Below are 57,671 nucleotides of genomic sequence, written 5' to 3'. Positions count from 1 at the left end.
CTTCAACCAGTTGGCTGCCGCTTTGCCTGCGCAATTGGTCGGCTTGGTGCCGGGATTCGGTGCGCATGCGGGTCCGCTGATGGCCGAGGCGGTAAAGGTGGCATCGAGCCGTAAGGGCGTGGGACGCGGTGGGATGCTGGCTGTCGAGGCGCAGGGCGACCGGCTGCGGGTGCGGGTGCGGGAAGGCGTCCTGCCCGTAGTGGGGGTGCCCGACAAGTACGTCGGCACCATCGCCCAGGACGGTCCGGCCGGCCCGCAGGGCTTCATTGGCAGAAGGCCGCACGACGCGGGAAACGTCGGCCGCCACGACGCGCCGTTCGATCCCGCACTGGAGCAGTCCGTACAGGCCGATTCCGCACTGCCAGTGCCCGACGTCTCACCGGGAGCGTGGATCAAGGCGCAGCGACACGCACGGGGGATGCAGCAGAAGGAGGTCGCACGAGCGGCTGGGATGGCCACAGGTCACCTCTCCGCCATTGAAAACGACAAGAACGTCCCTAGGCTGGCGAATTTCCGGAAAATCGGTGCGGCGTTGAACATCGACGCGGCGGTGCTGCATGCCGCGACCCGTCGCTTCTATCCAGAGACCGATACCGATACCAATCCGGACTCGCACGATTCCGTCGGTAGCTGGGTTGCGGCGCTGCGCTACGGCAAAGAAATGACCAAGATCGATCTCGAGCGTGCGACCGGCATAGATCTCTCACACATCACCGATATCGAAAAAGGCAAGTACATTCCACGCCTTCCGACCCTTCGGCGAATATGTGAGGCACTCGATGCCGAAGCGGAAATGCTACAGGCCGCAGTCGGTCGCTTCTATCTAGAGACCGACAGCGACATCGATCCGGCTGCGTACCACTCCATCGGAGATTGGATTGCGGCACTGCGGCGCAACAAAGGTATGTCGCAGACGCGGCTCGGCGACGAAGCCGGAATGGCCCAAACCTATATTGCCGTTATCGAAAACAACAAGCGTGTTCCGCAGTTGCGAACATTCCGGCGCATCTGCCTGGCACTGGGGGTAGAAGAGGATCTGCTGGAGCCCGCCATCCGTCGCTTCTATCCGGAGACCGATGCCGATACCGATCCTGCCGCGTACGAGACGCTCGGCGATTGGATCGCGGCAAGGCGCGGCACCCTCCGCATGACGCAGATGGAATTCGCTCGGCTGGTTGGCCTGTCCAGCCGCTATATCACCGATATCGAGAACGGAGAAATTCCGCATTTCCGCAGCTTCCGGCGTATCTGCCGAAAGATCGGCATTCATGGTGGGGAGCTGATCGACGCTATCCGGCGTTTCTACCCCGATATCACTGCTGATACCGATCCCGCTTCACACAAATCACTGGGGCGTTGGATTGCGGCGTTGCGTTACGACGAAGGAGTTCTGGCGACTGAGCTCGCGCAGCGAGCAGGGATGCCGCGTAGCACTATTTCCAGCATCGAGAACAATCGTTACCTTCCCCGGTTGCGGAAATTGCGGCAATTGTGTCGGCCGCTGGGAATAGGTGGCGATATTTTGCTGGAAATTATAGATCGTTTCTATGGCGAGCGTTACGAGCGATCCGGCTATCGCGAGGAAGAAGAGCTGTTCCAGCGGTATGTGGTAACCGGAGTGGGATCCCGCGAAGAGCGTGAAATCCGGGATGAGATACTCGAAAAATTTGCCTGGGTTCCGAATGCGGTAGTTCGTCGAGAATCCCCCGATATCCGTGATGATGCTGTTCAGGTCGCCTGGACCGCGACCATGAACGCGATCACGAGCCATATCCCCTCCGCGTCGTTTGCCGCTCATGCCTGGGCCAGTTGCCGGGGTGCGCTTTTCCGCTTCCAGCTCGAGCGTAAATTCCCGAACCTCGATAATCGCACACGGAAAATGGTGAGCACGGTCGGTGCTCAGATCGGCAGAATGGTTGCCGAAGGGGCGGATCTCGACGACGCGGTGATCGCACGAACATTGCGGTTGAGCATGGCCGATGTCGCGCTGGCGCGGGAGGTTCTGGACCGACCCATGGTGTGGGCGGACGAGCCGAGGAACGGGAAGTCCGGCCCTGTGCGCCGCGAGATCGCCGACCCGTCTGGGGCAGGGTTCTCCGATGCGGACTTCGTGATGACCGTCCGAGCGGCGCTGTCGGATCTGCCCGATCCCGGTATCGCCGAACAGCTGGTGATGGCTCATCTCGTCGAGGGCATGCCGCTGGCCCACACCGCGAGGCGGCTGGGTCTGCCGCCCGCAACCGCGACGGACGTCCTCGCCGACGCCATCGCCCGGTTGCGTACCGCATTCGATTCCGAATTCACCGCAGGTGAGCGGGACACCACCGCGAGTGCGAGAAATCAGCCACTACCGACACCGTGGAACAAGTCGACGACGGAGTCGGATCGGCGGAAAGCGTCGAGCAGCGATGCCGAGGCAGACGAGAAAAGCCCGAAGCCGGGCGGGTTCATCGGCAGCAGGCCACTCGAGCGCTCCGATTCCGCTTGGCTATCGTCGGCAGAGGTGCCGCGTACGGTCGTGTCGTTGATCCGTGGGTTGTCCCGGGAGGGCATGACGGAAGTGCTGGCGGATCCAGCACGGGCGCGGGCGATAATCGCCGAGATCGGGCAGCGCTTCGCGGAGACGGATCTGCCGTTGAAGGTCGGTGGTGCTACCCGGCTGTTGACCGAGTTGTTCCCACCGGATCAGCTTGCCTATCTGCGGTATTCGCTGGAGCGGTCGATCGCATCGGGATGCCTGCAGTACAAGCTGACCGAGACGGCGCTGCAGCAGATGATGCGTCATCCGGAGCGGGTGAGCGCGGCGCTGCGGTCGAGCTATTCGGAAGTCGAACCTGGTTATTTCGCGTCCTGGCTGGACGACGACTACGTCATGCACGGCCGGGATGGATACGGTCGCGACAGCGGCCAGCACGCGTTCATGCAAGCCGCGGTCGAGTATCTGACCGCGGTCTGGGATCTGGTGGACGGGACGGTATGGCAGGAACTCGCGAATATCAAGGACGAACGCTCCCGCGACCGGGCACCGATCCTGGACGCGATCCCGCCGAACCGGCGGGCCGAGCTCGACCTACCCGCCCACTCGGTAGACGAATTCGCTATACCCGGCAACAAGACGGTGCTCAGCGCCGCGACCAACATGGGCAGCATCCAGATCGTGCTGTACGGATATCTCGAGAGCCTCGCCGAGCACACGGACGTCATCGCGGGCTGGTCGTGGGCCAGCATCCAACACGGTGTCCTGGAATTCGCCAGCCGCCTGAGCGTGATGGCCGGTGTCACATTCACCACGCTGGGTGACTTCACCGAACCCCGCAACCCGCCACGTTTCGCTATCGAATTCGACACCGCGAATCAGAAGATCACGTCGATCGCGATCACTGGAGAATCGAAACAAGCACGCGCCCGCGACCGCGGCGGAGTATGCCCGGGTTTCGTCACCTTCGCGCCGAGCGGAGTGTCCCAGGCATCCACCGAACAACTCCGGCAGTCACTGGAGGGATTCGGCGTCCAACCGCATCGCCAGGGTTCGGGCTCCAACATCGCCATGATGGTCGGCGGTTTCCTACTCCCACTACTCGGACGCGATTTTCCGCAACTTCGACTCACCGACCCTGCGCTCACCGAGACTGAACACACATCAACGCTGCGGTCACTTTCATCCCCGGTCCACCCGGCCAGCGCACCCGACCAGCAGGAACAGCACACCCGACCGCGCGGACCCGGCGGTCTCATCGGCAGCAGGCCCTCGTCGGATCCAGAAGGCCGCGCCGAACGAAGAACGGCGGCCGGGATGCCGGTACCGGCCGGGCCGATGGATGCCGGCGAGCTCGGTGGGGTGCTTGCCAGGCTGGCCGAACACGGCGTCAGGGCGGGAAAGGAGGCTGCGGCGATGGCGTTCGGCGCTCTCCCGCCGGGTGGACAGGACGTCGAAGAATGGTCGGTTCCGGAGTCGCTGTACGAGCAGCTCGAGGAGGAAGGTTGGACCCCGGTACCGGTTGACGAACAAGGGCACAGCCGCCGAGGCCCCGGCGAGGGTGGGCCGGGCTCTTCGCCGCACGACCACCTACGCCGTCCGGTGTTGGCGCGCGGTCGGTTTCGGGTTTCGGTGGGTTTGGACGGCGTGGTATCGCACGCGGCTCTGCTGCGCCGGTCGAGGTTTGCGGGCGGGGTGCGTAATGCTGCGCTACCCGATATCTATGCCGGGGCGCAGGAGCGGGGTCTCGAGCGGGATTTGGCGCTGACCGAGTGGATCAAGAGTTCCCTGCTGAGCCCGACGTGTCCGCCGTTATCCGAGGACGTGATCAAGGACGAGATCGTTGAGGTGACCAAGATCCTGCGAGCGGGGCTGCCGGAGAACCAGTTCGAGCAGCTCGAGCAGCACGATCCGGAGATCCGGCGCGGCATCCGGCTGGCTGCCGAGGGTTTGTTCGCCAATCGGACGCTGTACGGCCATCGGGACATCGGTCGCGCCAATCACCTCTACGACCATTCCGACGACCCCTTCGAGAAGCGCGAGTACGGGGTGGCGGCGTTCTACCACAACGGCATGAACGTCGCCGAGGACCTACGTCGCATCCTGGAGAACGGCTTGCTGCAGGGCGCCGACATCCGCGACATCATGTTGGCGATGGTCGCCGACGCCTGGAGCGACCTCGTTTATGGCGGCGGGCGGCGCAGCGACAAACCAGAAGGCTATGACGAGTTGCGCTCCGCGCAACTGCTTTACCGCCGCGCCATATTGCACGGCTACGACTCGAGCACCGCTCGAATCCTGGCATTCGCAGTCAACGGCACCGGGTTCGACGAGGGGGCTGGAACCCAGATGGTCGCGTCGCCAGCGGCCGTCGAGGAGATGCGGGACCGCTGGGGGTTGTCCGACGGCGAATTCACCAAGGCGATGAGAATTGCCGGGTGGGTTGCCGCGGCAGACCTGCAAACGTTGTCGGAGCCCACCGCCCTCGTCGACAGTATCGAACTGGCGCTCGAAGACCTGATGTCGCGGCGCTTCAGCCCAGCACGCACTTTCGGTCAAGTTCTGTCCGAATGGGGTATTCGGGTCAACTACGTCGAAGACGCATTGCGGCTCGCGGATCGGTTCGGGCGCATGCCGCCCGAAGACGGCCATATCATCGTGCGTCAGGCCTTCATCAACCGCCTTCGCGGAAACGCTGGCTTCGTCCATCCGGACAGTGGGTACCGGCCTCCGGACGGGTGGCTGCTGGGTAACCGGGACATGCGCTGCGACCACGCCGCGAAGCTGCGGGAGATCGTCTACCGGCTGACCAACGAGCCGAGCTACACACCGCTCGACGCCTATCGCGACGCTCGGTCGCACGCGACCGAGATGGGGAAGAAGTACAGAGGCTTCCGCTGGCAGCTGGTCGTCAGGCCCGGCGGGCAGAATTTGGATACCGACGCCCTCGCCGATACTCTCGCGACTCGACTGCCGGAGTCCAGCCATCCAGGCACCTCCCGGGACGCTATCGCCGCTGTATCGCGTCTCGCCGAACTCGCCCGGCCATTCGCCGGGAACGATCCCACGATCGTCGTGACCGCGGCGCAGGACGTCGCCGGCCGGCTGCGGCTGCACGCCCAACTGGACTACACCAGACCGGATTCCACGAGTTCCGACCCCGGTGTGACGAAAGAGGACCCCCGCATCGATGTAGAGACGGCCGATCCGCTGCCGAACGGACAGGTCTGGCATCGCCTTCGGCTACGCACCCAGCCGGACAGGAGTGACGACTATATCGGTAGCCGCCCACCGGACTCCTCCGATTCGGTACCGCCAGCGCCAGCGCCGCCGGAGGCGATGCCAGAGGCCCTACGGCAGGCCCTCGACATCGTCGAAGATGTCGACTGTGATCCGGCCATCGCGCATGACGCGAGGCGTTTCGTAATGAAGTGCTACGAGGAGCACCAGCAGCGAGATCAGATCAGCGGCCACGGGGATCCCGCGAAAAGTACCCGCCAGCTCATCGCCAATATCCAGAACCGCACCAAGAAGACGAAAGTGAGCCTTCCCGACCGCCTCGCCGACCTCTATCGGGAAGGAGCGACCGCGGTAACGTGGAGGCAGCTCTGGAAACACAACAGTCAGACCAAGCCCCGCATCACTCCCCCACAGAAGCGGAACCCGGGATCGATCGGATCCGAAGAAGTCGTACCGAACAGCGCACGCGACACGCGGCAAACACGCGCCAGGCCATACGGACCCGATCGTGATATTGGTAGCCCACCACCACAGTCCATCCCCGCCCCGGACGATCCACCACCGGGGAATCGGTCGCCGTCGGATCCAGACGGTGGCGCCGACAACGACACGGCAGATGTCGGCACATGGGTGGGTTCGGGTTCGGCGTTGGATTTCGCCACCCACATCGACAAACTGCTGCGCTCCGGCCAACCTCCACAAGTCGAAGAAATAAAACGATCCAGCGCTCCCGGCGACTCGGCGATAGTCGTGCAGCGGCTCACGTTCCACGATGGCACCCAGGTGATCCATAAGGTGGTGTCGCATCCGCAACATGCACATGCGGAATTCCTGGTGTCGCTGACCGGACAGGCCATCGGGGCACACGTGCCCGCGGTACACATGATCGGCGACCACGTCTACATGGAGGTAGTGCCCGACGGCAAGGTTGCGCTGGATGCGTATCCGCGCGACGCCAATGCGGAATTACGGTTCTACGGCACCTCTGCCGGACTGCGTCTAGGCGTGCTGGATGCGCTGGTGCGCATCCCCGATCGCAGTGGCGAAAACTGGATGATCGACCGCAACGGGAACGTGTGGGCGATCGACAACAGCCTCGCATTCGAAGACGCCGCACACGCGCGACAGGCAATCAGTCCCTTCGCCGCACAATTCCAAGAACGCGGACCCGACGGTGCAATCGTGTGGAAACACCACAACCTCCGGCGATCCGCAGTGCAGCAGATCCGACAGCAGGTCGAACGGCTACGGCCGACGTTCGTCGCCGCTGGCCGAAGGGACTGGCACGACATCATGCTGCCGCGGCTCGACGAACTGGAAAAACACGCCGCTGCCGATGGCCGGGTCGGCGCTTCACCCATGGCACCATTGCCACGGGCCGGTGACGAAAATCCCGATTCCGCACCGGAATTCAATCGTCGATCCTCGCCGAAGGTGCTGGACGTACCCACGAAGACGGCAGCCCTATCATCGCCGATTGATCAGAAGTCGGCTGCGTGGGGACCAGTCCGCGGGCCGGATCCAACCGCTGAGGACGGATTTCTGGACTTGGCCATCGAGGAGCAGATAATCGGCAGCCGGCCCGGGGATGACGCGCCGCTGGAGCCCGGGCATGCGGGAGCAAACCCCGCCGACCTCATCGGGCCGGTCGACGCGCGTGCGTGGCTGCCCACCGACACACCGCCGGATGCCGAGATGCGCAGGCGGGCCGATCGGATATATACCGCTCGGAAGTCGACGCCGTGGTCACCGCGAGCCTCCTCGGTTACATCCGGCGACGAACCGTCTGGGGACAAGCGGGCGACAGCCGAGCCAGACAGGGTGTACGCAGCCGAGCTGGGCGCGATGTTGGCTCAGGCGGGTATCACTGGTGCCGCGGCATGGCCGGTCTGGCGCCGGTTCGCGCAGCTGCACACTCGCGCCGAGAAGGCGGCGTTCGTCGTGGAGGTCCGGCGAGACTGCCATGCCCGCGCGATGGACTCGCTGAGCGCCTACAGCCTCGATCCGCATCGACCTTTGAGGCACGATCGGGAGGGCCCGGTCGAGTGGGACACCGCCGAAGCCGATCTCGGCGGCCAACTGGCCGCCGTCGCAGGCGATCTCGCTGAGGTGGGAGAACTACTCGCCCGTGGCTACGCCGACAACGCCTACGTCGTCATCGATCCCGCCCCGAAAGGGACCTTCGCACCACGCGACGACGGCCTTTATGCGCATGCGCTCACCTTTACTGCTGTCGGCAACGTCATCCTGGTCCGCGACCCCCGCATAACTGACGACAACGGTCGTGCCTACCCGATGGAATGGGAAAAATGGAAGACTGCTGCCGCCGAACGAGGTCTCTACCCCGAACCCGACCAGCGCACCATCTACGCCCTGTTCTTTGACAGCGCATTCACTCCACTCGCTCCCACCGAAGACGACGGCACACGACCACAACACCCCATCGCGGGCACCCCGAACGACGAAGAATCGCAAGGCGGCACGGAACAGGCCGACACCGAGGGAGAAGCAGGCGATCCCTCGAAGTCCGGGCAACCACCACCGGCCGCATCGGATTCCGAGCGGCAGAACAACGCAGTCGAGCATTCGCCGGATCCTCGGGCGCTATCCCCGACGAACGAGTCCAGTACCGAGCCGGCCGAACCCGAGGAATCCAGCAGCACAGAAGCACCAGACAACACCAAAGGCCTCGGGAAGAGCGACTCCTTGCTGCGCTTGGCTCACACCGACCCCTATGTCGGCATACGTCTCGGCGCCGAGACGTTCAACGACGTCGGCTCCGAGGTTATGCAATCAATGTTGTCCCTGTACTTCATGCAAATGCTCGGACCAGGACCAGCAGGCGCCATCGGATGGCTCTCCCAGATGCCGCATACCGTGGGTGCGCTGATCGCTGGACATATGACCGACCACACTCCGCCCAAGAAGTTGCTGATCGGCAGCCAAATCGTGTCAGCAGCAGGAGGGTTGACAGCAACTGCCGCACTTGCGTCCGGGTCGTCGTACTCCGTCCCCATACTCGTCGGAACGACACTCGTCGGAGCGGGCGCCTCCGTTGTCTACAAGAGCGCCATCGACAAGACGCTCATCGAAATGGTCGGCAAGGCGCAAAACGGGCTGTCCCGCTTCAACAACCTCAAAATGAACCTCAGCCGCGTTCTGGGACAGGGGCTCGGGCCTATCGCGCTGAAAGCCGGGACGTGGACAGCTCCCCTCATCGATGTCAGTACGAGCATTGTGAATCTGGCGACACTGCGGCGGCTGCCCGCGTCCTCGGCCGCACCGGAAACGGATGAATCGGAAGGTGTTCGAAAGTCGATCGCCAAGGGCGTGCGTGCCGTCCAGAATCTCCCTCTGATACGACGTTCCTACGCCAACTTAGGTCTTACCAATTTCTACCTGGGAATGCAGGGACTGCAGTTTACGTGGTTGATCAGCCACTCCGGTCTTCCGGCGTGGCAGCAGGGCGCAGTGCTGTTGATCACCCCGCTCGGGGGCGTGGTCGGGAGTCTGAATCTGATCCCTAAGCGGTGGTTGGAGAAAACCAGCATCGACACGCTGCTCACTGCCAGATCGGCCGGCGTGGCCGGGTCCGCAATAGTCATGGCACTCACCACTGATCCCTGGGTAGCGTCGGCAGGATTCGCCAGCACATGGGCAGTCCAAGCCCTGGTTGGAGTACCCGTTACCACCTACATGAACAGCACAACACCGTCCGGGGTGCTCGGACGAGTGAGATCCATCGGCTCCGCGACGGCTCGAGGCGCGTTCGCGCTGGGCTTTCCGTTCGCCGGCGAGGCCATAGCGCTGTCGGGTCACCAAACTACCGGCGCGTCCATGGCCGTAGTATTCGGCGCCGTCGCGGGGTGGTCGCTCTACCACCGGCTGTTCAAAGCCCGGAAGCTGCTGGACTGCATCAATCAAACATCCCAAGCAACGTGGGCACTCGGCCTCGACACGGGAATCAAACCGAAGAAACGGCAAAAGAGCCCGGAACACCTCCGCAGAGCCATCGCAACCCAACTCGTCAAAATCGAGTTCGACCCCGACACCGAAAACCCCGTCACCAAGACCATCGAGGACGTCCGAAACCTCAAAGACGGAGCCGACACCGCCGTTCTCCTCCTCGACGACGGCAAGAAGATGCACTCCTTGACCATAACCAACACCGACAACAAACCCGGCGGCAACATCGTCATCTTCGACACCAACATCACCAACCCCGACGACCCCCACACCGACCCCAACGACCCCGAACGTATCCCCCGCGTCCGCACCCTCGACGAATGGAAAGAGTCCTACCCCGCCATCGAAATCGAAGAGGCCTTCGTCGCCTTCCTCACCACCGACGAGAACGACAACCTCACCAACCTCCACGCGCACGATCCCGACCAGGAAACCCCACGCAAAGACGGCAAAATCCAGGGCCCACTACGGAGAGCATGGGGCAGGCGCGCGTCACCAGACAAGAACGTGGTGTCGCCTGTCGACCGCCACAGCGACGAGCAATCGCCCGATCCGGGCGGCGCGGATGGGCGCCCGGTGTATCTCGGAACCGCGCTGCCCGTGGACATGGGCTTCACCTATGACCAGCAGGACCTGGCCAATAAAGCCCTGCTTGCGGGCGGGTTCGCCGACGCGCACATGTTGCAGCGTTCCGGCGACCACCATTTCGCGGACTCCGCACGTCGCCGCGCGACCGAGAACACCAAGTGGTGGCACTCGCTGACCGACCCCGCCCGGCCCAGTGAGCTGAGCATCACTCAGCAGGCTCTGATCCAGGTCTATCCGCACCAGATCGGCAACGCCGACGGCATTCCCGCCGCGATCCGCAACCAAGCGAACCGGCTGTCGATAAGCCGCGATCTGGCGGAGTTCATCGCCCGTAGGCCACCTGATAGGACAATCCTGAACTGGTTCCGGAGCGAACTCACCGAGGCGGAGTCGAAGCAGTTCGGCAACCTGATCCATACCCGGAATCACCTGGCACAGTTGGACCGCCAAGCCACGGAGATATCCGGCAGCCCACCCGTGCACGTCCTGTCCTACGACTCGACTGCCTTCAATGGCAAGGGGAAGGTCGTGGTTGCGCTCGGCAACGTGGACACCGCGCAGACGGTGAACCTACATGTGCCGGGTACCAATACGACGTCGCGCTCGCTGGCCTACCAGTTCAAGCCGCTGCGCAATCTGTATGAACAGACGCTTCGGGTGGATCCGTCGCTGGAGCTGGCGTCGATCATCTGGATTGGATACGACGCACCAACCGGGCCGGTAAACACCGGTTACTTGAAACCGTCGAACCAGGCGGGCACGGCGCCCGCGTCCCGCGATCAGGAACCGACCAACCACCCCGACACGGCGCAAACGACGCGCCATACACCATGGACTGCACTCGCGACGGACACCGAGACGCAGCGGCCCGGGTCTTCCACCAGTGGTAACCGCGCGTCACATCCCACCACACCATGGACGGCCAAACACGAACGCTCACCCGAGTCGGAGGCCCCCGCGGCGCCCATAGCCACCGAGACGGCAACCGGATCATTGCCGGCTGATCGGTCGGCGAACGGTAGCGCCGGACGGCGAGGAGACGACGTAGCGGGCGGGAGTTCGGATTTCGGCGTCTCCGTGGCCGGTGTGGCCGGCAACGTCGGACTCGAGGTCTTCTTGGCGGGCTCGACGCCACAAGCGGTCCTCGGCTGGGCCCTCGGCGTCATGGGCACGCTGGGAGGAGCAGGCGTAGCGCTGGGCGGGCTCGGCGGGGACGACGGCCCTATCGGCCACGATCGACCATCGCTTTTGCCTCCCCCAGGTCGTGGCCGCAGGGACGAAGAGCCTGGAATACGCCCACAGGAGATCGAATCGCGGTACGGCATCCCCGTGGCGCGGCAGCAGGAGTTCCATGCCTACGCCGACCGGCACAACCTGATGATCTATGTGCGGCCGACGAATCCGGACTCGATGCGGTGGATCCAGGACGGCTCACCCGGTAAACCGGAGCTGATCAAGTTCAAGTCGATCAATGCGCTCGACGTCGAACTCGGTGCCCCGGCCGACAGACAGGGCCTGGTCGGATACTTTCGGTTCCCCGAGTCCGGGCCGCACGATCTGCACCTGCCCGAGCGCGACACCATCCCCGAGGAGCACTGGAATCGCTTGCGGGCCAGGCTGGATCAGCGCGTGCACGAATACGAGGCACTGCAGCCGAAGATGGCGGCCCACATCGCCGCCGGTCGGTTCGAGGTGCGCGACGGTGTGGTGTTCGGACGTAACGCCGAGGGCGAATTCCGGCCGCTCACCGGGGATCACGACCTGTTCGATATCCGCCACGCCGACGGACGCAGGCTCACGCCCGAGGAGAATTATCTGCACTTCGACCAGGCACACCTACGCGACATGGGTGTCGAGCATCCGCCGCTGGCGAACTGGAATCCGGCGACCGCCCGCGACTGGGGCGAATACCTGAAGCTTATGGACCAGCACGGGCCAGATGGCGAACCACTCGTACTTTTCCAGCCGCATCAGGAGCCCACCCTCGCCCATGTAACGACGGCCGAGCGCGCCGAGATCGCCGACGACCGTGCCACCGTGCTGCGAGCAGCGTTGCGGGACACCGAGGCCCGCCTGGATCGTCTGCGTGCCGAGGCCCCAGAACAGCGACAGGCCATCACGGAGCTGGAACTACAGACCGGCGACATCCACCAGATGATCAACCGGAACCTGGATGAAGCAACTGGCACTCACAACGAAGACGATTACGACGAATGACCAGCCCCTTCAGGTACCCGGTGCCACGACCCTCAACAGCCTGACCTGGCCAATCAGCTTCGTTTGCGCCGCTCCTGACACGATCCTTGATGGCAGCCCTGGTTGGCCGTCAGCTGCTGATCGAGGCAATTGGTATCCGGTGATCAGGTCCTTGCACAGTTCGACGCGGACACGATCGGACAGCGTTCGTGACCGGAACCCGCGCCACACTGCGGCGGCGGTGTTGGTGGTCAGGTTGGTCGGCGCACCTCCGGCCAGCAGTGCGTGCAATTGATCGACAGTGCGAGTCCTACTGGCGGACAGATTGATTCGCCGCTCATCCAATATCCTCAGGGCATCGGAATCCTCGTCGAGGACGACCGGTCGGGTCTCACACTGCAGCGGTAACACACGCCGCGCCCGCAGCGTCGATCCGATCATTCTTGCCGTGGTGGCCACGAGGACTCCGACAGAGCTGCCACCGCTGTCGAATCCCGGATCGCGCAGCTGACGACGCTGCTATGAGCGCCGCGAATGGGACGCCCGCCCATGCAGGTCGCCGATCTGCGTGACCTTCTTACCCCGGATCCGTGGCTATATGGCGATGTGGCCGGGGGGGGAGTCGCGTCCTGCCCGAGTTCCACTCGACGTGTCTCGAGGTCGGGATGGCGAAGAAGCTTGTGTGCCAGTCCGGTAGGCCCGCCGACGCAGATCCAGTCGTCGTCGAACAACCGCGACACCAGCCGGCAGCGGTCGGCCGGAGAGCCAGTGGCCACAGTTCGGAGGAAGTAGTTGGGCCACTTGGGGTCTCGTTCGCTGGTTCGGTGCAGTCATAGTGCGCATGAATGTCGCGCTGAGCCATGGCGGCTCCAGAAGCACGACCTGCCGGATGACGAGGTATTCCCAAGAATGAGATCCATATTCGACGACGACGCCGTCGCGTCCGGTGCGTGGGCTTCGGACGAAAGCGTCGTCACAGACACGGTGAGTCCTACCGGGTATGGCCGATGACCGGGGAAGCGGAGACACATCCGTTCGATGCGGACATGTCCCAGGACGCTCCGGTCGATGATGTGTCCAAAGCCCCTTCGGTCCCGGCCAACGGCCCACGTAACCGGCCCGTGGTCGGCAATTTCATGCCTCAGGTGTTCAACCCAGCGCCAGAAAGGCAAAAACCCGCCTCTCGGAACGCAAGCACCCATCCCCTCGACGGCCAGCTCCCCGGGCCCCGCGTCTGCGTCGCCGCCGATGACGGGAACGCCACCGACGTCGTACGGCCCTGCGGTCCGCCCTCCTGCCGCCGAACAACATCGACGCTGCGTGGTGCGCGTCCTTTGCGACCTGGGCCTGGCAGCAGGCCGGTATCCACGTGCCGTGGAGCAACAAGAACTACGTGCCGAGCGTCTGGTCCGATGCCACGCGCATGGGATTGGCCGCGCGCCCTTCGGACGCCCGCCCCGGCGACCTCATTGTCTTTCCCGGCGAGCGACACGTCGGCCTCGTGGTCGCACGGAACGGCAACACCATCACCACCGTCGAGGGCAACACCACCGGAGGGGGCATGTCCGGTGAGGGGGTGCGCCAGAAGACCCACAGCCTCTCCGACGGCTTCGTCGGCGTCGTTCATCCACCTAAGTCGCCGGGCCGGCGGAGCAGGTGCTGCACAGCTGCCGCTGACCGGCGCCCGCCGACGACAGGCTCGGCCGGTGCCGAGACCGAGACTCCGGTCGGGTCCGGAACCTTTTCCGAGTCTCCGATAGAGTGCCGAATCCTATCCCCGCACACAGTGTCTCGGCCGTGCCCAAGGTGTATGTCGCAGTGCGGACACTTTCACGCTATGGTCCCGATCGACCACCATCACCGCGTCGTCGAGCACGGTAATCGTGTCGGCCGCGGATATCGGGTTGCGCGCCACGGATGGTCCAGTGCCCAGACAGCGACATGGCCGACACCGTCGATGCCGATCGGCTCAGCCATCGTCGTCTCCGGTCTTCTCGCGCAATACAATTCGAATATCGACCGGGACCAGGCCGGAATCGGAAGCGATCACCGGATTGAGATCGAGTTCGGATATCTCCGGATGCGCGGCTACGAAATCGCCGACGCGGACCAGAAATCGAGCCAGCTGCTGCCGGTCGACCGCCGGGAGATGACGGTAGCCGTCGAGCATGCGGGCAGCAATCGTCTCGTCGACCATTTCGAGCGCCTCGAACACGGTGAAGGGCGCAGCGCGAAATGTGACGTCTTGCAATGCCTCGACCATCACCCCACCACTACCGAAGGCCACCACCGGCCCGAAAATCGGATCGTGGGTGGCGCCGACCAGCAGTTCGACTCCAGCATCGGCCATGGGAGCAACGATCATCCCGTCGATGCGGGCGTCGGGCACATGCGCATGGACAGAGTCGATGATCGCCTGTGCGTGCTGGGCCGCCTCGACGGCCATCACACCAACCTTGACCCCGCCCACCTCGGACTTGTGGATGACCTGCGGTGAAACAACTTTCAGCGCGCACGGTCGCTGATAGTCAACGACGGCTGCGGCCGCATCGTTGACGGTACGTGCAAAAGTCCATGCGCCGAGGTCGATTCCGGCGGCGGCGACCACCCGCCGTGCGGTCGGCTCATCGAGGAGTCCCGATCCGGAGATCGCGGGGGCTGGGGGCGGAAGTACGAGCGCGGAGCGTTGCGGGGTAGTCGCCAGCAGGCGACCACGCCGCTCCAGGGCCGCCACGACCCGCACGGCGTGATCGATGGAGCTGATCACCGGTATGCCACCGGCCCGCAGGCGGTCGTGGTTGGCGAGGTCGAGACCGGCGTAGCAGCTCTGGATCACCAGCGGGACACTGTTTTCGGCGATGAGTGTCAGCAACAACCCGGCGGCGGCATCCTCGATCGAGCGCAGCCCTGGGTCGAAGCGCAGGTGGTAGCCGCCATAGAGGCCGATGATCAGCACCAGACCGACCTCGGGATCGCGCATGAGGATATCGACGGCCTCGGCGAACACCAATGGGTCGGTGTCTGTGGCGCCGGCCACGTCGACCGGACCGGCAACGGCCGCGGTAGCGCCGAGTAGGTGCCGCAGCCGCTTCTGGGTCCGCTCGCCGAGCCGGGCCAGTTCGATGCCGCGGGCGACGAGGGCGTCGGCGGCAAGGGTGGCGTGCCCCCCACCGTCGCTGAGGATCGCGACCTTGCGCCCCGGGGCGATCGGGGCGCAGTTGGCAAGGGCGCCCGCGACAACCGCGAGCTCGTCGGAGCGCTCGACGAGCTCCACCCCGGCCTGCCCTAGCACGGCCGTCGCCACGGCGTCCGATCCGGCAATCGAGCCGGTGTGCGACCGCGCGGCGCGGCGCCCTACCTCCGAACGCCCACCGCGCAGCACGACAACCGGTTTATCCGGCACGGCATGAGCGGCGGCGACCAGGAACGACCTTCCGTCGACGAATCCCTCGGAATGAATGGCCACGACGCCCGTACCCGGATCGCGGACGAATTCGGTGAGACATTCGTCGTACCGGATATCGGCCTGGTTACCCAGTCCCACGCAGACGTGGAAACCGGGGCCCTTGATCGCCCGATCATCGTTGACCAGCGACAGCAGCATATTCCCGCTCTGCGTGATCACACTGATCGGGCCACACGGAACATCCTCGAGGCCAATGAGATTCGCGCCCGAGGTGACGTTGAGCAGACCCGAGGTGTTCGGACCGATGACCCGAATGCCGGTCTCGGCGATCACCGCTGCGAGCGCGGCGGCGCGTTCGGCGCCGGGTCCCCCGATCTCTCCGAAACCGTTGGCGAGCACGACAGCTCCGGCGAAACCAGCGGCGGCGCACTGGCGCAGCGTGTCGGGGACCGCCGCGGCGGGTAACGCGATCAGCGCGACATCGATGCCGTATGGGAGCCGATCGATCGAGGAGTACACATCGAGACCGAGGATCTTCGGTGCTGTCGGGTGGACGGGGTAGACGAGATGGGCGTAGCCGGACTGCTGCAGGGCGCGGATGGCCTGGAAGCCGCGCTTGGCCGGATTGACGGACGCGCCGACGATGGCGATGGAATGCGGGTCGAACAGCCGCTCCAGCGCCGTGCGTGCGGGCGCGCCCAGGCTGGGCGTGCGGTCGTCGATGCTGGTCATCTCTACTTTCCTTCGAAGACGGGGGTGCGGCGTTCGGCGAATGCGGCGACGCCCTCGGCCCAATCCCGGGTGGCCATCAATGCGAGAAGGTCGCGCGGTTCGGTGGCCAGCGCGACGTCGAGGGGGTCATCGCGGTGTAGTGCCGCCTTCATCCGGGCCAGCGCGAGTGGCGCCTTCGCCGCCAGGGTTTCGGCGAGCGTTTGGGCCGACCCGAGCAGGAGGTCTCCAGGCACCGCGGAGTGGGCCAGCCCCCAATCGAGTGCTTGCCGACCGGTGAATCGCTCTCCAAGGATCAGCATGTCCGTGGCCCTACGCAGACCGACCAGACGCGGAAGCCGGTTGGTGACGCCACCACCCACGAAGGTGCCGATGCTCACCTCGGGAAACCCCATCTGCGCGTCCTCGGCCATGACCAGGAAGTCCGCGCTGACGGCCAGCTCCGCGCCGGCACCGAGTGCATATCCGTTGACCGCCGCCACCACCGGGGTGGACATCGTCTGGATCTGCTCGCAGGCGCGCTGGCCCAGCTCGATGTAGCGCGCCTGTTCCGCCGGAGTCATGGTGCCGGACTTGTGCGCTTTCAGGTCGGCACCCACACAGAACGCCCGTCCGGCACCGGTGAGGACAACACAGCGGATACCCGGATCGAAGTCGGCGGTATTCAGTTCGTCGACCAGCGTCCGGTACAGCTCTGCACTGACGGCGTTGAGCCGTTCAGGGCGGTTGAGAACGAGCGTTGCGATGGAACCGGATCTGCTCACCAGCACGGTGGACATGGGCCTCACTTCTTCTTCGGCGGGTCGACATCTGCACTATGCCATAGGTTTTGCAGATTTGACCACTTTTGCAATATGTATTGCGCCCCGTCGGTTCGGCGTGTTCTATGTCACTACTTGCTATCGGGCGACGGCCCACGGTTCATGGAAGAAGGCATCGTGCCTACCTCGGGAAATCTGAAGCACAGCATCAACACTCGGCAGCTGACGATGATCGGTATCGGCGGAGTGATCGGCGCCGGGTTGTTCGTCGGCAGTGGCAAAGCGATCTCCGCAGCGGGCCCGGGCATTGTCATCGTTTACCTACTCACCGGCCTGGTGATCATCCTGGTAATGCGCATGCTTGCCGAGCTGGCGACAGCCAGCCCCGAAACGGGATCGTTCTCGAGCTACGCCTCCCGTGAACTCGGCACCTGGGCCGGACTGTCCGTGGGCTGGGTCTACGCCTATCACTGGTGCGTCACAGTCGCTTTCGAGGCCATTGCCGGCGCGGCGGTCGCCAATCAGCTCCTGCCGTCGGTGCCGACCTGGCTATATTCCCTGATCTTCATGAGCGCCTTGACCGGCGTAAACCTCGCGGCGGTAACTTCTTTCGCGCGTTTCGAGTTCTGGTTCGCCATGATCAAGGTTATCGCGATCGTCGCGTTCATCGGAATCGGCGTCGCGGCCATCTGCGGCCTGCTTCCGCACCACCAAGCGCCGGGCACGACCAACCTCCTCGGGCACGGTGGTCTGTTCCCGAATGGCTTGACGCCTTTGCTCGTGGCGTCGTTGACGGTGTTCTTCTCCTACTTCGGCACCGAGCTGGTAACGATCGCCGCGGGCGAGGCACAGGATCCGGTCAGCGCGGTGCGCGCCAGCATGCGCAGCGTCGCCGGACGCATCCTGATCTTCTACGTCGGCTCGATACTTGTTGTCGTCACGCTATTGCCCTGGAACGCAACGCAAGTCACGGAGAGCCCGTACACCGCGGTGCTGGACCTGCTCGGCGTTCCCGGCGCGCGGACCACCATGAATCTGGTCGTACTCACGGCGGTGTTGTCGTGCCTGAATTCGGGTCTCTACTCGTCATCGCGGATGCTGTTCTCGCTCTCGCGCCGCGGTGAAGGCCCTCGCGTACTGGGCAGGACCGCCCGATCCGGGGTGCCTGTCGCCGGTGTTCTCGCCGCCTCCAGCGCCGGATTCCTGGCGGTCGTGGCGAACTACTTCCTGCCCACCGGAGCGGTTTTCACCTTCCTGCTCAGCTCCTCGGGTGCGGTCGCGGTCGTTGTCTACCTGTGCATCTGCGCCACCCACATCGCGGGGCGTCGTAGTAAGACCGCGGCGCAGATCACCGCACTGCCGGTGAAGATGTGGGGCGGCACATACCTGTCCTACGCGGTCGGTGTAGTCCTGCTGGCCATCGTCGGTGGAATGGCCCTGCACTCCGGTACCCGTACGCCGCTCGCGCTGACGCTCCTGGTCACCGCGACCGCGGTCACCGCCGGCCTGATTCATCAGCGCCGGGCCGGTGTCGCACAGCTGGCTACGGCGGATAGCTGACCGCGCCGGTGTCAATCGGTGGCGTAGACGCCGAACTCATCCAGCAGCTTTTCCTCCTCGAGCAGTGTCGAGCGCACTTCATGCCCCAGGATTCGTGCGACATCACCCGTCATTGCCTGGGTGAGGGAGGTGAAAGCGGTCATCGATCGCAGGATGCTGGCGCTGGACGCATCGATGTAAAACGTATCGTGCGCCGATACCGCCAGCGGCGATAGGGCGGTATCGGTCAATGCGATGACATGGGCACCGCGCTGTCGAGCCCACTGCGCGGCACGCACGGTGTCGAGGCTGTACCGATGGATCGACATCGCCACGAAACAATCGCCCGCACGCACTCGGCGCAATTCATCGGTCAGCGTTCCCACAGTGGCATCTATCGCCGATACATCCTCGCGCAGCATCCGCAGTAGGTAGGTCAGCAGATACGCCGGGGCATGGCACTTGCGCAGACCTATCACATGCACCCGGGGCGCGTGGGCCAGCCGATCGACGGCCGAATCCCACATCGCCTCGTCGATGCGCGCGAATGTGCGGGCGATATTCGCTTGATCCAGCGCCACGGTCTGTTCGCGCATCCCGACGCCTTCGGCTACGAGGTGCTCGAGATTGTCGAAGCGGCGCAACAGTTGCGCCTGCTCCTGCAACCGTTCGCGACACAGTCGCGTCAGCCCCGGATACCCCTTCAGACCCAGACCATTGGCAAACCGCACGACCGTCGCCTCATTGACATCGACCGCGCCCGCGAGCTCGGAGACAGTCATAAAAGCCACCGCTTCGGGATCCGACAGCACCCGCTGAGCCAGCTTCTTGTGCGCGGCGGACAGCGAATCCATCCTGCGACGTATCTCCACGGCCAGCTCGTCGAAGCTCGCTAAACCCGTCGTCATCTCCGCGTTCGTATCCACCGAACCTCCTCCGCAGCCTCGCACCGCTTGCGTGCACATGCGGTTATCTGCCAAGTTAGCCGACTCCGCTGATGGTCCTCGAGGCCAGACAGCTTCACCACCCAGAAAGTCCATGTCTTTACCCGGGCGTCCGGGCGCCAACCAGTGGCCCAACTGCTCATAACCGGACTCGCGGCGCTCAACACGTTGAACGCATCACCACTGGGCTCCCACGCCGGAATGCGACAACGAGCACAGCTGGCAAACATGCGGTGGCCAGCCGAAGCAGACTGCTTCGACTGGATCCGCAACTATTACCACACCCGCGAACAGACCATCGACTCCGCCAGATCCGCCGCCACGACCGGCAGCCACACACCCATGGGCGCCGCCGTCGCTATCGACCGATCAGTCGACCACGGCACAAGCCTCAGCGACGTCGACGTGGCCTTGTTCAGTGCCGGATCGACCGACAGTCAGAAGATAGCACCGACCATTCAGCCGACCTCGAACAACTGTGCCGCCATGCGACGGCTCGGCTTTCCATTCGGCAATTTCGGCAACTGGGTGACCAAGCGGATCTGGCCGGGAATCTGGTGTTCGGCCAGGTGTGCGTGGCAGTGCCGCACAATGTCTCGTTTGGTGGTCTGCGCACCCTTGCGCAGGTGGACGACTGCGGCGATGTCATCGCCCAGGCGGGGATGCGGTACGCGCGTGGCGAGCGAGGAGACGACATCGGGATGTTCGTCGAGCGCGGACTCCACATCGACCGGTGCGACCGCATGGTCGCCGCGATGCGCGATTTCGCTGAGCCGCCCTAGGATTCGCAAGCGTCCGTCGCGTTCCCGACGGGCCACATCGCGGGTGCGCAACCAGCCGTCCGCGGTGAAGGCCGCCGCGGTGGCCGCCGGATTGCCGACATATCTGCTGAACAGTGCCGTACCACGGACCTCCAGCTCGTGCCCGCCCGCCAATTCGGCACCGGCCAGGCGGAATTCGACACCGGTCGGTGTGCCGACGGTGCCGGGGACCCGCTCCCACGACGGTGGATCGGCCGCCGCCTGGTGGCTGGTCTCGGCGAGTTCCAAGGCCTCGACAACCGGGCAGCCGAGCAAGCGTTCCGCGCGCTCGGCCGCCAGGCGCGAGAGCGGTGCCGAAGCGGTGCGCAGGAAACGCATACCGCGCGCCCGCTTGCGCGAGGCCACCAGCCCGGCGGTGAGACCGGCCAGCTGTGCTGGCATCACGGTGAGCCAGGTGGGCGTCGCCGAATCCAGCAACCGGTGCGACTCGCGCATCTCGCTCGCGGACGGCAGCACCACCGTGCACCGGTTGCGCAGGGTCGCCATCAGGTTCGCGAACAGACCGTGGCCCTGCGCCCACGGCAGCAGCGCGATGGTGCGGTCCTCCGGTGTGAGGGCGAAATGATCTGCGACAGCGGATATTCCGGCCGCGATATTGGCTTCGGAGAGCGCCACTGCCTTCGGTGCTCCGGTGGAGCCGGAGGTGAACAGGATCAGCCGGTCGCCTTCGTGCACCGGCGGGTCGGGCACTGTCGGCGCCCATTGATGTCTGCGCGCCGCCTGCGACGGGATCCATTCGATGTGCGCCGGTGGCTCGAACGGGTTGCGCCACAATAGCGTCGGCGACTCGATCGGCCCCGGGGTCGAGGCGACCACCACGCTGGGCCGGGCCAGCGCCAAGATCTGCTGCTTCTCTTGCGCACTCAGCTGCGGATCCACCGGCGCGAATACCGCACCGATATTCCAGACCGCCGACATTACCGCCGCGAAGGCCGGTGAATTCGGTAGTTCGGCGACCACCACATCACCGGAACCGACGCCATTTCTCTTCAAACACCACGCAACGGATTCGGCCCAGGCCTCGAGCTGACCGAATGACAAGATCGGATCCGCATCGGCGGAAACAAGAAACGGCCGATCGAGGGTATCCATCAATTGTCCTTCCGATGGCGCGATGGATATCCCACTCCCGTTGCAGAATTCGATAATCCGCAACGGGAGTGGGGTCACGAAACGGCACCCATCGCCGATCGCAGCAGTTATCCCCGGCACCTCCCGGCAAGGGGGAACAAGAGGTGAGCAATGGAACCCGAAGTCCGCGCGACCAACGCCTTCCGCATCGTGACAGCCCCAGCGCCACCGTCGAGGTCCAATTCTTAGCGGCGCCAGGTGCCCAACATTACCGCCGCGCCTCGAGCATGCCCACAATCCTCGTTCCCATTTTTGGGAACGGGACGAATACCTCGACACGGTCGGCCGAGCCGCACTTGGTCCCGCTCATCAGGGGACTTACGCTGCTCTGTCTGGGATCAACCGGAGGGCACATGTCTGGTGAGAACGTCGGCCGCAAAAGGGATTCGGCCGCGACACGAACCGCGATTCTGACCGCGGCGCAACAGTTGTTCGCCGAACGCGGCTACGAGCGCACAACGGTGCGTGAAATCGCCACACGCGCCGGGGTGAATCAGGCGCTGCTGTTCCGATACTTCGGCAGTAAGGACGAACTGTTCCGGGCGGCGATCGCCGATCGGGGACGACGCGTACTGGAAGACGGGCCGGTCGATGGTCTGCTCGGCCGCTTGCTGTCTCGTGCGCTCGAGCCGAGCGGCTCGGCGGCACAGGGACATTGGCTGCAGGCGGCGCTACGCTCCAGCGGACACGATGAAGGAGCGGCGGCGATCCGCCGCGAGTTGGGCGACGAATACGCCCGCGCGCTCTCCGCGCTCACCGATGGCCCCGATGCCGAGTTGCGCGCCGATCTGCTGCTCGCCTGGTTGCTCGGCATCGGACTGGTCCGCTCCGTACATCACCGAGAACCACTGGCCAGCGCCGATCCGGCGGCGGTTGCCCAGCATGTGCTGCGCGCCGCGCGGGTGCTACTGGAGCGTGTGGATGTGAATTTCCCACCGCCGTAACGATATTCAACCGTTGACGGGCCGATGCCGCCTTCCTACCATCGATTGTAAGCACTTGCTTACATGACTCGGGCGCCCACCGTCTGCGTCGCGGAAGGGAGATCGCACATGCCAGTCGACAACGAGGTACGCCGCTTCCCCTTCGGCACCCCGGTCCGCCTCGAAATGGATCCGCTCTTCGCTCGGCTGCGCCGAGAGGAGCCGATCAGCCGCATCCGGCTGCCCTACGGCGGCGATGGCTGGTTGGTGACCCGCTACGAGGATGTGAAACTGGTACTCGCCGACCCGAGGTTCAGCCGCGCCGCGGCGGTCGACCGCGAGGACATTCCGCGCGCAACGCCCGAGCCCGCGCGCCCCAACTCACTACTCAGCATGGATCCGCCGGAGCACACCCGGCTGCGCAGACTCGTGGTCAAGGCCTTCACCGGTCGCCGGGTCCAGGCATTGCGTCCGCGCGCCCAGCAGATCGTGGACCAGCGGCTCGACGAAATCGAGCGCTCCGGCCCACCCGCCGATCTGGTGCAAATGCTCGCATTGCCGCTGCCGGTCACGGTGATCTGCGAAATGCTCGGTGTCCCAGCGCAAGACCAGCACCGCTTCCGTGACTTCTCCGATACGGTGCTGTCCACCACGGCGCACACCCGGGAGCAGATCGGCGCCGCACGGGCGGGCCTGGAGGCGTACCTGGCCGAATTGGTGACACAGCGCCGGGAGCAGCCCACCGACGATCTGCTCGGCGCATTGGTCGCCGCGCGCGATGATGAGGACCGGCTGAGCGAGGCGGAGCTGGTCAACCTGGGTATCGGCCTGCTCATCGCGGGCCACGAGACCACCGCCAACCAGATCGCCAACTTCACCTATGTGCTGCTCACCGAGCCCGGGCACTGGGAATTGCTGTGCGGCAGACCGGAACTCGTCCCGAGCGCGGTGGAGGAACTGCTGCGCCACGTCCCATTGGGTTCGGGCGGTTCATTTCCCAGAGTCGCCACCCAGGACCTCGAACTGGGCGGCGTCACCATCCGGGCCGGGGAGTCGGTATTCGTCAACACCCAGGCCGCCAACCGGGATGCGGCCGTCTTCGACGATCCCGAGGAATTGGACCTCACCCGAGAACGCAACCCGCACATGGCCTTCGGGCACGGCGCGCACCACTGTCTCGGTGCCCAACTGGCCAGGGTCGAGCTGCAAGTGGCGCTCGACTCGCTGCTGCGACGGTTCCCGACCCTGCGCCTAGCGGTACCAATCGAAGAGGTGCCATGGAAGTCCGGTCTACTGGTTCGCGGCCCGAAAGCCCTACCGGTGACCTGGTAGGCGTCGAACTCTCCCCCGCTACTGGCAGTTCAGTTCGTCGAGCTGAGTCATTTGGTCGCCCAAAACCCCATCCACAACCACCATTTGACTCGCCTCGACGAACTGAACTGCCTCGGTTACTCCGACTCGCCGAGAGCAGCGGCGACGTCGCGGAGCGATTCCAACAGGATGTCGCGGTAGGCGTCGAGGTCGGGTACTATCTCCGGATCGCAGGCCACGGATACGGTGAAGCTATCGCCAACGCCGACGAACGAATGCGCCAGACCGATGTCCGGGTACACCGGCGGCAGCATGCCAGCAAAGCGAAACGGCTTGCCCAACAATGACCATTCGGCGGTCGGCTCGCACCTGATGCTGGTCAGGATCGTATGTGCGAGCGCGGGCGCGTTCGGATCCGCGGGCGGCAGCGTACCGAACCTGGCCCGGTAGACGCGGCTCGGCAGCCGGTCGACCAGTGCGAGTCGGCCCAGTTCCCGGCGGCTCGATGGCGAGCGGCGGCGCTCGCGCAAGGTGGCCTCGACGGCTCGCGCGCGATCGGCGAGGTCGGGCTCACCCGCGGCCAGCGCGACCGCGTCGGCACCCACGCGATTGACACCCATGACCTCGGCGTCGGGCACCGCGATGGTCACCAATGCGGCGAGATCGTCGGGGCAGGTGCCATCGCGTTTTTCGAGATAGCGCTGCACGGCGCGGGAGATCGCGGTCAGCCCAAGGGCCGTCACGGTAATCCCCGGCACCCGCACGTCCCGCAGGTCCAAGGGGATGGTGCGCATGGCGCGTCCCGCACCGATTCGCCGGTTGAGCACGGTCGGGCTGACCGGCGGTGTACTCGGCCCGCCGTCATCGCCCTCGCGGGCGATCCGGCGCATTTCGCCCCGGACGCGGAGGTTGAATCCCAGCGTCTGCAGCGGCCAGCACAGCGCCCCGCCAACGGCGTTGAGCGCCAGGCGTGGACGTGTCGCGGCAGGACCGAGCCCATCGATCCGCAACGGTGCCGAGGCGAACAAGGCCTCCGACAACGAGGTCATGGCCGGACCCGCCATCAGGGCATGACTGATATGCATCAGCACCACGGTGCCCGCGCCGCTCAGCGTGGCGATACCGACCACATTCGGAAATACGTGCAGCTGCCAGGCGCTGACCCGGGCGTCCAGCGGTTGCGCAAGAACGCGTCCCATCTCGTCCAGGCACTGGGCCCAATCCAGTTGTGCCGCATCATGAGTGACGATGTGCGCAGCGATCGGACTGTCGTCTGTCACCCAGTACGGATGCCCGAGCCCGCCCGGCACCTCGCGGATGCGGCGGCGCAGCGGTGCGAGCAGTTCGGCCCGCTCGCCGAAGTGGGCGACGATGTCCGCGGCGGCCGGCGGCGCGCCGGTCTCGTTATCGAACGCCCACCACATCGGCCAGTCGGTGACCCGACCCGAGCGGGCCAGATAGTAGTAGGCGGCATCATTGGCCACCAGCTGTGATTCATGCATGATGTTGCTCTCGTCGATCCGATTTGCTGCACTCTGCCATTACGTTGAGCGGAACTGAAATCGACTGTCGGCGTTGGCGGTCCCCAGCCGTGTTCGACTGGGGACCGGCGTTCGTCAGCCGCGGGACAATTTCGGCAGCAGCGAACGCCAACCACCGGCGCCTCCCGGTGCGGGAGTGCTCACCGCGGACAGTGCGGCGTATTCGTCATCGGTGAGCGTGATGGTGGCGGCGGCGGTGTTCTCCTCCAGATGCGCCACACTCGAGGTACCCGGAATGGGCAGGATGACCGGCGAACGCCGCAGCAGCCAGGCCAGCGCGAGCTGGGACGGGCTGGCGTCGGGGCGCGCGAGAGTGTCCAGTGGACCGCCGGGGCGCGCGAGATCGCCGGTGGCCATGGGGAACCAGGGGATGAAGGCGATGTTGTTGGCCTCGGCGTATTCGAGTACGTCCTCCGCGCTGCGGTTGGCGAGGTTGTACTGGTTCTGTACCGAGACGATATCGACGATCTTGCGCGCCTTCGCGAGCTGGGCGACGCTCACCTCGGACAGGCCGATATGGCGAATCTTGCCCTCTTGCTGCAGCAATGCCAGCTCGCCGAGTTGGTCTGCGAGCGGGACCTTCGGGTCGATCCGGTGCAGCTGAAAGAGATCGATGCGGTCGAGGCCGAGATGGCGCAGGCTCAGTTCGAGCTGCTGACGCAGATACTCCGGGCGACCGAGTGGCCGCCAGTCGCTGGGACCGGGCCGAGTGAACCCGGCTTTGGTGGCGATCACCAGGTCATCGGGATAGGGATGCAGTGCCCGGCGGATGAGGGTTTCGCTGACGAACGGACCATAGGAATCCGCGGTGTCGATGAAGGTGATGCCGAGTTCGATGGCGCGGCGCAGCACGCGTACGGCCTCATCCGGATCCTTCGGCTCGCCCCAGACGCCGGGCCCGGTGATCTGCATGGAGCCGTAGCCCAGGCGCCGGACCGGCAGGTCACCACCGAGAGCGAAGGTGCCCGAGGCGGCGGCGGGACGGGACTGTGCTTCGGTGGTCATGCTTTCCTTTCGGACGGAAATGAATGATGCTGCGTCACACACTGCCTCATCGGGATTCGACGAGGTCCTCCGGTAGGCCGTCATCGCTCGGAACCGGGAAGAAGCCCGAGTCGATGAAGGATCTTACGTAGGCGTCGAGCGCGGCAGCATCGATGGTCGGGCAGTGGATATGCTGTTTTGCTAGTTCGGCACGGGTATGGGTGTCGTCGATCGGGGCCGAAACCCCGCCGTAGTTACCGCTGACCAATGCGGCGCGCACCAGGGAGTCATCGCCCGCCGCATCACGCGCCGCGGCTTGTTCGGCCAGCTTCGTCGCGATCTCCTCGATCGAGGCGATCGCGATCGGAATCCCATGTCTGCGAATGGCTTCGAAGATGTCGCGAACTATTACCGGCCGCGAGTTCACCAGGTGGTACGCCGCGCCGATCGCGGGTCGGTCGGCCAGCGTCACAATCGCCGACACCACGTAATTCACCGGTACCAGCGACATCGCGGCGTCGCCGGTGTCGGGGGCGAGCCCGAGGATGGCGGCCGCCCGGATCATATTCCAGAACGAGTCGTCGACGCTGTTCACACCCAGCCGCGGATCGCCGCATACGATGCCGGGACGGTAGATGCTCACCGGCACTCCGCGTGCGCCCGCCTGGCGAACCAATTGCTCGGCAACCCATTTGCTGGCCACATATCCGTTCTCGGACACCTCGCCGATGCTCAGCTCCGCATTCTCCCGGCCGATGAAATCCGGTGCGGTGGCGGCCGGAATCACGGTATTGACGGTAGAGACGAAGTGCACAGGCTTGATCCGGCCGGTGGTCGCCAGACCGAGCACCTCGCGGGTACCCGAGACGTTCGCCGCGCGCAGCCGCGCATAAGGCTCGATGTGGTTGACGCGAGCTCCGTTGTGGTAGATCGCATCGATCCGTTCGGCCAGCAGCGCGTAACCGGCCTGGTCGAGCCCGAGGCGGGGCGCGGCCAGATCGCCTGCGACAGCGACGATTCGGGACTGATAGGAGTCATCCCAGATCCGGTACTTCTGCAGGGCGTCGCGGATCCGCTTGTATGCCCGCTCGTCATCGTTGCCGCGCACCAGGCACCAGACGCGTACCGGCGTGCTGGCCAGCAACTCCCGCAGCAGGTGTGCGCCGACGAATCCGGTCGCACCGGTGAGCAGCACGTCCCGTGGGGCCGCCGCGTGCATGGGTGCGACACCCTCGGCACTGATCTCCGGTCCGAGCACGATATCGGTGTCGATCGTCACGCCGTCATCGGGTGTGAGCACCGCCGCGGGCTCGTCCGGATTGTCGATGCGGGCGGCCAGGCCGCGCACCGTCGGCGTGGTGAACAGCGCCGCCATCGGCACGTCGATGCGGAGCCGGGCGGCCAGCGCGCGCTGCAGTGTGAAGGCCAGCAGCGAGGTCCCGCCGAGTTCGAAGAAATCGTCCTGGGCACCGATCCGGGCCACACCGAGCACCTCGGCGTATGCCGCGGCGACAGCCTGCTCGGTGCTGGTCTCCGGTGCGAGGTAATCGCGGGCTCGGAAGACCGGCCGCGGCAGCGCGGCACGATCGAGCTTCCCGCTGGCGTTCATCGGGAAGTATTCCAGCCCCATGATCACCGAGGGCACCATGTAGGACGGCAGCACCTGTGCCAGCGCCTCGCGCAGGGCATCGGCCGCGAGTTCGGTCGCCGGCACCACGTAGGCGACCAGCTGATCCCCGATATCCGATGCCGCCACCACGACCACGGCCTGGGCGACGGACGGCTCGGCCAGCAACGCGGCCTCGATCTCCCCCAGCTCGATCCGGTGTCCGCGAATCTTCGCCTGGAAGTCGGTGCGGCCCAGGTACTCCAGTACGCCGTCGGCGCGGCGGCGCACCAGATCACCGGTCCGGTACATCCGGGCACCCAGCGGCCCGTACGGATCGGCGACGAACCGGTCCGCGGTCAAATCCGCGCGCCGCAGGTAGCCGCGCGCCAATTGGGTTCCCGCCAAATACAATTCGCCGACCACACCGGCTGGCGTCAGATGCAACCGGGAATCCAGGACGTAGGTGCGGGTATTCCACAGCGCCACGCCGATCGGCACCGTCGTCCGGTCGCTGGTGGACGCGGGCCGATATGTCACCGAGACCGCCGCCTCGGTGGGGCCGTACAGGTTGTGCAGCCCGGCATCCGACAGCGCGGCGAAATCGGCGACGGTGCCCGGTGGCAGTGCCTCACCGATGACGAATACCTCGCGCAGCGACGCCAACTGCTCGGTCCGGGCCGCGGCCAGGAATACCTGCAGCACGGACGGAACGAAATCGGTGACCGTCACCCGATGGGTGCTGATCAGGTCGGCGATATACCCCGGATCGCGCTGGCCGTCCGGCGCGGCGAGCACCAGCCGCGCGCCCACCCACAGCGGTACGAAGAAACCCCACAGCGATACATCGAACGTGGTCGCGGTCTTCTGCAGGTAGACGTCGTCGGGCCGGAACGCGTACTCCGCCACCATCCATTCGATCTGGTTGGTGATCGCGCGGTGCGACACCAGTACGCCCTTGGGTCTACCGGTCGACCCCGAGGTGAACAGCACATACGCCGGGTGGTCCGGGTGCAGCGGCGCGCGCAGTTCACCGGCGGTGACCGGATCGGCCGAATATGCCGACAGCTCGAGGGCATCGATATCGATGACCGGCGGCCCGGAAACCGGCACCGGATGGTCGGTCATCGTCAGCACGCACACGGGCTCGGCCGTGCGCAGCACATACGCGATCCGGTCGGCCGGATGGTCACGGTCCAGCGGCAGATACGCGCCGCCCGCGCTCAGCACCGCGTACATCGCGACCACCAGTTCCGGCGAACGCGGCATCGCAAGCGCCACTACGGACTCGGGACCGATGCCCTGCCCGATCAGATACCGGGCCAGGCGGTTGACGCGCTCATCGAATTCCCGATAGGTCCACGCCGTCGCGTCGTGCACGAGGGCAACCGCCTCCGGTGCCGCGGTGACGGCGTGGCGGTAGCCACTCAGCAGGACATCGCCCGATACCGGATGCATGGTCTCGTCCGCATCCGACAGCAGCTGTGCGCGTTCGGCCGTATCGATCACTTCGATATCACCGAGGACGGCACGCCGATCACGCGCGATCACCGACAGCAGACGGGTGAACCGGTCCACGAAACCCTGCACGGTGGGCTGGTCGAACATATCGGTGGCGTAGGTGACCACGCCGCCGATCCCGGTCGGTGTGCCCGCGGCGTCGTAGGTGTCGCCGATCATCCAGTGCAGATCGAACTGCGATATCTCGCTGCCGATATCCAGGGTCGTGATCGCGAGTCCCGGCAACTCCAGTGCCACCAATTCCATATTCTGGAACGACAGCGCCACCTGGTACAGCGGGTGCCGGGTGCTCGACCGCACCGGATTCAGCACATTGACCAGCCGTTCGAACGGCACGTCCGCGTTCGCGAAGGCCTGCAGATCGGTTTCGCGCTGACGCGCGAGCAGTTCGGTGAAGGTCGCGCCCGCGTCGTATCGGGTGCGGAACACCACGGTGTTGATGAACATGCCGATCAGGTCGTCGAGCACCGCATCGCCACGTCCGGCGATCGGCGAGCCGATGGCGATATCGTCGGTCGCCGACAATCGCGCCAGCAGCACCGCGAGTGCCGTGTGCACGACCATGAACAAGGTCGCACCCTCGGCCCGTGCCAATTCGGCCAGCGCACTATGGGTTTCGGCGTCGATGCGGACCGACACCTGGCCACCGGCGACGGACCGGACCAGCGGACGCGGCCGATCCGATGGCAGGTCGAGCTGATCGGGCAGACCAGCCAACTCCTGTCGCCAGTGGGCGATCTGCTGGGCCGCCACCGAATCCGGATCATCCTCGGTGCCGAGCACCTCGCGCTGCCAGATGCTGTAGTCGGCGTACTGCACCGCCAGCGGCGCCCACGGCGGTGCCACCGCGGCGGAGCGTGCCACATACGCGGTCATCAGATCCCGGACCAGCGGGCCGAGTGACGAGCCGTCGGCGGCGATGTGATGCACCACCATCGCGAGCACGTACTCGCGCCCTCGCGAGGAGTCCGGCGCATCGGAGGAATCCGGGTGCGTCGCATCGCCGAGATCGAACAGCGCGACGCGGATGGGCACCTCGGTGGTGAGGTCGAAGACCGTCCTCGCCAGATCCGCAACCGCGTTCGCCACCTCGGCGGGGTCGATGGCCTCGATCCGCACCCGCGGTATCGCCTGCGTTGCGGGCAGGATCACCTGCACCGGAACCGGGTTGGCGTCCTCCGGGCCCGCCTCGGTGTACGGGTACACCGTGCGCAGGATCTCGTGGCGGGTGACCAGATCCCCGACCGCCTCCTGCAGTGCCGCAATATCGAGGGCGCCGCTCAAACGCACCCCCATCGGCACGTTGTAGGCCACCGAGGCGGTATCGAGGCGGTTGAGGAACCACATACCCTGCTGGGCCAGCGACAACGGGATCCGCTCCGGCCGCGGACCGGCGGTCGGCGCGGGACGGCCGCCCCCGGCCGAATGCTCGTGCAGTCGGGCCGCGAGCGCGGCCACTGTCGATGCCTCGAACAGCAGCCGCACCGGGACTCGGGTATCGATCGCGGCGCCCAACCGCGCCACCAGCCGGGTGGCGGTCAGCGAGCTGCCGCCCAGTTCGAAGAAGTCGTCATCGGCGCCGACCGGTGTTGCGGGACGAAGCAATTCGGTAAAGATGCCCGCGACCAATTCCTCCAGCGGTCCGGACGGCGCGCGATATTCCCGCGCCCGCAGCACCGGCGCGGGCAAGGCGGCGCGGTCGAGTTTGCCGACCGGGGTCAGCGGGATCTCGTCGAGCACCATGACGGTGGTGGGCACCATATGTGCGGGCAGGCTATCGGCGGCGAACGCGGTGAGTTCGTCGGCGTCGGCCACCGCACCGGTGGCGGCGTGCACATAGGAGACGAGAATGGTTGCACCGCTGGCGATTTCGTGACCGATGGTGACCGCGAAATCGACGGTGTCGTGAGCCGCCAGCACGGCATCGATCTCGCCGAGTTCGATACGGAAACCGCGGACCTTGACCTGGAAATCATTGCGGCCCAGATACTCCAGCGCACCGTCGGCCGTCCGCCGAACCAGATCGCCGGTCCGGTACAGCCTGGCTCCGCCGAGATCGAACGGGTTCGCCACGAACCGGGCCGCGGTCAGCGCGGGACGCTCGTGATATCCGCGGGCCAGCTGCGCCCCGGTGATGTAGAGCTCGCCGACGGCGCGGTCCGGCACCGGAGACAAACGCTCATCCAGCACGTACTCGGTAATCGCGCGGATCGGCCCGCCGATGGTGACGGTCTGCCCCGGTACCAGCGGCGCGCTGATATTGGTCATGATCGTGGTCTCGGTCGGCCCGTACCCGTTGTAGAACTCGCGGGTGCGCCGCCCGGCGATCGCAATGGTCCAGCGCCGCACCAACTCCGGCGGACATGCCTCGCCACCGGCGATCACCACGCGAAGTTTGTCCAGGCCGGTCGGGTCGACCGATGCCAGCGCCGCGGGGGTGATGAACGCGTGCGTCACCCGCTCCCGGCGCAGCAGCGCGGCCAATTCCGCACCGCCGTAGACGCTCGGCGATACCACCACCATGGTCGCGGCCCCGCCGATCGCCAGCAGCAGCTCCAACACCGAAGCGTCGAACGATGGCGAGGCGAAATGCAGTGTGCGCGAACTGGTCGTCACCCGGTAGCGCTCACGCTGTTCGTCGCAGAAGCTCGACAGTCCGGCCTGTGTGACGACCACGCCCTTGGGCTTGCCGGTCGATCCGGAGGTGTAGATGACATAGGCCGGATGTTCGGCGCGCAACGGGCGCGCTCGATCCGCGTCGGTGATCGGTTCGGTGCGGTAGTCGTCGAGGCGCGCATCGATATCGTCGGCATCGATGGCGAGCCAGGCCACCTCGGCCGGTAGCTCGGCGCCGACCGCCGCGACCGTAAGTCCGAGCACTGCACGCGAATCCGTGACCATGTGCCGGACCCGCTCGGCGGGATAGTTGGGGTCGACCGGCACGAATCCGGCTCCGGTCTTGGCGACCGCCCATACCGCGAGCACCGACTCCGGTGACCGCGGAATGCCGACCGCGACCAGATCCTCCGGGCCGATACCGCGCTCGATCAGCAGCCGGGCCAGCCGGGTCGAGCGCTCGTCGAGGTCGAGATAGTCCACTTCGGCCAGCCGCTCGACGGCATCGGCGAAGACGACCGCGACACCGTCCGGATTGCTTTCCACGGCCTCGGTCAACAGCTGCGGCAGCAATGTGACAGGTGCCTGCTCGGCCGTGTCCGTCCCGACGGATCGGACCGGCGCGGTCAATGCCCGCTCGCGTTCGCTGTCGTCGAGGAGGTCGATATCACCGATGACCGCGCGCGGATCGGCGGCGACCGCGGCGAGCATCCGCTCGAACCGCCGAACGAGCCCTTGAATCGTCGCTTCGTCGAAAAGGTCTGTCGCATAGGTGAATACGATAGCCAGCTCGTCCGGCACCCCATCGGCGCGGCGGCGCGGCTCGACGATCACCTGCAGGTCGAATTTCGCGACGACCTCGCCGATCTCCAGTGCGGAGACCGTCAGTCCGGGCAGTTCGAGCGCTGGCTGCTCGGTGTTCTGGAACGACAGCATCACCTGGAACAGCGGATTGTGCGCGCCGTCGCGCGCGGGTGCCACCACCTCGACCACCCGCTCGAAGGGGATATCGGCGTTGGCGAAGGCGGACAGGTCGGTCTCGCGGACCTGTTCGACCAGGGACGCGAAGGTGGCGGCACGGTCGATATCGGTGCGCAGCGTCAGGGTATTGACGAACATGCCGACCAGATCGTCCAGGGCGGCCGCACCACGACCGGCGATCGGCGTGCCGATCGCGATATCGGCACCGCCGGAGAGCCGGGCCAGCAGCGTGGCCAATGCGGCGTGAACGACCATGAACAGTGATGAATTGCGCTCGCGCGCAATGCGATCCAGCCCGGCGTGAATGTCTGCGGACACGACCGCACTGCTCGACGCGCCGCCCATCGACGGCCGCGCCGGACGCGGGTGATCCGGCGGCAGCTGCGCCGCCTCCGAGACACCGGCCAGCTGCCCGCGCCAGTACGCCAATTGCTGTGCGGCGATGGAGTTCTCATCGTCGTCGGTGCCGACAACCGTGCGCTGCCAGAGCGCGAAGTCGGCGTACTGCACCGCCAGCGGCGCCCAGCCGGGCGCGGTGCCCGCGACGCGCGCCAGATAGGCGGTCGCCAGATCCCGCGCCAGCGGCGCCAGCGATACGCCGTCCGCCGAAATGTGGTGCACGACCAGGACCAACAGATGTTCGTCTGCGCTCGGGTCGGAGAACAGCCGGATCCGCACGGGCGGATGTTCGGTGACGTCGAATCCCGCGGACAACAGCTCGGCGACCCGCTGGTGATCGTCGGCGGTGGCCGCCTCGACCGGCAGCCCACCGGGCAGCGTTTCGGTCACCGACAGGATCTCCTGGCGCGGCAGCCCGTCCGGAGCGTGCACCGGGAACCTCGTACGCAGCGCTTCGTGGCGCTCCAGCACATCCGCGACGGCCTGCCCGAGTGCGGGCACGTCGAGGTCACCGGTCAGCCGGATCGCGAATGGCAGATTGTAGGAAGGGGATTCGGTGTCGACCTGGTTGAGCACCCACATGCGGTACTGCGCCAGCGACAGCGGCAGCACCTCCGGTCGGGTGGTCCGAGTCAACGGCGGACGATCCGCACCGGCACCGGAGCCCGGCGCGATGGCCGCGGCCAGTGCCGCGACCACCGGTGCGTCGAACAGCACCCGCACCGGCACCCGCGCATCCAGCGCCGCACTCAGCCGGGCCACCACCTGGGTGGCGATCAGTGAGTTGCCACCGAGGGCGAAGAAGTCGTCATCGGCACCCACCCGCTCCAAGCCGAGCACATCGGCGAACACCCCGGCCACGACCTCCTCGATCGGGGTGCTCGGGGCGCGGAAGTCCCGGCTGGCAAAGCTCGGCCGCGGCAATGCCTTGCGGTCCAGCTTGCCGCTGGTATTGAGCGGGAATTCGGCCAACTCCACGACCGTGGCCGGAACCATATACGCGGGCAGCGTTTCCGCCAGCGCCGAGCGCAACCGCGCCGCATCGATCGAGGCGCCCGGCGCGGGCACCGCGTAGGCCACCAGCTGATCACCGGGCTCCGACGACAGCACCAGCACCGCGGACTGACTAACCGAAGGCTGGGCGAGCAACGCCGATTCGATATCGCCGAGTTCGATGCGCAGACCCCGGAATTTGACCTGGAAGTCGCTGCGGCCCCGGTACTCGAGCACACCGCCCTGCTGATCGTCGAGCGCACGCCACACCACCAGGTCACCGGTCCGGTACATCCGCTCGCCGGAACCGAACGGGTTGGCCACGAACCGCTCCGCGGTCAGATCGGGACGCGCGACGTAGCCGCGGGCCAGCTGGTCACCGGCCAGATAGAGTTCGCCGGTAACACCGGCTGGCACCGGCCGCAATCGCGAATCCAGCACGTAGACACAGGTGTTCCACGCCGGTGCGCCGATCGGCACACCCGTGCGCTCGGTACCAGTGGCAGGCCAGCTGGTAACCGAGACCGCGGCCTCGGTCGGTCCGTAGAGATTGTGCACCGCGGCATCGGAGACCGCCCGCAGCGCGAGCACGGTCTCCGGCGGCAGCGCTTCACCGGCGACGAACAGCGTCCGCAGCGTCGCGATGGCGCCCGCACGCGTGTGCGCCGCGAATACCGAAAGCATCGATGGGACGAAGTCGGTGATGGTAACTCGCTGTGCCGCAATGGTTTCCGCGAGGTAGACCGGGTCACGGTGGCCGTCGTGGGTGGCTATCACGAGTTTGGCACCCACCCGCAGCGGGAGGTAGTAGCCCCACAGCGAGACATCGAAGGTGGCGGCGGTCTTCTGGAAGTAGACGTCGTCGCTGCCCAATCGGTACTCGCTGCGCATCCAGGTGATCTGGTTGTGGATCGCGCCGTGCGATACCGCGACCCCCTTCGGGCGTCCGGTGGAGCCCGAGGTGAAGATCACGTACGCCGCGTTGTCCGGATGGACCGGCCGCAGCAGTTCCTCGGCACGCACCGGGGCGCTGTCGAATCCGTCCAGCTCCTCGGTGTCGAGGTTCAGCACCGCGAGCCCGTCCGGCACCGGTACGGCATCCGCGGTCGTGGTGACCACGCACGCCAGCTCGGCGCTGCTCAGGATGTGCCCGATGCGCTCGGCCGGATGATCCGGATCCAACGGTACATACGCGGCACCGACAGTGCCGATCGCATAGATGCCGATGACCGATTCCAGCGAACGCCGGACCGCGAGCCCGACCAGTGACTCGGCACCGACACCGTGCGAAATCAGCAGGCGCGCAAGTCTATTGACGCGCTCATCGAGGTCCTGGTAAGTCAGCTCGCGGCCCTCGTAGACCACGGCGACCCGATCCGGATGCGCCCGCACCGCACGGCGGTAGCCGTCCAGGAGCGGCTCCGGTTCGACCGGATGCCGGGTATCATTCCAGTCCAGCAGGATTCGATCCCGTTCGGCGCCGGTCAGCATGATGTCGATATCGCCGATCCGAGCAGCGGAATCGCCGAGCAGCGCCTCGAGCACCCGGATCAGGCGTGCGGCAAGGGATTCCACCTCGTCGACGGTGAATCGATCGCCCAAATACTTCCACGTCAGTTCGAGCGTCGAGGCCGCGGTCACCAGCAGTGTCAACGGGTAATGCGTATCGTCCTGCAAACCGACACCGGTCACCGACATACCGTCGACGGAATCGGCGGCGGCGATCGCGTCCCGGTCGATCGGGTACGACTCGAATACCAAGAGGGTGTCGAATTGCGCTCCGGCCCCGGCGATCCGCTGGATGTCGGTGAGACCCACATGGTGGTGGTCGAGCAGACCGGCCTGCTCGCGCTGCAAGGACCGCAGGAACTCGCCGACCGCCAGCCCGCCATCGACCCGTACGCGCACCGGCAGCGTGTTGATGAACAAGCCGACCATCGACTCCACGCCGGACAGTTCGGCTGGACGGCCGGAGACCGTGGTGCCGAACACCACATCGTCGCGGCCGGTGAGCCGCCCGAGCAGAATGCCCAACGCCGCCTGCATCAGGGTGTTCACGGTGACGCCGAGTTCGGCGGCCTGCTCGGTGATCCGGCGGGTGCGCTCGGCGTCGATCTCGGTGATCACCTTGCCGATCTCGTGGCCTTCGGCCGCGCGCGGGGGTGGCGCCAGCCGAGTCGGCTCGTCCACGCCGGACAGCGCCTGCGCCCACGCCCGCACCGATGCCTCCCGATCCCGACCGGCCAGCCAGCTCAGGAAGGTGCGGTAGGAGGGCACCCGCGGCAGCGCGGACTGGTCCCCCCGAGTCGCATAGAGCACCAGCACATCTCGCATCAGCAGCGGCATCGACCAGCCGTCGAGCAGGATGTGGTGGGTGGTGATCACCAGATGCCACTGCTCGGTGCGGTACAGGGTGAACCGCAGCAGTGGTGCCACCGACATGTCGAAGCGGGTTTCACGCTCCTGCACGACCAGCCGCCGCAGCTCCGGCAGCCGCTCGGATTCGGGCAGGTTTGTCAGATCCACCGCACGCCATGGCACCTCGACCCGGTCCAGCACCACCTGCACGGGGTGACCGTCGGCGCCGGTGACGAATGCGGTCCGCAGGTTCGGATAGCGGTCCAAGATGGCCTGCGCCGCGGCTCGCAGCCGCTCGACATCCACGGTGCCGCCCAAGTCCACGGTCGCCTGAGTGGTGTAGACATCGACACTCGACTCGGCCAGTAGCGCGTGGAAGAGCAGGCCCGACTGCAGCGGCGACAGCGGCCACACGTCCGTCAGCGCCGGGTAATCTCGTTCCCACCCTTCGATATCCGACTGGCCGACGCTCACCAGCGCCAGATCCGACGGCGTCAGGCCACCGGCCTCCGGGCGCCGCACATGCTCGGCCAGTGCGTGCAGCGCGGCGACCCACAGATCGGCGAGTTCTTGTGTCCGCTCCCGCGACAACAGCCCGCTCGGGAAGGCGAACGACGCACTGAGCTGCGGACCGTCCGGCCCGTCGGTGACGATCGCATTGATATCGATCACGCCGTTCGCTGGCATGTCCGGATCCATCTCGGCATCCAGCTGCCCCAGATCTGCGACCGGCACCCAGCCCAGATCACTGAGCTGGGCCGGGATCTCCCCCGTCGACATCCGACCCAAATAGTTGAAGCTGATCTGACCGGCGTCGCCCAACTCCGCGGCGGTCTGTGAGTTCAGGTAGCGCAGCAGACCGTAGCCGATTCCCTTGTCGGGGATCGCCAGCAGCTGCTCCTTCACCGATTTCACGATGTCGCCCATGGCGTTTCCGCCCGTGAACGCCGCCGCGACATCCGCGCCCCCGAGATCCAGCCGCACCGGATAGGCGCTGGTGAACCAGCCGAGCGTGCGGGACAGATCCGCGCCCGCGACGACACCCTCTTCGCGACCGTGGCCTTCCAACTTGACCAGTACAGCGCCACTGGAGGTTTCGCCACGCCATGTGCGCACAGCCAGCGCCAGCGCGGACAGCAGGCCGTCGTTGACACCACCGCGATACCGGCTCGGAACCGCGGTCAGCACCGCATCGGTCACCGCTGCGGGCACTGTCACCTGGACGCGGTCGACAGTGGCGAAGGTGTCCACCGCCGGATCGAAGGCGCGCGCACCGAGCAGCGGCTCCGCGGTAGCCGAAACCTGTTGCCAGAATGGCAGTTCCGCGACGCGCGTCGGATCCTGCGCCGCGTCGAGCAGGGCGTGCGCCCACCGCCGCATCGAGGTTCCGTTGGCGGGCAACGCCACCGGCTGCCCGGCCGCCAGCTGCGACCACGCCACTGCCAGATCCGGAATCAGAATCCGCCAGGACACACCGTCGACCACAAAATGGTGCGCAATGACCAGCAATACGTCCCGACGGCCCCCGGACTCCGGGAAGGCGAACCAGACGAACCGCACCATCACCGCATTCGCGGGATCGAGCCGACCCAGCGCCGCGTCGTATTCGATATTCGCCCGCCGCGACAGCTCCGCATCGGAGATATCGGCGGGCATCTCGATCCGGTCCACCAGCGCATCGACGTCCAGGGCGCCACGCTCGAGCGCCTCGAAGACCCACGAGGTGCCGGCCGCAGCCGAGGCGTTGCCGCGCAACCGTGCGCGCAGCACGTCATGGTGATCGAACACCGCCCCGATGGTCGCGACCAAGGTTTCGCGATCGATGCCGTCGGGCAGCGCGAGCGCCATCGACTGCGAGAACCGTTGGTGCGATGCGCCGTTCGACAGCGTCGCCGCCAGCAACGGCGTCAACGGGATCTCGCCGACCCCGCCGCCCGGCAGTTCGGCCAACCGCTGCTGCTGCGAATCACCCTCGAACGTGGCGATCTCGGCCAATGCCTCGACGGTGCGATGATCGAAGACATCCCGTGCGGTGAATACGACACCGCGCGCTTTGGCCCGCGACACCAGTTGAATCGACAGGATCGAATCGCCGCCAAGCGCGAAGAACGAGTCGTCCAGACCGACCCGCTCGACACCGAGCACCGCCGCGAATATCTCGGCGATGATCGTTTCGATGTCGCCCACGGGAGCACGAAATTCGCTCGCGGCGAAGACCGGCTCCGGCAGCGCCTTTCGGTCCAGCTTGCCGATCGGGGTGAGCGGCAGGTGGTCGAGCACCACGATCGCCGCCGGAACCATATACTCCGGCAACCGCTCCCCGACGAAGGTCGCGAGTTCCCCGGTGTCCACACTGCTCCCAGCGTGCGGCAGCACGTACGCCACCAGGACCTTCGCACCGGAGGGCAGCGTCTTGCCGAGGGTCACGGCATAGTCGATATCGGGATGGGCGCTCAGCGCATTGTCGATCTCACCCAGCTCGATACGGAAACCACGGATCTTGACCTGGAAGTCCGTCCGGCCCAAGTACTCGAGGGTGCCGTCGGTTCCGTTGCGTCGCACCAGGTCGCCGGTGCGATACAAACGTCCGCCGGGATTGCCGGTGTCCAATTCGAGTGGGCTGGCCACGAACCGTTCCGCGGTCAGTCCCGGCCGCCCGAGATACCCCTGGGCCAGCGCCGCTCCCGACAGGTACAACTCGCCGGTTACGCCCGCGGGCACCGGCCGCAACCGGGCGTCCAGCACGAATGCACCCACTCCTGCGAGCGCGGTACCGATCGTGATCGGCTCGTCCGGCAGCAGCTCCCCCAGGGTCGCCCATACCGTCACTTCCGTCGGGCCGTATACGTTGACGAACCGCCGCCCGTCGCGCGCCCAACGTCCCACCAGTTCCGGGCCGCACGCCTCGCCGCCGACCGCCACCATCTCGAGATGGTCGAGCCCGGCCGGATCCACCGACTCCAGCGCACCCGGCGTGATGATCACGTGGGTGACCCGCTCACGCCGCAGCAGCTCCGTCAACTCGGGGCCACCCGATGCGTGCGGCGCCGCCACCACCAGCGTCGCTCCCGACGAGAAGGCCAGCAGCAGTTCGAGCACCGAGGGGTCGAAATTCGGCGAGCACACGTGCAGGAGCCGCGAACCCTCGCCCACCCCGGAGACTTCCCGCGCCGCGGCCAACAGCCCACCGAGACCGGCATGGGTGACCACCACGCCCTTCGGCTTCCCGGTCGATCCCGAGGTGTAGATGACATATGCGGGGTGCCGGTGATCGACCGGACGCACCCGGTCGGCATAGGAGATCGGGTGGCCCGGCCGCTCACCGATTCGCCCGGCCAGCATCGGATCATCGAGTTCGAGCCAGTCCACACTCGCGCCGAGTACCGGCCGATGTGCCGTCGTGGTCAACCCGAGCACCGCACCCGAATCCGCGAGGATGTGCGCGACCCGCTCGGACGGATATCCGGGATCCACCGGCACGTACGCCGCGCCGGTCTTCGCGATCGCCCATACGGCCAGTACCGATTCGACGCTGCGGGTGATTCCGATCGCCACCACGTTGCCCGCGCCGACCCCGCGTGCGATCAGCTCGCGCGCCAACCGCGAGGACAGTTCGTCGAGTTCCCGGTACGTCAGCTGCCGATCATCGGCTGGATCGCCCGACGGATCGAACCGGATGGCGACGGCATCGGCCGCGGATTCCACAGCGGCCGCGAGTAGGTTCCCGAACAGCAGACCTACCCGGCGACGACTACCACGTGCGGAACGACGATCCCTAGCCACTCGGTACTACACCTTTCAACTATGCCGAAACCTGCCCACGGTGATGCAACACCGAATAAGTGGATCGCGATTCACGAACCGACGATTGATTGCCACGGGCCGAGCCCGTCATCATACGATCGAATGTCTCCAACGAGGGGAGCGCACCCGAACGAATCGCGATAGCCGTCCCGTTGCGGGACGACACCACCCATAAGTCATGCAATCTAGCTATCGTGACACTGGGGCGCAAACCCTCTGTCGCACTCCAGTTTCAACGCGAGCTCCGCTGACCGATCGGTACGCCCACATATCGGTATTCTCACCACCACGGCAGACAACCAGCTGACACCCAGCAACGCAATTCATCGGGCTGCCCACTCAACGACCGGGCTGGTCGCCGCCGGGAAACGTGATAACCGCCACATATTCGTGCAGCGGATCCGACATTGACTTCGGTCACAGGGAGCTGATCAGCCGAAGTAGTAGAGCTCGAAGCAGACGGCACGGGCGGCGGGGAAGCCCGGCTTCGGCGCGGTTGCCATATCGATCACCGCACGGACCTGGTCGGCGACCGGCTCGGGGCTGAGCACCTCGAGGTAGCGGCGATGTTCGGCCAGTGAGGCGGCGGCCTGTTCGAGGGTGCCGGTGACATCGACGGCATGAGCGCCATTGGAGCCGACCACGGCGGCCAAGCGGGCCGACCACGGGGTTTCGGCGAGTTCGGGGAAGATCCACTCGTTGCCCGCATCGGAGATCGCGTCGAGTGCGGCGCGGCCGACGGCGCGATGGTCGGCACTATTGGCGTAGCCGGGCGCCCAGGTGTCACCAAAGTTGAACAGCACCACCAACTCCGGTTGATGGCGCCGGATCGCGGCGGCCAGATCGCGACGCAGGGCCAGGGATTCCTCGACACGGCCGTCCGGATAGCCGAGGAATTCCACCTGGCGCACGCCGACCACCTTGGCGGCGGCGATCTCCTCGGCCTCGCGCAGGGGTCCGGCCTCGGCGGGGGGCACGCCCGCGATCCCGGCCTCACCGGAGGTGACCAGAACGTAGCGAATGTCCTTGCCCTGCCCCGTCCAACGCGCGACGGCGGCCGCCGCGCCGTATTCGATGTCGTCGGGGTGGGCCACGATCACGAGGCCACGCTGCCAGTCTTCGGGAAGCTGCTCCACGCGAATCATTCAAGCAGACGCCCCAACTCATACCGCCCACCACCCGAAACGCGGATAGGCCGGGCGCCGCCCGCATCGGACGGCGCCCGGCCTACCTCTCGACACCGCACCGCCCGTAAGTCCCGGCGGGCGTGCGGCTTTGCTCCGGCGGACGCTACAGCTTGCTCACGGTGGAGTTGTCCGAGCCCGAAACCGCCTTGTACAGCAGGTAAAGCCCGAAGACGACCGCGCTGATCACCAGGATCGGAAACAGCCCCTTGATCAACGCACCGATGATGGCGAGCGCGATCCAGACGACCGCTACGACACCGATGATTTTCCACAACATGCCAGCCTCCAGAAGGTCTCGGGCGAACCGCCATCCGACGATCCGACCTCTCCATGCTGACAGCCCGAAAGCGATAAATCACCAGCTCAGCACCGATATCCGGGTGAAGATCAGGGTTAACCCTGAGGGCAGTTCGACAATCTTGTCATTGACAAGATGCGGCAGAATGTGGGACCTTTGAGCGCAATCGCCGCCCAGGCGCGACCAGCCCGTCGCTTCAGTCGAAAGAGCACCCCATGCCCACCCTTCCGTGGATGACCGTCAATGCCCCCAACGCACCCGAGGCGCAGTGCATGGCCTCCCGCCTCGAGGTCAAGTCCATTTGGCACGCACCGGCATTCCTGCTGGCTTCACTGACACTGTGGCGTCAGGCCCGTCGCTCCCCCGGCGCGCTCGGTGTCGCTTTGCAGGCGGAAATGTGGAAGGGCACCTTCTGGACCTACTCCGCCTGGACCGATAAAGCGGCGATCTATGCCTACGCGGGCGCCGAACCGCATAAGTCGACCGTGCAGCGCAAGCGAAAGGTCATGCGCGAGGCCACCTTCGTCTTCTTCACCGCGCCCGTCGACGAATTGCCGATGTCGTGGGATGAGATCCGGCGCCGCATCGCCGAGCAGCGCGATTCGTCGAAGTCCGAATAGCACTGCCGCCGCCGGTCACTCGGCCCGCTTGGCATGGCGGCCGACCGAGATCCGGCGCACGACGGTCAGCACCGTGACCACCATGACCATCACCAGCTCCAGCAGGTTCCAGGCAATCGGATCCGGGGTGGATTCGACCACCGCGTCCGGTGGCCGGCGTGGCGCGGCGAGGATCGGCACTTCCGGCACGATCGCGGGCGCCGGTGCGGCGGCGGTGAATTCCGACGAGACGACCGGCGCCGCAGGTATCGACGGTGGCTGTGGGCCGGGTACCGGCGGGCCGAGTTGGAGGGGGAGGCCGGGCTCCGGCGGTACCGGGGCCGGAAGTAGGAGCAGACAGCTCAGCAGTGCGCTGCCGGTCGCCGCGCTGCCGACGACGACACCGAGCAGCGCGGTCATCAGCAGACTGCGTTCGGTGACCTCGACACCGTTCAGCACCGCGGTGCACAGCAGCAGGACCGTGCCGAACCACAAAGCCGCATAAAGGAATCCGGGCAAGTGATAGCTCGCATCCATGGCTCGGTCCTGGCGTGCCTCGGCGACCGCGTCGAGATTGTCCATCGCCTTCGTGCGCAGTTCGGTGACGTCGGGATCCGTCGAGTTCACCGATGCGACGGCATCGCGCAAGCTGTCGAGCGTCTCCTGCGTCGGCTGACTCAGCCGCCGGTCCGCCTGCATGATCGGCCATTCCTGGGTGAGCACCTGATCGGTGTAGTCCCGCACCAGCCCCTGGATCCGACGGTGTTCCGGATCGGGCAGCGCATGCGCGGCCCAATAGGTGTCCACCAGCGCCTTCGCCTCGGCAACGGTGTGATTGTGCGCATTGTCGTACTCCTGCCAGAGGATTACCACCACGAAGGCGACCACCGCCAGAAACAAAGTATTGATCAGTTCGAGCACCAGGGATCCCGCCGATTCATTATCGGGGCTCCACCCACGACTGCGGCCGCAGTCGATCCCCGATGACGAAGATGGCCACTGCAATAACCGCGGCTACCGCGGGAACGAGGAATATCAGAACCATGTAGGGCCGCCACCTCCCAAGACGAACCGGCACACCGGATCTCGCCGCATGACCGGATCGCCGAGGTCGCCCACGGCCATCGCCAACAGCGTCGATCATCAGTCATTCGGGGCTGCCGCCCGGATGGATGACCGCCCAGCACAATTCGTGCCGAGCTGTTCGAAGACGTCCTGGAAGGTGGTGGCACTCAAGGCATATCGAAGCAGTCGCAGTCCGATGCCTTTGGAGTATCAGTCGATTTCCAAACAGTGTTGGACCAGCATCGGGACCGCGGCCTAATCTCCGGATCAGGTCGCAAATATCCATTGTCAGGAGGACATTCGTGGCACAGCTATCCGCCGCGGAATCGGGACCCGCGCTCGGCCGCGGGCTGCTCTCCTTCCCGGTCACCCATTTCGACGACGAGCTCGAGTTCGCGAGGAAGCACCATGGCCGCAACTGATTCACCCGTTCTCGACCGGATCGACAGCGTCAGGATTTCCTCGGTCACGTTGCCATTGCCCACCGGGATCAGCGATGCCAAGGTCCTGACCGGCAGGCAGAAACCGATGACCGAAGTCGCGGTGCTGTTCGCGGAGATCACCACCGAGGCAGGCCTGGAAGGCATCGGCATCAGCTACTCCAAACGCGCGGGCGGACCGGGTCAATTCGCCCACGCCCGCGAGGTGGCCCCGGCGCTACTCGGCGAGGACCCCAGCGATATCGCCAAGATCTGGGACAAACTCATGTGGGCCGCAGCCTCGGTCGGCCGCAGCGGACTATCCGTGCAGGCGATCGCCGCCTTCGATATCGCGCTGTGGGATCTGAAGGCCAAGCGCGCCGGACTGCCACTGGCGAAACTGATCGGCGCACATCGCGATTCGGTGCGTTGCTACAACACCTCCGGCGGCTTCCTGCACGCATCGATCGAAAACGTTCTCGACCGCGCGACCGAATCGCTCGACCGCAGCATCGGCGGTATCAAAATCAAGGTCGGACACCCTGACAATGCGGTCGACCTGGCCCGGGTCACGGCGGTGCGGGAGAAGATCGGTGATCGGGTGCCGCTGATGGTCGATGTCAATCAGCAGTGGGATCGCAGCACCGCACGCCGCATGTGCCGCGCCTTCGATCCGCTGCGCCTGGTATGGATCGAAGAACCGCTGGACGCCTACGATTTCGACGGCCACGCCCAACTCGCGACCACCTTCGACACCTCGATCGCCACCGGCGAAATGCTCACCAGCGTCGCCGAGCATGCCCAACTGATCCGCGCCGGAATCGATATCGTGCAGCCGGACGCGCCCCGCGTCGGCGGCATCACCCGATTCCTCGAGATCATGGCAATGGCTGACCGCGAACATCTGCAACTCGCACCACATTTCGTCATGGAGGTGCACGTCCACCTCGCCGCCGCCTACCCGCGCGAACCCTGGGTGGAGCATTTCGAATGGTTCGATCCCCTGTTCAATGAACGCCTCGAGATCGCCGACGGCCGCATGCACCTGTCATCCCGCCCGGGCCTCGGTATAACCATCAGCGACCAGGCCCGCGCCTGGACAGTCGCGGAACACACCATCCGATCCTGAAACTGGCAGTGCCCCAGCAGTTCAGCAGCAGCTCCGTGGACCGGTCGAATTCACCGTTGGCAACACCGGCGGTGAACGCGTCCCGCTCGGTGGGTGTGAACGTCAACGCTGGGCCGGTGATCTTCTTCGAGTCCGGAACACCCACCTGGCCTGCCGCGAGAAAGGCAACCTCGACGCAGGCGTCCTTGCTGCCGCTGTAGCTTGCATCTTTAACCATTCGGCCGCGACTCCGGCTTCCCACCGTGGCGTGATCGAGGGCTCCCCGACCGAGCACTCCTCCACATCGGAGGATTTTATAGGACTAGACTTAGAGAAAAGTTCGTTCGTTCCTCGGAGCTCGAAATGGGAACACGCGGATACGTTGGCCCCATCCTGGCCGCCGCCTTGGTTGCCTTTGGACCGAACGCAGTCGCGCCCGGCACTGCCGCAGCCGCCGGTCCGCAACCGGAGGCGACTTTCGAGGAGATGATCGCCCGCGAAGCCTGGTTCGTGGCCTCCGGACAGGATCCTGCGCAACCGCCGCCTGGCGTGAACGTGCCGTGCATACCGTCGGCGGCCCATCCGCAGCCGGTGGTGCTCGTGCACGGCTTCCCCGCCAACCAGTACAACGCGTTCGCGCACATCGGGCCGAAACTAGCGAATGCCGGGTACTGCGTGTACTCCCTGAATTACGGCGGGACCAACGCCTTCGACGGCGGCCTCGCAGGGGTGTCGGTGTCCGTGCCGCAGGTATCCACCTTCATCGACAGGGTGCGTGCAGAGACCGGCGCCGCCGAGGTCGACCTCGTCGGGCATTCCGGTGGCGCGTTCGTCTCGCTCTACCTCGCGAAGACCGACCCCGCAGCTGACGAGATCGGCGCGGTCGTCGCCTTGGCACCACCCACGCACGGAATCACCGGCGGAGTGGTCGCCGACGCGACACGGCTCGGACTACGCAGGCTCGTCGCGGGCATATGCGGGATCTGCGAGGACGTCTCCGCCGGCTCGGCCGCGATGGCCCGTCTGCACGACGGCCCCATCGCTCGGACCGGCATTCGCTACACCACCATCGTGTCGGTGCACGACTCAATGGTGTCCCCGCCGTCCGCCGCGGCCATAGACGAGCCTGGCGTCACCGACATCGTTGTCCAGGACCAGTGCTCGGACGACCTGGTCGGGCACAGCGGCCTGGCGTACGACCCGAGTGTGGACTCGATGATCCTGAACGCGCTGAACCCGGGGCAGCCGGTGCCGATGGAATGTGGGAGCGGGCCGGAGTTCTGAGGACCGATCAGGCCGGTACCGCACGCGATGCGTCCAAGAAACAGCCCCAGCCCGGAAGGTAGACCTTCTGATCTGAGGCGAGCTCCGGCCGATCAGCCTGCGCAACGCGGACTCATCGAGCAGCACCGTCATCGTCAACGGATTGCTGAAGGCGGTCAGGCGCGACTGCCGCTTCACCGAAAGTTCGACGCGCCGTTCAACTTCCGACGTAGCCAGGTTGGGTGATTCCACCCAGATCAGCTCGCGGCGATACTCGGCAGTCTGCAACAGCCCAGGCAGCATCGCGTCTGATCAGCTGGCGCACGAGGTGGCGGCGCAGGGCGGCACGTTTCTGCTGTGGCGTGCGCTCGACCGCAATCGTCTGCTGTTGGTTCATGATTCGGCTCCGGTCGTGATCACGATTGGTTGCGGTGGCATGGTCGAAGAGGTCGGCCAGTTCGCGTGCGCAGGCCGCGGTATCGAAGTCGGGATCGGCGGGCGCGGGTAATGGCCGCCTCCCGCGCCCCCTGGATCGCCAGCACCATGATCGTGGGGTCGAAGTCACGAAATTCGCCCGCCCGCTGCCCTTCTCGTATCCACGCCTCCTGGTTGCGGGTGATATCGAGATGCTGTTCGACCAGGCCGAACGTGTACAGGTCGTCGAGACGGGAATTGGCGATGATGCTGGCCAGCGCCTGTTGATGTGCGGGGTACTCGTCGAGCAGTGCCAGGATGGCCGCGAAGTAGGCGCGCAGCCGAGCCGTATAGCCGCCCTCGGGGTCGAGCTTGGCAACGACGCCGTATTCACACGCACGATTTCGGCGATCGCCTCGCGGATCAGATCGTCCTTGCCCCGAAAGTGGTAGGAGATCATGCCGGTGCTGCTCAGCCCCGCCTGTTTGGCGATCTTCGCGAACGAGGCGTTCGGATAGCCGTTTTCGGCGAAGCGAACCCCAGCACGGTGGAGGGTAGCGCGAACTCGACTCTTCCTCGAGCAGATCTCCATCAGTTCGCCAACCATTGATTTGGCGGGCTCGGCCGCTACTGGCCGCGCCGACGGTTCGGCACCGACACCGGGTGCGCACACGTCTGCTCGCGGCGAGATTGCCGCGACTCAGCCGGACCGACGGACCGGTCCCACCATGGAATGCCGTCCCGAAGTCGTCGGCTCCCCGCGCAGCTCCCGACAAATATCGATGCCCTCGATGCATCGCCCGAATCACTGCCCCGCGCAATCCGTTGCGCGGCAACGAAATAGCCGACTAACTCCCCTGCTGCGGAAGAGTTGGCGCGTGCTGATCGGCCACCTCGGTAAGCGCCTGCGCCCAGCCGTCCAACCGGTCGGCGGCATCCCGCAGATCCGCCACAATGGCATCGAAATTGTGTCGCAGGACAGCGCTTTCGGGGACCGCAAGAATGCGTCCGGCGGCCGCGACAACCTGTTCGTATTCGGCGGCACCGCTGTCGAGGCGGCCGAGCGCGAATTGAATATTCTCGGTAAGACCAACGGCCGCAACGGATTTGGTGCGCCCCATAGCGCCGAGCGCCTGCTCCATCGCGGCGATGTCGGCGGCCAGCGCGTGCAGCGCCGCCGCACCCGATGCCGCGGTTTCGAGCATGTCGGCGAGTTCGTCCTCGGGCAGCCGGTTCGAGCGGGCGATCTGGGTGCCGAGGCCGTGCAGCGCCTTCTCCGCGCGAACCAGGCGGGCGATCGGCCCGCGTGCCGATGACCACGGCGGCGGCTGCTTGCGCGGTACGAAGGTCGCCTGCGGCAGTGGGGCGCTGCGCAACTGAAGATAGCGGCGAGCGCTCAGTGCGGTACCGGTGACCAATGCCACCGCTCCCCCGCCGACCACCACCACGGCCCACACCGGAGCCGAAATCACCATGAGCCCAACGGTTCCCGCCGTCGTGAGGCCGCCAACGGTGCCGAGTTGGAAACTGCGTCGACGGGCCCGGCGGCGCTTGCGCAACTCCCGCTCCCGCGGGTCCGCCCAGCGCCGCACCGCGACCAGCGCGTGCTCACCCACCTCACGCAGACTGTCGGGCAGGCTCCCGGGCTGCGGGGCCAGCGCCGACTGCGCGCGCACGATGGCCGCACTACGGCGGCGGCCGGTACGACCGCGGTTGAGCTTTTCGCTATGCCCCTGCGAGTTCATCGGTTCCTCCCAGGAGCGCGAACCCGCTCAGCGCGACCGGCAGTGTCCGGACAGGGCCGGGCCCGAGCAAAACCGACGGCCGACCCGCCAGGTACCCGTGCCATGTCCTTCACCGAACCAGTCCTCGCCGAGCTGTATCTCTGTGGAAATTACCCGCTACTGCTGCGCGGTCTGGCCCTTGTTCATCTGCGGCTGCGGCTGCGCCGGATTCACCTGCGCGGCACCCGGATTGATCGCGGGCGCGGGCGCACCACCCGCAGGCAGCGCATCGCCGCGCATCGAGGCGCGGATCTGCTCCAGCTTGCTGTGTCCGGCCATCTGGATGCTGGCCTGCTGCACCTCGAGCATGCGGCCCTGTACCGAATTGCCCGCGAGTTCGGCGGCGCCCAGCGCATTCGCGTAGCGCCGCTCGATCTTCTCGCGCACCGCATCCAGGCTCGGCGTGGTGCCGGGCGCGGACAGCGTCGAATCCATCCGCTGCAGCGATGCCGAGACCTGCTCCTGCATCTTGGCCTGCTCCAGCTGGCTGAGCAGTTTGGTGCGCTCGGCAACCTTCTGCTGCAGCAGCATCGCGTTCTGCTCGACCGCCTTCTTGGCCTGCGCGGCCGCCTGCAGCGACTGGTCGTGCAGCACCTTGAGGTCCTCGACGGACTGCTCGGCGGTGACCAGCTGTGCGGCGAACGCCTCGGCGGCGTTGGTGTACTGGATCGCCTTCTCGGTATCGCCCGCCGCAGCGGCCTGGTCGGCCAGCAGAACGGCTTGGCGCGCATTGGCATTGAGCTTTTCGACATCGTCGAGCTGACGGTTGAGCTTCATCTCCAGCTGACGCTGATTGCCGATGACCGATGCGGCCTGCTGCGAGAGGGCCTGATGCTGACGCTGAGCTTCCTCGATAGCCTGCTGAATCTGGACCTTCGGATCCGCATGCTCTTCGATCTTCGAATCGAAGAGGGCCATCATGTACTTCCAGGCCTTGACGAACGGATTAGCCATCGATTGATCCCGCCTCCATAAGATGCGCCGCGCTTTACCGCGACTGTAGTGCGCGACCGTCACGCACCCGATATGTGCCTATCCTCCACCATCTGGCACCCGGGCCGGGCGAACCCGGCCCAACCGACGCCTATTACAGAATCTATCCGCTTTCGGCGCCGGTCCGCAGCGCCGGTCACGGACGTCACCTCTTGTCGTCTGATCAGTTGCTCTTCACCAGAACCAGCATGTCCGCCTTGGGGGCCGGAATGACGATCCGGGTGTCCTCGGCGATCTTGGTGCGGGCACCGGCCGCCGACATGCTGGCGGTCGCAGGTTCCGGTGCGGCCTCGGCGGCGGGCTCGGCCGCGGCGGTCCGATCCGACTCGGGTGCGTCGGCGGTCTGCGCGGGCGCCTCGACGGGCAGCCCGTCGGCACCGGCCATGATCGTGCTCACATCCCAGAGCACCCGCGACAGCGGCACATCAAGGGCCGCGCAGATGGCGGCGAGCAGTTCACTGGAGGCCTCTTTGCGGCCCCGCTCGACCTCCGACAGATACCCCAGGCTCACGCGTGCCGAGGTGGAGACCTCACGCAGGGTCCGGCTCTGGGCGAGACGAGCACGCCGCAGACTGTCCCCGATTGCCTCTCGCAGCAGCGTCATGTCGTTCTCCTTCAGTTCCCAGTAACCGGGTCCGCGGGCGCCTGCCAGCGCTGCGCACGCCGTCCTTTCTGGCACAACGTCGAACGCGGGTCGGTTGGTTCCCACGGGGGCAAACTCGATGCCGCCAGCATGTCGCCAGCGTCAGCGGTCGTCTCCCACGATACGACGCAACTCCCGAACCGCGCTGTGCGTAGCGCCGATTCTGATCGCCCACCGGTCACCGCGCAGTTTCCACCGCATGACCTCGGTATGCCCCGGACCCGCCAGACCGAGGAAGACTGTGCCGACGGCATGCCCGTCCTGGGAATCGGGTCCGGCGACACCGGTCAGCCCGATCCCCCAATCCGCGCCGCAGCGCAGCCGCGCCCCGACCGCCAACTGTTCGGCGGTACTCGCGGCCACCGGGCCCTCCGTCGCCAGCACCTCGTCGTCGACACCGGCCAGGCTGTGTTTGAGGTCGGTCGCGTAGACGACCAGTCCGCCGCGCAGCACCGCACTCGCCCCCGGCACCCCGGCAATGGTCGCCGCGAGCAGGCCAGCGGTCAGTGATTCCGCGGTCGCCACGGTCTGTCCGGCCGCGCTCAGCGCATGCACCAATTCGACGACCGGAGCTCCAGTTGTCAGCGGATCGGTCATGCGCCGCGGGCCCGGCCCGGACCTCCCGCGAGCCATACCCGCGCCGCCTGCCCCAGATAGTCGAGCCCGGTGCCGACCGTCAGCGCGACGGCCACATACATCAAAGTCATTCCCGCGGTGGCCAGTCCCCCGTGCAGCGGCAACAGCAGCACCGCGATCGCGACCGACTGCACCAGCGTCTTCAATTTGCCGCCGCGACCGGCCGGAATCACCCCGCGCCGCACCACCGCCAAGCGCAAGAGCGTGATCCCGATCTCACGACCACAGATGACCAGGGTGATCCACCACGCCAGATCGCCGAGCATGGACAGTCCGATCACCGCCGAACCGATCAGCGCCTTATCCGCGATCGGATCGGCGAGTTTGCCGAAATCGGTGACAAGTCCGTATTTGCGCGCCAGTTGGCCGTCGAAGCGATCGGTGATCGCGGCGATGCCGAACAGCGCGGCGGCCGCGATCCGCCAGCCGCTCTGATGTCCGCCGCCCGCGAACAACGCGAGCACGAACAGCGGAACCAGCGCGATCCGCAGCATGGTGAGCACGTTCGCGATATTCATCAGCGGAACGACGGGTTCGGCCTGCGTCGGCACGAATCCGGAGCGCACCGCCGGCTCACCCCAGTGTCGATCGATCTCTTCTGGCTGCACGCTCATGCCCCCGCCTCGACCAGCGCGATACCCCCCGTGACGCCGCTGCAACGCATGCCGACGCGATGCGGTGAGCGGAGCGGGTGGATGTGCGGCACACGTTCAGAGTATCGGTAACCGGGCGGACTACTGTGCACCCCATGACCTCTCGGGGACCACTAGGTGGTTCGACTAGCGACGCGTATCCGGGCGCGGCACCTGCCGCGAACAAATCTGCCCCCATCGTGCGACGCGCCCGAACCTCCGATGTGCCCCAGATCAAGAGCCTGGTCGATGTCTACGCCGGTCGGATCCTGCTGGAAAAGAACCTGGTCACACTGTATGAAGCGGTGCAGGAATTCTGGGTGGCCGAACTCGACGGCCGGGTGGTCGGCTGTGGTGCGCTGCATGTGCTCTGGGCCGATCTCGGCGAGGTCCGCACCGTCGCGGTGCATCCCGACGTCAAGGGACACGGGGTCGGACGGCTGGTCGTGGAACGGCTGGTCGCGGTGGCCAGGGAACTCGAGTTGGGGCGGCTGTTCGTGTTGACCTTCGAGGTGGAGTTCTTCGGCAGGCACGGATTCGTCGAGATCGACGGCACGCCGGTGACCGCCGAGGTGTACGCGGAGATGTGCCGGACCTTCGATCCCGGTGTCGCGGAATTCCTCGACCTCAGCTATGTGAAACCGAACACCCTCGGCAATACTCGAATGCTGCTCAACCTCTGATCAGAACGGACCGATCGTGCCCATTTTCGCCGTGCACTACACCTACTCCGATGCCACCATCGAGGCTCGCGACACCTTCCGGCCCGAACACCGGGCCTGGCTGAACGGCCTGGTCGAGGCGGGTTCGCTACTCACAAGCGGCCCCTACGCGGACGGATCCGGCGCGCTGTTGCTGTTCCAGGTCGCGGACGAGGCAGCGCTCGAGGAACTGCTGCCGCAGGATCCGTTCGCTCGCGAGAACCTGATCGATGCGGTTCGCGCCGTGCAGTGGCTGCCGGTGATGGGCACCTTCGCTTCCTGACGAAACCGCCTGACCGCCGCGTGTCATTGTTCAACACCCGGCGGTCAGCAAACTTTTAGCGACACACCGATGCGGGTTGTCGGCGAACCCACCTCCGGGGCCGCAGACTCCCCAATATGCGCATATCCGCCGCGATTTTCGCGTCGATGTCGGCTGCGGCCCTTTCGCTGACCGCATGCTCATGGCCCGAGCTGGGTACCGATTCCAGCGAACCGGTAAAACCCGTCGTCGCGGGTCACCCTGTGCCGCACCCCGGCATTGCCGACGAGCGGGAGTACCGCACCGATGACGGCTACTATTTCCGAACCGCCGATCGCACCATCGCCTGCGGCTTACTCGATGAGCCGTTCGGACAGCCGAGACGATCGGTGGGCTGCCAGGGTGTGACGGGCCCAGCACCGCGGGAGATGCAGGCGTGTTGGAGTAGCGACCCGAGCGCGGCGGTCCTCGCCGTCGGCGATAGCGCCGGCTATCTCTGCGTGAACCGGGGCTTCTTCGACGGACCGCCGATGACTGGCGGACAGACGAGTGGACCGGTGCTGCCGCCCGGCTCGAGCCTGAGCGTGTACGGCTTCACCTGCCTGGCCCAGCCCGCCGGGGTCACCTGCCGCAACGAGGCAAACGGACACGGTTTCGAGATCGCCCCCGACCACCACCGCGTGTTCTAGCACCCCGCCACCCACTTCGGCCGCCCGCCGAGCGTAGTCATCTGGCGGTCGATACGGCCTGGGCGACCACCGTTCGACTACATTCGACCGCCCTTGACACAGGGGGCGATAGGGCGGGAGCTGTCTGGACAGCGGTACTAGTCGTTGATTCGGCCCGCGGGCGATCGGGGCCCCGCATCACGGGTTTTGAGCAGGCTCGCCACCGTCGCGATGACCAGAATGCCGAGAATGACACCCAGCGAGACCGGTGTCGAAATCTCCGGTACCTTGATGTGCTCACCACCGTTGATGAAAGGCAAGGTGTTCTCGTGCAATGCGTGCAGCACCAGTTTGACGCCAATGAACGCCAGGATCGCCGACAGTCCGTAGGACAGGTAGACCAGCCGATCCAGCAGGCCGCCGATCAGGAAGAACAGCTGTCGTAAGCCCATGAGCGCGAAGGCGTTCGCGGTGAAAACGATATAGGGCTGCTCGGTGAGACCATAGATCGCGGGGATGGAGTCCAGCGCGAACAGCAGATCGGCGAAGCCGATCGCCAATAGCGCCAATAGCAATGGGGTCACCGCGCGTCGCCCGTCGACCCGGGCGACGAGCTTGTCGCCGTCGTATTCGTCGGTGGTCGGGAGCACCCTCTTGGCCAGCGTCACGATCCGGCTGTCGCGCTTCTCCTCCTGCTCGACCTCGTGTCCGCTCTCCCGCAGCAGCTTGACGGCCGTGTAGACCAGGAACAGTCCGAACAGATAGAACACCCAGCTGAACGCGCTGATCGCGGCCGCGCCGACGGCGATGAACACCCCGCGCATGACCAGCGCCAGCACGATGCCGATGAGCAGCACCTTCTGCTGGTAGATCCGCGGCACCGCGAATGTCGACATGATGATGAGAAAGATGAACAGGTTGTCGACCGAGAGCGCCTTCTCGGTGACGAAGCCCGCGTAGTACTCCCCCGCGAAGGTCGAATCCCAGCGCCAGGCGACGAATCCGCCGAATGCCAGGGCGATGCCGATGTAGATCGCCGACCAGGTGCCGGATTCTTTGAAGGTCGGATCGTGTGGAGTTCGAACGTGAGCGAAGAAGTCGAAGACGAACAGGCCGAGGATCACCGCGATCGTCAGCGTCCACTCGAGTGCGGTTACGTGCATGCGGGCTCCGGGGCGGCAAGGTATGTCATGACAGCAATCATGCCCGATTTGTCCGTTCTGCCGAGCTAGCGGGATAGTTGCTGACCATAATTTCACATGCGGGTCGGGCGGCCGCCGTGCCACAGTCGCGGGCATGACCGACGACTACCGCATCCTGAACAAGGCGAAGTGGGACGAGCGCGCCCCCGCGCATGCCGCATCGCCGGACTACGCCGTGGCCCGGTTCCTCGCGGATCCGGAGTACCTCAGCGAGGTGGTCCGGTTCGATCTGCCGCTACTCGGCGATATCCGCGGGCTGCGCGGCGTGCACCTGCAATGCCACATCGGTACCGACACCATCTCCCTCGCGCGACTCGGGGCGCGGATGACCGGACTGGACTTCTCCTCCGCATCGCTCGCCCAGGCGCGACTGCTGGCCGAAAAGACCAGCACACCCGTTGAATTCGTTGAGTCGGATGTGTATGACGCGGTATCCGCGCTCGGCACAGCACAATTCGATCTGGTATTCACTGGAATCGGTGCGCTGTGCTGGATTCCGAGTATCGATCGCTGGGCGCGAACCGTCGCAAACCTGCTGCGACCCGGCGGGCGACTGTTTCTGCGCGAGGGCCATCCGATGCTGTGGGCGATGGACGAAACCCATACCGACCGACCGACCGTCGGGTATCCCTACTTCGAAATGCCTGAGCCCCTGGTGTTTTCGTCTGGAACAACTTATGTCGAGACCGAGACCGTATTCACGCAGATCATGACCCACGAATGGAATCACGGACTCGGCGATGTGGTGACCGCACTGCTCGACCACGGCCTGACCATCACCGGACTGGTGGAGCACCGCAGCGTTCCCTGGGAGGCATTGCCCGGACAGATGACACGGGATGCGAATGGCGAGTGGCGGCTGACCGAGCATCCGGAGCGGCTGCCACTGACCTACACCGTCCAAGCACGCCGAGAACTCGCCGGTGGGGAATAAATGGGTTCCTCGTCGCGTCTTTCGGTGTTAGCGTTATCCGGAACGTTATCGCACCCCGTAATCGGACCACGAAAGGCAAACGCAATGACCAGCACTCAGGACCAGGGACTACGCTCCCTCGCCGGTGCCCGGCAATTGCGTGCGGGCGCCCGGCTGTCGACGTTGCAGCTGCGCCTGACCTGGCCGCCGATGTCGCAGCCGCGACAGGCGAACACCCGGAGCCGCCCCTGAGGTCTCGATTCGAGAAGGCCTGAGCAGGGGCCGCTCCCGGCGAAATGATCGCCATGGAGCGGCCCCTTTTTCTTGTCCCGCGGATGTAGCTCAACTGGAAGAGCAACGAGCTCCAAATTCGTCGGCTGGGGGTTCGAGTCCCTCCATCCGCGCCAGATAACTTCACAGTGAATATACGGCAGTAGGATTTTCGCAATGCAGGATATGAATAACCCTGCTGCAGACCGGTTTTGGGCCCGCGTAACTCAGCGAATCAGAGCTGACCCTTTCGAGCGACCTGCAAGCAGTCGCCACGGATACCTTCCGACGGCGCAGGTCGGTGGTTCGATTCCACCCACGGGTACCAAAACCATTCCCTCGTAGCCCAATTGGCAGAGGCACCGGACTTAGGATCCGGTTGATGCGAGTTCGAATCTCGCCGAGGGAACGATCCGGGTCCCTACCCGGACCAGCGCTCGTAGCTCAACGGATGGAGCACCTGTTTACGGAGCAGGCGGATGAAGGTTCGAATCCTTCCGAGCGCGCTGACGGAGTGTGGTGTAACGGCAGCATGGCGGACTTTGACTCCGAATCGACCCGAACGTTTGATCTTCCGGCCGGGTCGCATGGCCGATTCGAACCGCACCGGTCGCGGTATGTGCTCGTTCAGATGGACCGTCGTAGCGAGGTACGGAGTAAACGCGCCGCCTCCGGCGTTGTGGCACTTGTTACAGCGATCACAACGGGCTGGGCGGTGGCCCGCCCGAGAAGGGGACGCGAGCCGATGAGCCTTCGTCAGTTCGAGTACGCCCTGGCCGTTGCCGAGGCGGGCTCGGTGACGGCGGCGGCGGAGCTGCTGCACGTCGCTCAACCATCGATGTCCCAGCAGATCCGCAACCTGGAGCGGGAACTCGGCGTGACACTGTTCGCCCGCACACCGACCGGACTGGTGCCCACCGTGGTGGGCCGCGCATTCCTGCGCGAGGCGCAGGTCGCGGTGAGCGCGTCGCGGCGGGCGCGGGCAACGGCGCGGGCCGGTGCCGATGAGCTGGTGGGCGAGTTGGTGGTCGCGGCGCAGATGGGCTTCGGCACGCGGCAGCTGCCCGGCGTGCTGAGCATGCTGCGCCGCCGCTTCCCGCGGCTGGAGGTCACCGTCTTCGAGGAGCCGAGTTCCGCCGAGCTGGAGCGGCTGTGTCGCCAGGGCGTGCTGGACCTCGCCCTGATGGCGGCGTGCGAGCGTGGCCCCGCCGATGCCCACCATCTCGGCTACGAAGAGTTCGTCGTGGTGCTGAGCGCCGGGCACCGGCTGCTCACTGTGGACCGGGTCGAACTGCGTGAGTTGGCGGGGGAATCGTGGGTGCGGTTCGACCGCGACAGCGCGCTCGACGGCGTGCTGACGGGTGTGCTGCGCGACAACGAGCTGACCTCGACCACGGCCGCCCGTGTCTCCCAGACGGCGACGGCCGTGCGCTGGGCCGCCCACGGGCTGGGAGTGACGCTCGTTCCTGCCTCCGCGGTGCCCCACGGTGCGGAGTACCTCGCACGCCCGGTGGGCCCAGTCGTGTCCCAGCCCGTCGTCGCCGTGGTCCGGCAGGACGCGGGTCCAGCGGAGACGGCCCTGCTCGAACTCCTGCGTGAGCAGAGCTGGCACACGCCCGCTCAGAGCTGGGTGACACCTCCGTCCACGACGAACTCGGTGCCCACCGCGTAGGTGGCATCGAAAGCGAGAAATGCTGCCGCCCTGGCAATTTCGCCGGGGGTGCCGAAACGCCGCGTGGGATTGTCCGCGACCCGTTCCGCTTTGAACTGTAAGGCGGCC

Annotated in this window: 33 protein-coding genes, 3 tRNA genes and 3 pseudogenes (2 of these 39 cut by a window edge); 19 read left to right on the top strand and 20 right to left on the bottom strand. The window is 65.8% G+C overall.

Translation table 11 applies throughout. The annotated features are described in order from the left end of the window. A protein-coding gene (locus tag ACWEO2_RS06790) for a helix-turn-helix domain-containing protein (protein ID WP_452404447.1) crosses the window boundary here: on the top strand, window positions 1–12,487 show its 3' portion. The gene continues 5,786 nt to the left of window position 1, outside the view; the window shows 12,487 of its 18,273 coding nt (coding positions 5,787–18,273); the start codon falls outside the window, past its left edge; the stop codon is at window positions 12,485–12,487. Between the two features lie 1,258 nt (window positions 12,488–13,745). Next, window positions 13,746–14,000: pseudogene (locus ACWEO2_RS06785) on the top strand (CHAP domain-containing protein); the annotation flags it as partial. A 435-nt stretch (window positions 14,001–14,435) separates the two neighbouring features. On the opposite strand, the gene ACWEO2_RS06780 reads toward ACWEO2_RS06785, so the two are convergent. Continuing rightward, on the bottom strand, window positions 14,436–16,604 hold the full coding sequence (locus ACWEO2_RS06780) for an acetate--CoA ligase family protein (RefSeq protein ID WP_452404446.1): 2,169 nt from the start codon (window positions 16,602–16,604) through the stop codon (window positions 14,436–14,438). Window positions 16,605–16,606: 2 nt separating this feature from the next. Next, window positions 16,607–17,380 carry an enoyl-CoA hydratase/isomerase family protein gene (locus tag ACWEO2_RS06775; RefSeq protein ID WP_452404445.1) on the bottom strand — a complete coding sequence of 258 codons (774 nt, stop codon included), beginning with the start codon at window positions 17,378–17,380 and terminating at the stop codon, window positions 16,607–16,609. 159 nt (window positions 17,381–17,539) lie between these two features. Between ACWEO2_RS06775 and ACWEO2_RS06770 the strand changes: the two genes are divergently transcribed. Next, entirely contained in the window at window positions 17,540–18,922 is a 1,383-nt protein-coding gene (locus ACWEO2_RS06770) for an amino acid permease (RefSeq protein WP_452404444.1), read from the top strand. Between the two features lie 11 nt (window positions 18,923–18,933). Here the strand turns inward: ACWEO2_RS06770 and ACWEO2_RS06765 are convergent, their stop codons facing one another. Both ACWEO2_RS06765 and ACWEO2_RS06760 read right to left on the bottom strand, forming a co-directional pair. Beyond that, window positions 18,934–19,827 (bottom strand): MurR/RpiR family transcriptional regulator, encoded by an 894-nt coding sequence (locus ACWEO2_RS06765; RefSeq protein WP_452404443.1) that lies wholly within the window; start codon window positions 19,825–19,827, stop codon window positions 18,934–18,936. A 476-nt stretch (window positions 19,828–20,303) separates the two neighbouring features. Further along, window positions 20,304–21,758: a class I adenylate-forming enzyme family protein gene (locus tag ACWEO2_RS06760; RefSeq protein WP_452404442.1), complete on the bottom strand. Its 1,455-nt coding sequence runs from the start codon at window positions 21,756–21,758 to the stop codon at window positions 20,304–20,306. Between the two features lie 392 nt (window positions 21,759–22,150). Here ACWEO2_RS06760 and ACWEO2_RS06755 point away from each other — a divergent pair, with 392 nt between their 5' ends. Both ACWEO2_RS06755 and ACWEO2_RS06750 read left to right on the top strand, forming a co-directional pair. After that, the gene (locus tag ACWEO2_RS06755) at window positions 22,151–22,741 is read left to right on the top strand and encodes a TetR/AcrR family transcriptional regulator (RefSeq protein WP_452404441.1); all 591 of its coding nucleotides are present in this window, start codon (window positions 22,151–22,153) and stop codon (window positions 22,739–22,741) included. Window positions 22,742–22,849: 108 nt separating this feature from the next. Further along, complete coding sequence (locus tag ACWEO2_RS06750; protein ID WP_452404440.1) at window positions 22,850–24,052, top strand: cytochrome P450; 1,203 nt, start codon at window positions 22,850–22,852, stop codon at window positions 24,050–24,052. A gap of 116 nt (window positions 24,053–24,168) precedes the next feature. On the opposite strand, the gene ACWEO2_RS06745 is transcribed toward ACWEO2_RS06750, so the two are convergent. The 5 genes from ACWEO2_RS06745 to ACWEO2_RS06725 form a co-directional block, all read right to left on the bottom strand. Continuing rightward, a complete protein-coding gene (locus ACWEO2_RS06745; RefSeq protein ID WP_452404439.1) occupies window positions 24,169–25,533 on the bottom strand; it encodes a wax ester/triacylglycerol synthase domain-containing protein in 1,365 nt (454 codons plus the stop codon). 114 nt (window positions 25,534–25,647) lie between these two features. Further along, window positions 25,648–26,577 carry an aldo/keto reductase gene (locus ACWEO2_RS06740; RefSeq protein ID WP_452404438.1) on the bottom strand — a complete coding sequence of 310 codons (930 nt, stop codon included), beginning with the start codon at window positions 26,575–26,577 and terminating at the stop codon, window positions 25,648–25,650. Window positions 26,578–26,623: 46 nt separating this feature from the next. Beyond that, window positions 26,624–40,813, bottom strand: coding sequence for an amino acid adenylation domain-containing protein (locus tag ACWEO2_RS06735; RefSeq protein ID WP_452404437.1), 14,190 nt, complete (start codon window positions 40,811–40,813; stop codon window positions 26,624–26,626). Window positions 40,814–41,265: 452 nt separating this feature from the next. Further along, entirely contained in the window at window positions 41,266–41,970 is a 705-nt protein-coding gene (locus ACWEO2_RS06730; RefSeq protein WP_452404436.1) for a PIG-L deacetylase family protein, read from the bottom strand. A gap of 154 nt (window positions 41,971–42,124) precedes the next feature. Next, window positions 42,125–42,298 carry a hypothetical protein gene (locus tag ACWEO2_RS06725; protein ID WP_169810825.1) on the bottom strand — a complete coding sequence of 58 codons (174 nt, stop codon included), beginning with the start codon at window positions 42,296–42,298 and terminating at the stop codon, window positions 42,125–42,127. Between the two features lie 236 nt (window positions 42,299–42,534). Between ACWEO2_RS06725 and ACWEO2_RS06720 the strand changes: the two genes are divergently transcribed. After that, window positions 42,535–42,939: a hypothetical protein gene (locus ACWEO2_RS06720; protein ID WP_452404435.1), complete on the top strand. Its 405-nt coding sequence runs from the start codon at window positions 42,535–42,537 to the stop codon at window positions 42,937–42,939. 15 nt (window positions 42,940–42,954) lie between these two features. Here ACWEO2_RS06720 and ACWEO2_RS06715 read toward each other — a convergent pair whose 3' ends face one another. Next, a complete protein-coding gene (locus ACWEO2_RS06715) occupies window positions 42,955–43,839 on the bottom strand; it encodes a bestrophin-like domain (protein WP_452404434.1) in 885 nt (294 codons plus the stop codon). Between the two features lie 552 nt (window positions 43,840–44,391). Here ACWEO2_RS06715 and ACWEO2_RS06710 point away from each other — a divergent pair. Continuing rightward, window positions 44,392–45,531 (top strand): L-talarate/galactarate dehydratase, encoded by a 1,140-nt coding sequence (locus tag ACWEO2_RS06710; protein WP_452404433.1) that lies wholly within the window; start codon window positions 44,392–44,394, stop codon window positions 45,529–45,531. On the opposite strand, the gene ACWEO2_RS06705 is transcribed toward ACWEO2_RS06710, so the two are convergent. Further along, a complete protein-coding gene (locus ACWEO2_RS06705; RefSeq protein ID WP_452404432.1) occupies window positions 45,479–45,748 on the bottom strand; it encodes a DUF397 domain-containing protein in 270 nt (89 codons plus the stop codon). The two genes, ACWEO2_RS06710 and ACWEO2_RS06705, sit on opposite strands and share 53 nt — an antisense overlap. Window positions 45,749–45,873: 125 nt before the next feature. On the opposite strand from ACWEO2_RS06705, the pseudogene ACWEO2_RS06700 reads away from it, so the two are divergent. Further along, window positions 45,874–46,458: pseudogene (locus ACWEO2_RS06700) on the top strand (esterase/lipase family protein); the annotation flags it as partial. A gap of 138 nt (window positions 46,459–46,596) precedes the next feature. Here ACWEO2_RS06700 and ACWEO2_RS06695 read toward each other — a convergent pair. Then, a complete protein-coding gene (locus tag ACWEO2_RS06695) occupies window positions 46,597–47,025 on the bottom strand; it encodes a Scr1 family TA system antitoxin-like transcriptional regulator (RefSeq protein ID WP_452404431.1) in 429 nt (142 codons plus the stop codon). Between ACWEO2_RS06695 and ACWEO2_RS06690 the strand changes: the two genes are divergently transcribed. Then, window positions 46,937–47,281, top strand: a complete 345-nt coding sequence (locus ACWEO2_RS06690) for a hypothetical protein (protein WP_452404533.1) — start codon at window positions 46,937–46,939, stop codon at window positions 47,279–47,281. The genes ACWEO2_RS06695 and ACWEO2_RS06690 overlap by 89 nt on opposite strands. 118 nt (window positions 47,282–47,399) lie before the next feature. Beyond that, window positions 47,400–47,639 (top strand): hypothetical protein, encoded by a 240-nt coding sequence (locus ACWEO2_RS06685; protein ID WP_452404532.1) that lies wholly within the window; start codon window positions 47,400–47,402, stop codon window positions 47,637–47,639. 14 nt (window positions 47,640–47,653) lie between these two features. Here the strand turns inward: ACWEO2_RS06685 and ACWEO2_RS06680 are convergent. The 6 genes and pseudogenes from ACWEO2_RS06680 to pgsA form a co-directional block, all read right to left on the bottom strand. Then, window positions 47,654–47,779 (bottom strand): annotated as a pseudogene (locus tag ACWEO2_RS06680) (hypothetical protein); the annotation flags it as partial. Window positions 47,780–48,035: 256 nt separating this feature from the next. Continuing rightward, window positions 48,036–48,932 carry a phage shock envelope stress response protein PspM gene (gene pspM / locus ACWEO2_RS06675; RefSeq protein WP_452404430.1) on the bottom strand — a complete coding sequence of 299 codons (897 nt, stop codon included), beginning with the start codon at window positions 48,930–48,932 and terminating at the stop codon, window positions 48,036–48,038. 156 nt (window positions 48,933–49,088) lie between these two features. Further along, complete coding sequence (locus tag ACWEO2_RS06670) at window positions 49,089–49,925, bottom strand: PspA/IM30 family protein (protein ID WP_354954698.1); 837 nt, start codon at window positions 49,923–49,925, stop codon at window positions 49,089–49,091. Between the two features lie 202 nt (window positions 49,926–50,127). Further along, the gene (locus ACWEO2_RS06665; protein WP_355177759.1) at window positions 50,128–50,568 is read right to left on the bottom strand and encodes a helix-turn-helix domain-containing protein; all 441 of its coding nucleotides are present in this window, start codon (window positions 50,566–50,568) and stop codon (window positions 50,128–50,130) included. Between the two features lie 141 nt (window positions 50,569–50,709). Further along, window positions 50,710–51,204: a CinA family protein gene (locus ACWEO2_RS06660; RefSeq protein ID WP_354954695.1), complete on the bottom strand. Its 495-nt coding sequence runs from the start codon at window positions 51,202–51,204 to the stop codon at window positions 50,710–50,712. After that, a complete protein-coding gene (gene pgsA, locus ACWEO2_RS06655) occupies window positions 51,201–51,857 on the bottom strand; it encodes a CDP-diacylglycerol--glycerol-3-phosphate 3-phosphatidyltransferase (RefSeq protein ID WP_452404429.1) in 657 nt (218 codons plus the stop codon). The genes ACWEO2_RS06660 and pgsA overlap by 4 nt, the downstream gene beginning before the upstream one ends. Before the next feature lie 134 nt (window positions 51,858–51,991). Here pgsA and ACWEO2_RS06650 point away from each other — a divergent pair, with 134 nt between their 5' ends. The 3 genes from ACWEO2_RS06650 (at window position 51,992) to ACWEO2_RS06640 (ending at window position 53,527) form a co-directional block, all read left to right on the top strand. Continuing rightward, window positions 51,992–52,558 (top strand): amino-acid N-acetyltransferase, encoded by a 567-nt coding sequence (locus tag ACWEO2_RS06650; RefSeq protein WP_452404428.1) that lies wholly within the window; start codon window positions 51,992–51,994, stop codon window positions 52,556–52,558. Window positions 52,559–52,574: 16 nt separating this feature from the next. Beyond that, window positions 52,575–52,859 carry a YciI family protein gene (locus ACWEO2_RS06645; protein WP_452404427.1) on the top strand — a complete coding sequence of 95 codons (285 nt, stop codon included), beginning with the start codon at window positions 52,575–52,577 and terminating at the stop codon, window positions 52,857–52,859. A 116-nt stretch (window positions 52,860–52,975) separates the two neighbouring features. Further along, window positions 52,976–53,527 (top strand): hypothetical protein, encoded by a 552-nt coding sequence (locus ACWEO2_RS06640; RefSeq protein WP_452404426.1) that lies wholly within the window; start codon window positions 52,976–52,978, stop codon window positions 53,525–53,527. 137 nt (window positions 53,528–53,664) lie between these two features. Here ACWEO2_RS06640 and ACWEO2_RS06635 read toward each other — a convergent pair whose 3' ends face one another. Then, window positions 53,665–54,669, bottom strand: a complete 1,005-nt coding sequence (locus ACWEO2_RS06635) for a TerC family protein (RefSeq protein ID WP_452404425.1) — start codon at window positions 54,667–54,669, stop codon at window positions 53,665–53,667. 133 nt (window positions 54,670–54,802) lie between these two features. Here ACWEO2_RS06635 and ACWEO2_RS06630 point away from each other — a divergent pair, with 133 nt between their 5' ends. The 6 genes from ACWEO2_RS06630 to ACWEO2_RS06605 all read left to right on the top strand — a co-directional run bounded on the left by ACWEO2_RS06630 (window position 54,803) and on the right by ACWEO2_RS06605 (window position 57,563). Continuing rightward, window positions 54,803–55,642 carry a class I SAM-dependent methyltransferase gene (locus ACWEO2_RS06630; protein ID WP_452404424.1) on the top strand — a complete coding sequence of 280 codons (840 nt, stop codon included), beginning with the start codon at window positions 54,803–54,805 and terminating at the stop codon, window positions 55,640–55,642. 84 nt (window positions 55,643–55,726) lie between these two features. Further along, window positions 55,727–55,873, top strand: coding sequence for a hypothetical protein (locus tag ACWEO2_RS06625; protein ID WP_452404423.1), 147 nt, complete (start codon window positions 55,727–55,729; stop codon window positions 55,871–55,873). Between the two features lie 79 nt (window positions 55,874–55,952). Beyond that, window positions 55,953–56,028, top strand: a tRNA-Trp gene (locus ACWEO2_RS06620). A 198-nt stretch (window positions 56,029–56,226) separates the two neighbouring features. Continuing rightward, a tRNA-Leu gene (locus ACWEO2_RS06615) sits at window positions 56,227–56,300 on the top strand. 24 nt (window positions 56,301–56,324) lie between these two features. Further along, window positions 56,325–56,397, top strand: a tRNA-Arg gene (locus ACWEO2_RS06610). Between the two features lie 239 nt (window positions 56,398–56,636). Then, window positions 56,637–57,563 carry a LysR family transcriptional regulator gene (locus ACWEO2_RS06605; protein ID WP_452404422.1) on the top strand — a complete coding sequence of 309 codons (927 nt, stop codon included), beginning with the start codon at window positions 56,637–56,639 and terminating at the stop codon, window positions 57,561–57,563. Here the strand turns inward: ACWEO2_RS06605 and ACWEO2_RS06600 are convergent. Then, a protein-coding gene (locus tag ACWEO2_RS06600; protein WP_452404421.1) for an SDR family oxidoreductase crosses the window boundary here: on the bottom strand, window positions 57,512–57,671 show its 3' portion. The gene runs 11 nt beyond the window's last position; 160 of the gene's 171 nt are visible here — the last part of the coding sequence; its start codon lies off the right edge, out of view — the gene reads right to left on this strand; its stop codon occupies window positions 57,512–57,514. The two genes, ACWEO2_RS06605 and ACWEO2_RS06600, sit on opposite strands and share 52 nt — an antisense overlap.

The organism is Nocardia sp. NPDC004278 (assembly GCF_053602975.1).
Note: the sequence above shows the minus strand (reverse complement) of the source record. Positions and strands in the feature narration are given on the sequence as shown.

Coding starts and splice junctions, on each gene's coding strand:
- ACWEO2_RS06780 (WP_452404446.1), bottom strand. CDS start 16,604: ATGACCAGCATCGACGACCGCACGCCCAGCCTGGGCGCGCCCGCACGC.
- ACWEO2_RS06775 (WP_452404445.1), bottom strand. CDS start 17,380: ATGTCCACCGTGCTGGTGAGCAGATCCGGTTCCATCGCAACGCTCGTT.
- ACWEO2_RS06760 (WP_452404442.1), bottom strand. CDS start 21,758: ATGGATACCCTCGATCGGCCGTTTCTTGTTTCCGCCGATGCGGATCCG.
- ACWEO2_RS06755 (WP_452404441.1), top strand. CDS start 22,151: ATGTCTGGTGAGAACGTCGGCCGCAAAAGGGATTCGGCCGCGACACGA.
- ACWEO2_RS06750 (WP_452404440.1), top strand. CDS start 22,850: ATGCCAGTCGACAACGAGGTACGCCGCTTCCCCTTCGGCACCCCGGTC.
- ACWEO2_RS06745 (WP_452404439.1), bottom strand. CDS start 25,533: ATGCATGAATCACAGCTGGTGGCCAATGATGCCGCCTACTACTATCTG.
- ACWEO2_RS06740 (WP_452404438.1), bottom strand. CDS start 26,577: ATGACCACCGAAGCACAGTCCCGTCCCGCCGCCGCCTCGGGCACCTTC.
- ACWEO2_RS06725 (WP_169810825.1), bottom strand. CDS start 42,298: ATGTTGTGGAAAATCATCGGTGTCGTAGCGGTCGTCTGGATCGCGCTC.
- ACWEO2_RS06720 (WP_452404435.1), top strand. CDS start 42,535: ATGCCCACCCTTCCGTGGATGACCGTCAATGCCCCCAACGCACCCGAG.
- ACWEO2_RS06710 (WP_452404433.1), top strand. CDS start 44,392: ATGGCCGCAACTGATTCACCCGTTCTCGACCGGATCGACAGCGTCAGG.
- ACWEO2_RS06705 (WP_452404432.1), bottom strand. CDS start 45,748: ATGGTTAAAGATGCAAGCTACAGCGGCAGCAAGGACGCCTGCGTCGAG.
- ACWEO2_RS06685 (WP_452404532.1), top strand. CDS start 47,400: ATGCTGTTCGACCAGGCCGAACGTGTACAGGTCGTCGAGACGGGAATT.
- pspM (WP_452404430.1), bottom strand. CDS start 48,932: ATGAACTCGCAGGGGCATAGCGAAAAGCTCAACCGCGGTCGTACCGGC.
- ACWEO2_RS06670 (WP_354954698.1), bottom strand. CDS start 49,925: ATGGCTAATCCGTTCGTCAAGGCCTGGAAGTACATGATGGCCCTCTTC.
- ACWEO2_RS06665 (WP_355177759.1), bottom strand. CDS start 50,568: ATGACGCTGCTGCGAGAGGCAATCGGGGACAGTCTGCGGCGTGCTCGT.
- ACWEO2_RS06660 (WP_354954695.1), bottom strand. CDS start 51,204: ATGACCGATCCGCTGACAACTGGAGCTCCGGTCGTCGAATTGGTGCAT.
- pgsA (WP_452404429.1), bottom strand. CDS start 51,857: ATGAGCGTGCAGCCAGAAGAGATCGATCGACACTGGGGTGAGCCGGCG.
- ACWEO2_RS06650 (WP_452404428.1), top strand. CDS start 51,992: ATGACCTCTCGGGGACCACTAGGTGGTTCGACTAGCGACGCGTATCCG.
- ACWEO2_RS06640 (WP_452404426.1), top strand. CDS start 52,976: ATGCGCATATCCGCCGCGATTTTCGCGTCGATGTCGGCTGCGGCCCTT.
- ACWEO2_RS06635 (WP_452404425.1), bottom strand. CDS start 54,669: ATGCACGTAACCGCACTCGAGTGGACGCTGACGATCGCGGTGATCCTC.
- ACWEO2_RS06630 (WP_452404424.1), top strand. CDS start 54,803: ATGACCGACGACTACCGCATCCTGAACAAGGCGAAGTGGGACGAGCGC.
- ACWEO2_RS06625 (WP_452404423.1), top strand. CDS start 55,727: ATGACCAGCACTCAGGACCAGGGACTACGCTCCCTCGCCGGTGCCCGG.
- ACWEO2_RS06605 (WP_452404422.1), top strand. CDS start 56,637: ATGAGCCTTCGTCAGTTCGAGTACGCCCTGGCCGTTGCCGAGGCGGGC.